The organism is Glycomyces dulcitolivorans (assembly GCF_003265355.1).
In the GTDB taxonomy this organism is placed as follows: domain Bacteria; phylum Actinomycetota; class Actinomycetes; order Mycobacteriales; family Micromonosporaceae; genus Glycomyces; species Glycomyces dulcitolivorans.
The window spans coordinates 1-47,075 of record NZ_QFRW01000090.1; the positions used below are offsets into that span (position 1 = coordinate 1).

At 71.8% G+C, this 47,075-nt stretch carries 47 protein-coding genes and 2 pseudogenes; 16 read left to right on the forward strand and 33 right to left on the reverse strand.

Annotated elements, in window-relative coordinates; translation table 11 throughout:
- The coding region (locus tag DI269_RS10215) for an acyl-CoA dehydrogenase family protein (RefSeq protein ID WP_112135384.1) at positions 1-894 on the reverse strand (894 nt) is incomplete at its 3' end.
- Positions 895-940: 46 nt separating this feature from the next.
- Complete coding sequence (locus DI269_RS10220; protein ID WP_112135386.1) at positions 941-1,777, reverse strand: UbiA family prenyltransferase; 837 nt, start codon at positions 1,775-1,777, stop codon at positions 941-943.
- A gap of 26 nt (positions 1,778-1,803) precedes the next feature.
- Here DI269_RS10220 and DI269_RS10225 point away from each other — a divergent pair, with 26 nt between their 5' ends.
- On the forward strand, positions 1,804-2,526 hold the full coding sequence (locus tag DI269_RS10225) for a methyltransferase domain-containing protein (protein ID WP_112135388.1): 723 nt from the start codon (positions 1,804-1,806) through the stop codon (positions 2,524-2,526).
- Here DI269_RS10225 and DI269_RS10230 read toward each other — a convergent pair.
- The 10 genes from DI269_RS10230 to DI269_RS10275 form a co-directional block, all read right to left on the reverse strand.
- Positions 2,510-2,914, reverse strand: a complete 405-nt coding sequence (locus tag DI269_RS10230; protein WP_112135390.1) for a DUF7144 family membrane protein — start codon at positions 2,912-2,914, stop codon at positions 2,510-2,512. The genes DI269_RS10225 and DI269_RS10230 overlap by 17 nt on opposite strands.
- 85 nt (positions 2,915-2,999) lie before the next feature.
- On the reverse strand, positions 3,000-4,094 hold the full coding sequence (locus tag DI269_RS10235) for a DUF4185 domain-containing protein (RefSeq protein ID WP_112135393.1): 1,095 nt from the start codon (positions 4,092-4,094) through the stop codon (positions 3,000-3,002).
- A complete protein-coding gene (locus DI269_RS10240; RefSeq protein WP_112135396.1) occupies positions 4,091-5,251 on the reverse strand; it encodes a GDSL-type esterase/lipase family protein in 1,161 nt (386 codons plus the stop codon). Before DI269_RS10240 ends, DI269_RS10235 begins: the two co-directional genes overlap by 4 nt.
- Positions 5,248-7,368, reverse strand: coding sequence for a glucosidase family protein (locus tag DI269_RS10245; RefSeq protein ID WP_112135399.1), 2,121 nt, complete (start codon positions 7,366-7,368; stop codon positions 5,248-5,250). Before DI269_RS10245 ends, DI269_RS10240 begins: the two co-directional genes overlap by 4 nt.
- Positions 7,369-7,376: 8 nt before the next feature.
- A complete protein-coding gene (locus tag DI269_RS10250; protein WP_112135401.1) occupies positions 7,377-8,204 on the reverse strand; it encodes a carbohydrate ABC transporter permease in 828 nt (275 codons plus the stop codon).
- A 2-nt stretch (positions 8,205-8,206) separates the two neighbouring features.
- A complete protein-coding gene (locus DI269_RS10255) occupies positions 8,207-9,109 on the reverse strand; it encodes a carbohydrate ABC transporter permease (protein ID WP_112135404.1) in 903 nt (300 codons plus the stop codon).
- A gap of 7 nt (positions 9,110-9,116) precedes the next feature.
- A complete protein-coding gene (locus tag DI269_RS10260; protein WP_112135406.1) occupies positions 9,117-10,379 on the reverse strand; it encodes an ABC transporter substrate-binding protein in 1,263 nt (420 codons plus the stop codon).
- A 31-nt stretch (positions 10,380-10,410) separates the two neighbouring features.
- The gene (locus tag DI269_RS10265) at positions 10,411-12,234 is read right to left on the reverse strand and encodes a class I mannose-6-phosphate isomerase (RefSeq protein WP_112135409.1); all 1,824 of its coding nucleotides are present in this window, start codon (positions 12,232-12,234) and stop codon (positions 10,411-10,413) included.
- Between the two features lie 10 nt (positions 12,235-12,244).
- Positions 12,245-13,138: an ROK family protein gene (locus tag DI269_RS10270; RefSeq protein WP_112135411.1), complete on the reverse strand. Its 894-nt coding sequence runs from the start codon at positions 13,136-13,138 to the stop codon at positions 12,245-12,247.
- A gap of 125 nt (positions 13,139-13,263) precedes the next feature.
- A complete protein-coding gene (locus DI269_RS10275; RefSeq protein WP_112135413.1) occupies positions 13,264-14,280 on the reverse strand; it encodes a LacI family DNA-binding transcriptional regulator in 1,017 nt (338 codons plus the stop codon).
- A gap of 167 nt (positions 14,281-14,447) precedes the next feature.
- Between DI269_RS10275 and DI269_RS10280 the strand changes: the two genes are divergently transcribed.
- Positions 14,448-16,193 carry a glycoside hydrolase family 35 protein gene (locus tag DI269_RS10280; RefSeq protein ID WP_112135415.1) on the forward strand — a complete coding sequence of 582 codons (1,746 nt, stop codon included), beginning with the start codon at positions 14,448-14,450 and terminating at the stop codon, positions 16,191-16,193.
- On the opposite strand, the gene aac(3) is transcribed toward DI269_RS10280, so the two are convergent.
- Complete coding sequence (aac(3), locus tag DI269_RS10285) at positions 16,190-17,005, reverse strand: aminoglycoside 3-N-acetyltransferase (RefSeq protein ID WP_112135417.1); 816 nt, start codon at positions 17,003-17,005, stop codon at positions 16,190-16,192. The genes DI269_RS10280 and aac(3) overlap by 4 nt on opposite strands.
- Before the next feature lie 67 nt (positions 17,006-17,072).
- Between aac(3) and DI269_RS10290 the strand changes: the two genes are divergently transcribed.
- The 4 genes from DI269_RS10290 (at position 17,073) to DI269_RS26980 (ending at position 19,081) form a co-directional block, all read left to right on the forward strand.
- Positions 17,073-17,438: a trypsin-like serine protease gene (locus tag DI269_RS10290; RefSeq protein WP_157974884.1), complete on the forward strand. Its 366-nt coding sequence runs from the start codon at positions 17,073-17,075 to the stop codon at positions 17,436-17,438.
- Between the two features lie 80 nt (positions 17,439-17,518).
- The gene (locus DI269_RS10295; RefSeq protein WP_157974885.1) at positions 17,519-18,292 is read left to right on the forward strand and encodes a GNAT family N-acetyltransferase; all 774 of its coding nucleotides are present in this window, start codon (positions 17,519-17,521) and stop codon (positions 18,290-18,292) included.
- A 58-nt stretch (positions 18,293-18,350) separates the two neighbouring features.
- Positions 18,351-18,779: an ester cyclase gene (locus DI269_RS10300; RefSeq protein ID WP_112135422.1), complete on the forward strand. Its 429-nt coding sequence runs from the start codon at positions 18,351-18,353 to the stop codon at positions 18,777-18,779.
- A 125-nt stretch (positions 18,780-18,904) separates the two neighbouring features.
- Positions 18,905-19,081 (forward strand): hypothetical protein, encoded by a 177-nt coding sequence (locus tag DI269_RS26980; RefSeq protein ID WP_157974886.1) that lies wholly within the window; start codon positions 18,905-18,907, stop codon positions 19,079-19,081.
- 41 nt (positions 19,082-19,122) lie between these two features.
- Here the strand turns inward: DI269_RS26980 and DI269_RS10305 are convergent, their stop codons facing one another.
- From DI269_RS10305 to ilvD, 3 genes are all read right to left on the reverse strand, one after another.
- Positions 19,123-19,542 carry an RNHCP domain-containing protein gene (locus DI269_RS10305; protein WP_112135424.1) on the reverse strand — a complete coding sequence of 140 codons (420 nt, stop codon included), beginning with the start codon at positions 19,540-19,542 and terminating at the stop codon, positions 19,123-19,125.
- 10 nt (positions 19,543-19,552) lie between these two features.
- On the reverse strand, positions 19,553-19,912 hold the full coding sequence (locus DI269_RS10310) for an RNHCP domain-containing protein (RefSeq protein ID WP_198667308.1): 360 nt from the start codon (positions 19,910-19,912) through the stop codon (positions 19,553-19,555).
- A gap of 248 nt (positions 19,913-20,160) precedes the next feature.
- The gene (gene ilvD, locus DI269_RS10315) at positions 20,161-22,005 is read right to left on the reverse strand and encodes a dihydroxy-acid dehydratase (RefSeq protein ID WP_112135426.1); all 1,845 of its coding nucleotides are present in this window, start codon (positions 22,003-22,005) and stop codon (positions 20,161-20,163) included.
- A gap of 82 nt (positions 22,006-22,087) precedes the next feature.
- Between ilvD and DI269_RS10320 the strand changes: the two genes are divergently transcribed.
- Positions 22,088-22,921 carry a helix-turn-helix transcriptional regulator gene (locus DI269_RS10320; RefSeq protein ID WP_112135428.1) on the forward strand — a complete coding sequence of 278 codons (834 nt, stop codon included), beginning with the start codon at positions 22,088-22,090 and terminating at the stop codon, positions 22,919-22,921.
- Between the two features lie 103 nt (positions 22,922-23,024).
- On the opposite strand, the gene DI269_RS10325 is transcribed toward DI269_RS10320, so the two are convergent.
- From DI269_RS10325 to DI269_RS10350, 6 genes are all read right to left on the reverse strand, one after another.
- Positions 23,025-24,092 carry a glycoside hydrolase family 5 protein gene (locus DI269_RS10325; protein ID WP_112135430.1) on the reverse strand — a complete coding sequence of 356 codons (1,068 nt, stop codon included), beginning with the start codon at positions 24,090-24,092 and terminating at the stop codon, positions 23,025-23,027.
- Positions 24,093-24,206: 114 nt separating this feature from the next.
- Positions 24,207-25,004, reverse strand: coding sequence for an ABC transporter ATP-binding protein (locus DI269_RS10330; protein ID WP_112135432.1), 798 nt, complete (start codon positions 25,002-25,004; stop codon positions 24,207-24,209).
- Positions 24,994-25,983 carry an ABC transporter ATP-binding protein gene (locus tag DI269_RS10335; RefSeq protein ID WP_112135435.1) on the reverse strand — a complete coding sequence of 330 codons (990 nt, stop codon included), beginning with the start codon at positions 25,981-25,983 and terminating at the stop codon, positions 24,994-24,996. Before DI269_RS10335 ends, DI269_RS10330 begins: the two co-directional genes overlap by 11 nt.
- A complete protein-coding gene (locus DI269_RS10340) occupies positions 25,980-26,822 on the reverse strand; it encodes an ABC transporter permease (RefSeq protein ID WP_112135437.1) in 843 nt (280 codons plus the stop codon). Before DI269_RS10340 ends, DI269_RS10335 begins: the two co-directional genes overlap by 4 nt.
- Entirely contained in the window at positions 26,819-27,826 is a 1,008-nt protein-coding gene (locus DI269_RS10345; protein ID WP_112135440.1) for an ABC transporter permease, read from the reverse strand. Before DI269_RS10345 ends, DI269_RS10340 begins: the two co-directional genes overlap by 4 nt.
- A complete protein-coding gene (locus DI269_RS10350; protein ID WP_112135442.1) occupies positions 27,827-29,554 on the reverse strand; it encodes an ABC transporter substrate-binding protein in 1,728 nt (575 codons plus the stop codon). It lies immediately after the preceding gene.
- A 191-nt stretch (positions 29,555-29,745) separates the two neighbouring features.
- Between DI269_RS10350 and DI269_RS10355 the strand changes: the two genes are divergently transcribed.
- The 3 genes from DI269_RS10355 (at position 29,746) to DI269_RS10365 (ending at position 32,672) form a co-directional block, all read left to right on the forward strand.
- Positions 29,746-30,915, forward strand: a complete 1,170-nt coding sequence (locus DI269_RS10355) for an ROK family transcriptional regulator (RefSeq protein WP_112135444.1) — start codon at positions 29,746-29,748, stop codon at positions 30,913-30,915.
- Between the two features lie 64 nt (positions 30,916-30,979).
- Positions 30,980-31,789, forward strand: coding sequence for an alpha/beta fold hydrolase (locus DI269_RS10360; protein WP_198667309.1), 810 nt, complete (start codon positions 30,980-30,982; stop codon positions 31,787-31,789).
- Between the two features lie 118 nt (positions 31,790-31,907).
- Positions 31,908-32,672 (forward strand): helix-turn-helix domain-containing protein, encoded by a 765-nt coding sequence (locus tag DI269_RS10365; RefSeq protein WP_112135483.1) that lies wholly within the window; start codon positions 31,908-31,910, stop codon positions 32,670-32,672.
- A 204-nt stretch (positions 32,673-32,876) separates the two neighbouring features.
- Here the strand turns inward: DI269_RS10365 and DI269_RS10370 are convergent, their stop codons facing one another.
- Together DI269_RS10370 and DI269_RS10375 are read right to left on the reverse strand one after the other, a co-directional pair.
- Positions 32,877-33,887 carry an N-acetylglucosamine kinase gene (locus DI269_RS10370; RefSeq protein ID WP_157974887.1) on the reverse strand — a complete coding sequence of 337 codons (1,011 nt, stop codon included), beginning with the start codon at positions 33,885-33,887 and terminating at the stop codon, positions 32,877-32,879.
- On the reverse strand, positions 33,884-35,128 hold the full coding sequence (locus tag DI269_RS10375; RefSeq protein ID WP_112135449.1) for a family 4 glycosyl hydrolase: 1,245 nt from the start codon (positions 35,126-35,128) through the stop codon (positions 33,884-33,886). The genes DI269_RS10370 and DI269_RS10375 overlap by 4 nt, the downstream gene beginning before the upstream one ends.
- A gap of 249 nt (positions 35,129-35,377) precedes the next feature.
- On the opposite strand from DI269_RS10375, the gene DI269_RS10380 reads away from it, so the two are divergent.
- Entirely contained in the window at positions 35,378-36,244 is an 867-nt protein-coding gene (locus tag DI269_RS10380) for a hypothetical protein (RefSeq protein ID WP_157974888.1), read from the forward strand.
- A 22-nt stretch (positions 36,245-36,266) separates the two neighbouring features.
- Here DI269_RS10380 and DI269_RS29045 read toward each other — a convergent pair whose 3' ends face one another.
- From DI269_RS29045 to DI269_RS10390, 3 genes and pseudogenes are all read right to left on the reverse strand, one after another.
- Positions 36,267-37,037: an SDR family NAD(P)-dependent oxidoreductase gene (locus tag DI269_RS29045; RefSeq protein WP_198667313.1), complete on the reverse strand. Its 771-nt coding sequence runs from the start codon at positions 37,035-37,037 to the stop codon at positions 36,267-36,269.
- Positions 37,038-37,079: 42 nt separating this feature from the next.
- Positions 37,080-37,973: pseudogene (locus DI269_RS29050) on the reverse strand (hypothetical protein); the annotation flags it as partial.
- Complete coding sequence (locus DI269_RS10390; RefSeq protein WP_112135455.1) at positions 37,970-38,971, reverse strand: SPFH domain-containing protein; 1,002 nt, start codon at positions 38,969-38,971, stop codon at positions 37,970-37,972. The gene DI269_RS10390 and the pseudogene DI269_RS29050, both read right to left, overlap by 4 nt.
- A gap of 69 nt (positions 38,972-39,040) precedes the next feature.
- Here DI269_RS10390 and DI269_RS10395 point away from each other — a divergent pair, with 69 nt between their 5' ends.
- Positions 39,041-39,721, forward strand: a complete 681-nt coding sequence (locus DI269_RS10395) for an NUDIX hydrolase (RefSeq protein ID WP_112135457.1) — start codon at positions 39,041-39,043, stop codon at positions 39,719-39,721.
- A 40-nt stretch (positions 39,722-39,761) separates the two neighbouring features.
- Positions 39,762-40,304: a hypothetical protein gene (locus DI269_RS10400; RefSeq protein WP_157974889.1), complete on the forward strand. Its 543-nt coding sequence runs from the start codon at positions 39,762-39,764 to the stop codon at positions 40,302-40,304.
- On the opposite strand, the gene DI269_RS10405 is transcribed toward DI269_RS10400, so the two are convergent.
- Complete coding sequence (locus DI269_RS10405) at positions 40,282-40,770, reverse strand: hypothetical protein (RefSeq protein WP_112135461.1); 489 nt, start codon at positions 40,768-40,770, stop codon at positions 40,282-40,284. The genes DI269_RS10400 and DI269_RS10405 overlap by 23 nt on opposite strands.
- The gene (locus tag DI269_RS10410; protein WP_198667310.1) at positions 40,767-41,393 is read right to left on the reverse strand and encodes a TetR/AcrR family transcriptional regulator; all 627 of its coding nucleotides are present in this window, start codon (positions 41,391-41,393) and stop codon (positions 40,767-40,769) included. Before DI269_RS10410 ends, DI269_RS10405 begins: the two co-directional genes overlap by 4 nt.
- A 97-nt stretch (positions 41,394-41,490) precedes the next feature.
- Between DI269_RS10410 and DI269_RS10415 the strand changes: the two genes are divergently transcribed.
- The gene (locus DI269_RS10415) at positions 41,491-42,495 is read left to right on the forward strand and encodes a DUF998 domain-containing protein (RefSeq protein WP_112135466.1); all 1,005 of its coding nucleotides are present in this window, start codon (positions 41,491-41,493) and stop codon (positions 42,493-42,495) included.
- On the opposite strand, the gene DI269_RS10420 is transcribed toward DI269_RS10415, so the two are convergent.
- From DI269_RS10420 to DI269_RS10430, 3 genes are all read right to left on the reverse strand, one after another.
- Complete coding sequence (locus tag DI269_RS10420; RefSeq protein WP_112135468.1) at positions 42,476-42,967, reverse strand: GNAT family N-acetyltransferase; 492 nt, start codon at positions 42,965-42,967, stop codon at positions 42,476-42,478. The two genes, DI269_RS10415 and DI269_RS10420, sit on opposite strands and share 20 nt — an antisense overlap.
- Positions 42,968-43,038: 71 nt before the next feature.
- On the reverse strand, positions 43,039-43,584 hold the full coding sequence (locus DI269_RS10425) for a hypothetical protein (protein WP_112135471.1): 546 nt from the start codon (positions 43,582-43,584) through the stop codon (positions 43,039-43,041).
- A gap of 65 nt (positions 43,585-43,649) precedes the next feature.
- Entirely contained in the window at positions 43,650-44,537 is an 888-nt protein-coding gene (locus DI269_RS10430) for a LysR family transcriptional regulator (RefSeq protein ID WP_112135474.1), read from the reverse strand.
- Between the two features lie 123 nt (positions 44,538-44,660).
- Here DI269_RS10430 and DI269_RS10435 point away from each other — a divergent pair, with 123 nt between their 5' ends.
- Positions 44,661-45,293, forward strand: coding sequence for a dihydrofolate reductase family protein (locus DI269_RS10435; protein ID WP_112135476.1), 633 nt, complete (start codon positions 44,661-44,663; stop codon positions 45,291-45,293).
- On the opposite strand, the gene DI269_RS10440 is transcribed toward DI269_RS10435, so the two are convergent.
- The gene (locus DI269_RS10440) at positions 45,283-46,374 is read right to left on the reverse strand and encodes an alpha/beta hydrolase (RefSeq protein ID WP_198667311.1); all 1,092 of its coding nucleotides are present in this window, start codon (positions 46,372-46,374) and stop codon (positions 45,283-45,285) included. The two genes, DI269_RS10435 and DI269_RS10440, sit on opposite strands and share 11 nt — an antisense overlap.
- A gap of 187 nt (positions 46,375-46,561) precedes the next feature.
- On the opposite strand from DI269_RS10440, the pseudogene DI269_RS26985 reads away from it, so the two are divergent.
- Positions 46,562-47,075: pseudogene (locus tag DI269_RS26985) on the forward strand (sensor histidine kinase); the annotation flags it as partial.

Consider the following 47,075-nt stretch of genomic DNA (forward strand, 5'->3'; position numbering starts at 1 on the left):
GACGAGTTCGGCCGCGGCGACGGCGGCCTCGGCGCGGCCGATGCGGGCCCGCACGGGCGCGAGGTGTTCGAGGCCGCGGCCCCTGACGTGGGCGGCGGCGGCGTCGACGGCCGCGTGCGCGACCCCGGTGTAGACGGCGGCGTAGGAGGCGACGAGCCACTGCGGCATGGCCTCGGCGAGCAGGAGCGCGAGCCCTTCGACGCCGCCCAGGAGCGCGTCGGGGCCGACCTCGACGTCGAAGTGGACGTCGTGGCTTCCCGTGGCGCGCATGCCGAGGGAGTCCCAGGTCTCCTCGACGCGGATGCCCTCCCCCGCCGGGACGAGGAAGTGCGAGACCAGCGGCTCCTCGGCGTCGGCGTCGCGGGCGGTCACGAGGTAGGCGTCCACGTGCCCCGACCCGGACACGAACGCCTTCGCTCCGCTGATGCGGAAGCCGTCCCCGCTGCGGCGGTAGAACGTCGTGGTCTTCGACAGGCGCGAGCCGCCGCCGCGCTCGCTCATCGCGACCCCGTACAGCGCCCCGCCCGCGGCCGCTTCGAGGGCCTTGTCGCGGGCGGCGAAGAAGCTCTCGGGCGCGCCGAGGGCGCGCACCAGGTGCTCGGGGGTCTGGGCGAGCGCGCCGGTGACGGAGGCGTGCATGTTGAAGATGAGCGCCGTCGAGCCCGCGCCGCGGGCCAGGGCCGCCGCGACCGCGGCGTACTCGGCGAAGCTCGCGCCGAAGCCGCCCAGGTGCTCGGGGACCATGAGCCCGGTCAGCCCGGCCGCGCGCAGCTCCGCGAAGTCGGCTTCGGGGAAGCGTCCCCGCTCGTCGTGGGCCGCGGCCCGTTCGGCGAACCGCGGCGCGAGCTCGCGCGCCAGCGCGAGCGCCTCGCCGCCCCTGGTCGGTGATGGCATGAGCGTCCTCTTTTCTCAAGAGTCCGCCCGGTACCCGTTGCTGGGCCTAGCCGGCGGGGACCCCAGTATGGAGGAGCAGCGCGACGTCGACAAGGGCCACGAGGAGCACCACGTGGAAGGCCGCGCGCGAACCGGGCCGGCGTCCGAGGACGAGTCCGGTGATGAGGACGGCGGCGGCGAAGGGGACCGCGGCCAGGACCAGGAGCGAGGGCGGGCCGGGCGGGCCGAACGCGAGGAGCGCGGAGGCGGTGAGGACGAGCGCGGCGGCCAGGAGGCGGGTCGCGGTGGCGCCCAGGCGGTGCGGGAGGCCGCGCACACCGGTGGCGGCGTCGGCGGCGAGGTCGGGCAGGACGTTCACGAAGTGCGCGCCGGACCCGAGGGCGGCCGCGGCGGCGGTCAGCCACAGGGGCGGCCAGGGTGAGCCGGGTGCGCCGAGGGACACGATCGCGGGGAGCAGTCCGAAGGAGATCGCGAAGGGCGCCACGGAGAACGCGGTGGACTTGACGCCGAGGTCGTAGGCCCACGCGGAGACCAGGGCGGCGAGGTGGGCGAGGGTGGCGGGGACGCCGGAGACGAGGGTGAGCAGGACCGCGGCGGGCGCGGCGAGGGAGACCGCGGCGGAGACGAGCGCGGGGTGGATCTCGCCGGTGGCGAGGGGTTTGCCGGCGCGGCCGGACTGGGCGTCGCGGGGCGCGTCGACGAGGTCGTTGAGCCAGCCGACCGACAGCTGGCCGAGCAGGATCGCGAGGGCGATCGCGATGATCCCGGGGATGGAGCGGCCGGTGGAGGCGGCGAGTCCGGCGGTGACGAGGGTGACTGCGAGGGCGGGGAGCGGATGGGACGCTTGGACGAGCGCTTTGAGCATCGCCGCGGCCGTTGTCATGCGGATCAGTGTGCCACCCTGACCGTATGCGACGCCAGACCCGAAGGCCCCGACCGAACGACCCGGCCATGTACGACCGCCTCGCCGGGGAGTGGTGGCGGCCGCGGGGCGTCTTCGCGATGCTGCACTGGCTGGCGGCGGCCCGCGGGGCGCTGATCCCGGCCGCGGAGCGGCCGGGGGCGGTCCTGGTGGATCTGGGCTGCGGGGCGGGGCTCCTCGCCCCGCACGTGGAGGGCAAGGGCTACACGCACATCGGGGTGGACCTGTCGGTCGAGTCGCTGCGGCTGGCGGCGACGCACGGGGTGCTGGCGGTGCGCGGGGACGTGTGCGCGGTGCCGCTGCCGGACGGGTGCGCGGATGTGGTGGCGGCCGGGGAGATCCTGGAGCACGTCGCGGATCTGCCCGGGGCCGTGGCGGAGGCGTGCCGGCTCCTGCGTCCGGGCGGGCTGCTCGTCGTCGACACGCTCGCGGCGACGGCCCTGTGCCGGTTCCTGGCGATCACGGTGGCCGAGCGCCTCCCGCGGATCGCGGTGCGCGGCGTGCACGACCCGGCGCTGCTGGTGGACCGGGAGGTCCTGGTCGCGGAGTGCGCCCGGCACGGGGTGGACCTGACGCTGCGCGGCATCCGGCCGTCCCTCGTGGACGCCCTGCTGTGGGCGCTGGGGCGCCGCGCCGGGGTCCGCATGGTCGCGGCCCCGACGACGGCGGTCCTGTTCCAGGCGTGGGGGACGGTCAGGACGGGGCGTTGACCTCGGCGAGGACCACGGCCAGCGCCCAGATGACGAACACGTCGAACGCGATGATGAGCAGCGCCCACAGCGGGTAGTAGGGCAGGAAGAAGAACTGGTTGAGCGCCGACACGGCGGCCAGGCCGATGCCGACGCCGTAGGCCCAGGCGCGTCCCATGAGGACGAACAGGCCGGTGAGGGCGAGCAGGGCGCCCAGCACGATGTGGATCCAGCCCCAGCCGGAGGTGTCGATCGCGAAGGTGTAGTCGGCGACCGTGGCGAAGATCCGGTCGTTGGCGACCGCGGCGATGCCCTCGAACAGCTGGAACAGGCCCACGGTGATCATCAGGGCGCCTGCGACCACCGCGCCCGCGGTGGCCCAGGCGAGCCTGCCGTCTTCTTCGGACATTTCCGACTCCTCACGTTCGCGCGCTTTGCTCCTGTGTACCCCCGCCCGGGCCGGGCGGGGGCGAAACGCGCGAATCGGTCGGGGGTCAGCGGGTGCGCAGGTCCACGTCGATGTAGCGCGGGCGGTACAGGTGCGCGTCGGCGTACAGGTCGTCGCCTTCGAAGCTGTTCACGTTGTAGGTGATCAGGAGGGTGTCGCGGTCGCCGAGGTTGGGGTGGGCCTTGGCGTTGTAAGTGAAGACGTTCCCGCCGGTCTCGGGGGTCTCGTACAGGACGGTCTTGCCGGTGTACGGGCCTGCGAGGTCGTCGGCGCGGTACATGACGATCTTGGCGCTGAGCGGCTCGGTGGCGTCGCCGGTCACGAGCGTGAACTTGCCCTGGTAGCGCTGGACGCTGAACTCGTTGGAGACGCCTTCGAGGATGCGGGTGGAGGTGTTCGGGTCGGTCGACCAGGTCCCGTCGGCGTAGTACTCCCAGGGGGCGGCGGCGAGGCCGCCGGCGGGGACGCGGGCGAGGTGGGCGAACTTCTGCGCCTGGTTGTCCTCGACGCCGAACACGTACGTGTATTCAACGTCCTCGTAGATGGCCGAGCCCCAGTTCACGGTGGACTCGGGGAGGTCGGTGATCGCGGTGAGGCTCATGTCGTCGGTGTCGAAGGTGGCGACGGCGTTCCCGGCGAACGCGAAGTCGAAGACGCCGCTGCCGGTCTTGACGAATTCGAGGAGCATCACCTTGAGGGTGTCGCCCTCGACGGTCCCGTCGCCGAACCAGTACCAGTTCTGCATCTCGTCGCCGCCGGGGACCTTGACGAGGGACTCGGGGGCGGCCTCGGTGCCGCCGGTGACGGTCGTGAGGCCCCGGCCGTCGTCGACGATGATCGAGTTGTGGAGGAACGGCGAGTCGATCGGGCGGCTGAGGTCGTCGTTCACCTCGCCCATGAACGTGTCCGAGTACAGCCACGCGGTGGTGCCGTCCGGAAGCGGGACGCTGTAGGCGGAGTCGGCGCCGGTCCAGCGCCCGGCGGTGTCGCCGTAGGTCTCGAAGCGCTCGGTGAGCTCCTCGTTGACACTGGCGGAGACCGCGGGCGCGCAGGCGGTGGCGGCCTGGGCGGCGCTGGGGACGGCGGCGACGGCGAGTCCGGCGAGGACCGCCGCGGCCACGGTGGTCGGTCGGTGGGTCATGTGCTGCTCCTTTGCAGTTCAGGGGTGAAGGCGGCGAGGACGCTGTCGGCGAACCGCTCGCCGATGAGGCGCTGGACGTCGGGGCCGGGGTGCAGGTTGTCCGGCAGCGGCATCTTCTCGGCGTCCCGTCCGCTGTAGAGGGACAGGCCGTCGAGGTAGTGGAGGTGGCGGTCGTCGTCCTGGCGCCGGTCCGCTATCGCGGCGAGTTCGGTGCGGATCGACTGGAGCGAGAGGTGGCCGAGGAGGACGTCGTCCTCGGTGCCTGCGGCGATGGACCACTCCTCGTCGCGGTCGGGGTCCTGCATCGTGGGCCCGGCCTTGGTCTCGACGGGTTCGCACCAGATCGGGGAGACGAGGACGATCGGGGTCTCGGGGTGGCCGTCGCGGATGGTGTCGAGGAAGCCGTCGACGGCGGGTCGGAAGGCGCGCAGGCGCATCGTGTCGCCGTTGACGAGGTTGATGCCGAGCTTGAGGGTGATGAGGTCGGCGGGGGTGTCGCGGATGGTGCGGGCGGTGAACGGGTCGAGCATGGCGTTGCCGCTGAAGGCGAGGTTGGTGAGGCGGGCGCCGGCGCGCAGGGCCGCGACGGCGGGCCAGGTGCCGGTGGTGGTGTCGGCGCGGTAGCCGTGGCTGATGCTGGAGCCGTGGTGGACCCAGCGCAGTACTCCTGAGTCCGGTTGGGCCGCAACGGGGGCGTCGGCGCGGAGCGCGAGGAGTTCGACGGCGTCGTGGTACGGCAGCCACAGTTCGAGATCGCGTTCGCGGCCTTGGCCGAGGCCGGTGAAGCGGGCGGTGGCGTCGGGGCCGGGGACGATCTCGCCCTCGGGCCGCTCGAAGGTGAAGACGAAGCGGGACCCGGCGGTCGCGGTCGCGGTGGCGACGACGGCGCCGTCCTCGGTGAGCTCGTAGGCGCTCGGCGGGAACGGCGTGTCGGCGTCGGCGGCGATGCGCCGGGCCTGCACGTCGAGCTCGATCACGTCGGCGGCGGTGCGGAGGGCGAGGCGCACGCCGGTGCTCTCGGCGCTGGTCTGGACCATGAAGCGGTCGGGGATCTGGCGCCGGGCCCATCGCGGGAGCCGGTGCGGGAGGAGGCCGCGGTGGGTCTCCTCGATCTCGACGGCGCCTCTGATCAAGTGGCGCATGGGGTACGGGTTCATGCGGCGTCGACCACCGTGCCGTCGGCGTGGACGTCGACGAGCCGGTCGCCCAGGCGCAGGCCCCGCAGGACCGCGTCGGGGTCGAGGTCGGCGATGCACGCCCGCGAGGTGTCCAGTGCATCGGTGCCGACGCGGGGGTCGACGCCGAAGAACGACTCGATGACCAGGGCCGCATACGCTCCGGCGGAGGAGCACGCCCAGTCGATGATGTACGGCAGTTGCGGGGGCGCCTTGCGGGCGCCGCCGTTGACGGCGGGCACGGCCTCTTCGGTGAAGTGGGCCTGGCCGGGCGGGCCCTGGTTGGCGGAGCGGGCCAGGCCCGGGAGCCAGTCGATGGCGACCTGGGGTGCGCCGAGGGCGACGAGGGAGCGGGCCGCGTCGGCGGGCCAGGCGGGGTAGGCGCCGTTCCACTGGTGGTCGGGGCGGATGCTGTAGGACGCGTCGGAGTCCCAAGGGGACAGCGAGCGGAGCCAGACCTCGGTCTGGAGTTCGCGTTTGTAGAAGTCGACCATCTCGCCTCGCACGGTCTCGTCGAGGTCGGCGGCGATGGTGGTGCCGACGATGGAGAAGTCGTAGACGTGGCGGACGGGGACGCGCGTGCCGTCGGGCTGGCGGGCGGCGAAGTGGCCGCTACCGGGGACGTAGAGGTCGGCGACCGATTTGACGAGCGCGTCGGCCGCGGCGGCGAGGGCCGCGGCGCCGTCGGCGTCGCCGCGGGCGGCGAGGATCTCGGCGGCGGTGCGCATACTCCACACGTTGGCGGCATTCAGGCTCGCGACCTCGTGGGTGTAGGAGCTGACGCATTCGAGGAGGTTGTCGATCTCGCCGTAGTCGGCCAGCGGCGAGGACCCGCGCAGGTCCTGCCAGGCGAGGGCCCAGTCCCGCAGGTGGTCGGCGACGGGCCGCCCGCCCGGGGTCGCGTCGAGGAGGGCCGTGTCGCCGGTGAAGCGGAGGTAGTCGTGGACGAGGCGGGTCATCGCGTAGTCGTTGACCGAGTACCAGCGCCCCACGGGCCCGCCGGTGAGCGAGGAGGTGCCGAAGTGGGTGTGGATGTCGGAGGCGATCCAGTGCTCGACCTGGCGGCGCATGACGGCCGGGTCGAGGAGCGCGTGGGCGATGGAGCTGAGGCTGTAGTCCCAGATGAACGTGGTGGTGGCCCAGTAGTTGGGCATGAGGGTGTCGTAGGAGCGGCCGAGGACGTTGCCGTCGAAGTCGCGGCGGAACCAGATCGTGCCGAGCACGCCCCACCAGTACAGGCGCCGCAGGGGCTCCGACGTGGTCTCCAGGACCGGGAGGTGCCCGGAGAACTCGGTGTTGCCGGGGGTGAAGGCGGCCGACAGCTGTGCGTTCCAGAACGTCTCGGCCGCTTGGACGACGGCGGGGACGTCGGCGGCGATGCGGTCGAAGGCCGCTTCGGCGGCGTCGCGGGTGGCGGCGACGGTGTGGACGTAGCCGAAGCGGGCGGTGGCGCCGGGGGCAAGGCGCAGGCGCACGGTGACCTCGCCGCCGCGTTCGATGCCGCCGATGCCGACCTCGTGTTCGCCTGCGGCGGGGGCGATCCCGGAGAGGCGGACCTCGGCGTCGGTGTCGACGCCCTGGACGCTCCAGGCGGTGCCCGCGCCGTTGCCGAAGACCAGGCGTGAAGCGCCGGAGGTGGCGCGGTTGCGCTCCTCGGGGGCGACGGCGTCGAGCCAGGTCCCGGTGGAGCGGGTGGCGCCGGCGGCGAGGGAGAGCGTGACCGGGATCGTCCGGTCCCGCTCCCCCGTGTTGGTGACGCTGACGTCGATGGCGACGCCGGTCTCCCCGGGGGCGCAGACGGTGAGCGTCGCCAGTTCGACTCCGGGCAGGGAGGTGCTGCGGCGGACCCGGTCGGGCCGCCACTCGTGGGTGATGTCGGTGCCGTGGGACTCGACGAGGCGCCCGTCCACGAAGCACGCCGCGGTGCGGGTGAGGCCCTGGGACACCGGCGGGAACGTGACGGCGCTGATCGCGGTCAGGTCGTGGTCGACCCGGGCGGTGCCGAGGAAGTTCGTCAGGCCGCTCGGCGCGATCATGTCGTCGTAGTGGTGCGCGACCGCGTCGGCGGCGAGGTCGTCGACGTTCGGGACGGGACGCATGTGGACTCCTAGTACTGCCCGAGGGCGAGGCCGCGGGCGAAGAACTTCTGCGTGAACAGGAACAGGACCACCGTGGGCAGCGAGACGAGCAGGCCCCCGGCGAGGACGGTGGACATCTGCGCGCCGCCGTAGGTGCTCTGCATCCCCGCGAGGCTGGTCACGATGGGCCGCACCGTGTCCGACTGGCTGAGCACCAGGCCGAGCAGGAAGTCGTTCCAGATGAACGTGGCCTGGAGGATGAAGATCGCCACCAGGGCGCTGGAGGCCATCGGCAGGTACACGCGGGCGAAGATCCGCCAGGTCGTGGCGCCGTCGATGACAGCGGCCTCGAACACGTTGTGCGCAATGCCGGAGAAGAAGTTGCGCATCACGAACGCCGAGAACGGGATCGAGATCGCCGTGTAGACGACGATCATGCCCGCCTGCGTGTCGAACAGGCCGGTGCGCGAGTAGGCGTCGAACAGCGGCAGCAGGATCATCTGGAGCGGGAACACGGTGCCGCCGAAGATCGCGACGAACCACGCGAAGCCGTGCCGCAGGCGCAGCGCCACGATCGCGAACCCGGCGGCGGCGCCGACGAGGACGGCGATCGCGGGTGACACGACCGAGTACAGCAGGGTGCTGGCGGCGGACTCGGCGAGGCCGGACAGCTCCAGGGCCTCGGCGATGTTGCCGAACAGGGAGAAGTCGGTGGGCAGCCACGACTCCTTGGTCGTGAACGTCTCCGGGGACTTCGCGGCGTTGACCAGCAGCAGGTACACCGGGAGCAGCCAGATCAGGCCGAGGACGGCCAGGACGGAAGTTCGGATCACTCGTGCTGTGCTTTTGAACTGCATGGCTAGGCCCCGTGCTTGCTGGAGAGCTGCTGGCGCAGGTAGAGGATGGAGGCGATGAGGGTGACGACGGTGAGGAACACCGCGATCGCCGAGCCCAGGCCGTACTCGCTGTTCACGAAGGTCTCCTTGTACATCGTCAGCGCGAGCGTCTCGGAGTCGCGCCCCGGGCCGCCCTTGGTCATGCCCTGCACGATGTCGAAGGTCTTCAGGGACGCGACGATCGACAGGCCGACGACGACCGCCGTCAGGGGCCGCAGCATCGGCCACAGGATCGAGCGGAACATCCGCAGCCCGTTGGCGCCGTCCATCTTCGCCGCCTCCAGCGGTTCCCGCGGGATCGACTGGAGGCCGATGGTGAACAGGAGGGCGTTCACGCCGACGCCCTGCCACGCGGTCGCGAGGATCATCACGACCGTGTTGAGCGGGGCGTCGACGAGCCAGCGCGGCGTGTCGTCGATCCCGAAGGCCGCCAGGGCCTGGTCGAGGGCGCCGTCGCCGGACAGGATGAACGACCAGATGACGCCGACCCCGATGCCGGAGAGCGCGTACGGGATGAGGAACGGCAGGCGCAGCCAGGTGCCGCCCTTGAGGTTCCAGGTGAGCAGGGCGACCCCCAGCCCGATGCCGACCGGGACGAGGAGGGTCCCGGCGACCCACAGCAGCGTGTTGAGCACGGAGCCGATGAAGCCGGGGTCGTCGAACATCTCGACGTAGTTCTCGATGCCGATCCATTCGGGATCGCCCAGGCCGTTGTACTCGGTGAGGCTGAGGAACGTCGTCCACAGCAGCGGCAGGTACAGCAGCACCGCCACCAGGAGCACGCCCGGTGCGATGAACCCGAGGGCCGACCAGCGGTACTGGTCGCGCCGCCGGAGGGCGCTCGGGCTGAGGGTCTTGTCGGTCATTCCGGTGCTACCCCTGGTCTGCCCAGTAGTCGTCGGCCTCGGCCTGGATGGCCTCCAGGTACGGGAGCGGGTCGGAGGGGTTGGCGATGAAGGCGCCGAACTGCTCCAGGGCGACGGTGAGGATCGGCGTGGGCGTGGCCTCGTAGTAGCGGTCGTAGAGTTCGTAGCCGTCGCCGGAGACGGTGGTGCCGAGCTCTTCGAGCATGGGGTCGGCGACGGTGGCCTGCGGGTTGAAGGCGACGTCGCCGCGGGCCTCGCTCCAGGCGGTCTGGGCCTCGGGCGACATCCACCACTCGGAGTAGGACAGGCCGAGGGTCTTCTGGGTGGAGTTCTCGGCGACGCACAGCGGGCCGGACTCGACCGCGACGGGGGTCTTCTCCAGGGCGCCGTTGACGGCGGGGATGACGAACATGTCGTAGTCCTCGCCGGAGACCATGCCGGCGCCGTCGAGGGAGCCGTTGAAGAACGACCCGAAGTTGATCATCGCGAAGTCGCCCTGCTTGAGGCCGACGGCGGGGTCGATCGTGGAGCCGGCGTCGGAGAACCAGCCGGCCTGCTCCTGTTCGAGCCAGGTGTTCATGATCTCGACGATCTCGGGGTCGGTGTACTTGACGTCGCCGGTGGCGAGTCCGTTGTAGAGCTCGGGGTCGGTGCCGGCGACGAGCTGCTGGAACCACTGGAACGTGAACAGGGTGCTGGTCTGGTAGTAGGGGGTGATGCCGGCGCCGGAGAGCTGGGTGGCGATGGCGTCGAGTTCGGCCCAGGTGGTGGGCTCTTCGAGGCCCTGCTCGGCGAAGATGTCCTTGTTGTAGTACATGACCCAGTAGGCGATGTTCATCGGGACGCAGTACTGCTTCCCGTCGACGGTGTAGGAGTCGCGCAGGTCGGGCGAGACCCAGCCTTCGTCGACGGCCTTGGTCCAGATGTCGGTGGTCTCGGCGATGAGGTCCTCTTCGACGAGTTCGGTGAGCGAGGGGCCGGTCTGCCAGGTGAACAGGCCGGGGCTCTTGTCGGTGCGGAAGGACTGCTTGATGAACGCGTCGTACTGGGCGGCGTCGGAGTACCCGGTGGTGTCGAGGGTGATGTCGGCGCCGGACTCGCTGGCGGCGTTGAGCTCGTCGAAGTCGGGCTCCCAGGCGGCCTTGTTGGTGTAGAAGTCGAGGGTGCCGGTGGTGGCGCCGTCGTCTTCTCCGCCGCCGCCGCAGGAGGCGAGCACCAGGCTCGCCGCGGCGGCCGCCGCGATCGTGAGGGGGATCCTCGGGGATCTCATGTCGAACTCCTTTGTTCTCAAGGGGTTTGGGCTATGCCTCGCCGGTGCGGGTGCCGCGGACGGAGGCCTTGACGGTGCCGAACCGCTCGCTGCGGGAGCGCGCGGTCGGGCGGATGCGGTAGGGGCCCACGGCGGCCGGGACGATGAACGTCTCGGCGTAGTGGACGGTGTAGGGCGCGAAGGCATCCGTGGGGCTGACCACTTCGACCTCGTCGCCTTCGACGAGGTTGAGGACGTTGACGGTGCCTTCGGTGTCGTGGGCGACCTCGCCGGTGAACCAGTGGCGGCGGACCTCGATGAATTCGAGTTCGTGGAGGCCGGTGCGCTCTTCGCGGGTGTCGCCGTCTTCTGCGACGACTTCGACGGTGTTGACGAGGTTGGCCGCGGTCCAGTCGCCGTCGCGCTCCCAGACGAGGTTGCGCTCGCCGTGGTCGAGGTGGACGGGGCGGGGGATGCCGTCGAGGCCGACGCGGCCCCAGTCCCAGAGCTTGAAGGTGAAGATGAACGGGGTCGCGGAGATCTCCAGGACCATGGAGTTGCGGCCGGAGGAGTGGATGGTGCCGGCGGGGATGAGGAAGTGGTCGTGCTTCTTGGCGGGGAAGGCGTTCACGTACTGCTCGGCGGGGAAGGGCCGCTCGCCGGTCTCGGCGGTGCGGAGGTCGTCGAGCATGGCGTCCCGGTCGACGTCGTCCTTGACGCCGAGGTAGACCACGGCGTCCTCGCCGGCGTCGAGCATGTAGTACGACTCGTCCTGCGTGTAGTGCATGCCGAAGGTCTGCTGGATGTAGTCGGTGAGCGGGTGGACCTGGAGGGAGAGGTTGCCGCCGTCCATGGTGTCGAGGAAGTCGAAGCGGATGGGGAACTCGGCGCCGAAGCGCGCGTAGGTCCGCTCCCCCAGCAGGGCCTTCGGCTGGGTGAACACCAGGTCCAGGGACGGGATCTCGACGACCGCGCCCGCGGCGTCCGCGAGGAGGAGCGAGTTCTCCTCGGGGACGCAGTCGAAGCACCAGGCGTAGTTGGGCTGGGACGGGTCGAGGTCGAGCTTCTCCTTCATCCACTGGCCGCCCCACACGCCGGGGTCGAAGAAGGGGACGACGCGGAAGGGGGCCTGCGCGGCGGCGGCGATGGCGGTGCGGAAGGCGTCGCCGGTGATCATGCCGGCCTGCCGGTCGGCGGGGACGGCGGCGCCGATGGCGTTGGCGTCCAGCACGAAGTCGACGCGGTCGAACAGGGTGCGCTTGTGGCGGTCGGCCGCGCGCCACTCGACGAAGAATCCACGCTTGTACTTGCGCAGCCGGTCCTCGTCGGGGTTGCCTGCGCGCCAGTTCGTCGCGCCGTTGCGCTGGCGCAGCTGGATCTCCCAGCGGGCCATGTCGGCGAGGACGAGGGCGTAGGGGGCGCCGGTGCGGCGGGCGGCGAGGTCGGCGCCCCAGCCGAGGAGGACCACGGGCCGGTCGTCGCCGTCGGCTTCGACGGCGAGTTTGGCGAGGTGCTCGGTGTCGTAGAAGGCGTCGACGTTCGCGTGGGAGAGGACGCCGAAGACGCGGTCGTCGGTGAGGTTGTCGGCGATGCGCGCGTCGATGACCTCGATCGGGAGCGCGGCGGCGTCTTCCACGTCGACGATCTTCCACTGCGGGAGGGCGTCGGCGATGAGTTTGGCCAGGAGCGGGAGGTCGGTGCCGGGGTAGGCGTCGACGGCGAGGAGCGGGGCGCGGTCTCCGGCGCGTTCGGTCGCGGCCTGGGCGGCGGCGTTCCAGGCCGCGGGGCCGTGGAGGACGCGGGCGTCGGCCGGCAGCGGCACGGTCGGCTGCTTCTCGTAGCGGCCGGTCGGTTCGGACGGACTGGCGGTTGGCACGTGCGCTCCTTCAGGAATGTGCGGCGGCGGCGAGGACGGCGAGTCCGCGCAGGACCGAGAGGTCGGGACGGTCGGGGACGACGTAGGCGGGGGCTTCCAGGCTCGACCAGAGGTACTCGGCGACGTACGCCTCGATCGGGTCGGCGACGGTGTTCCCCGCGCGCATGATGCCGCCGGAGAGGACGACGACCTCGGGGTCGTAGGCGTGGCAGAGGGAGACGACGGTGGCGCTCCAGGCGAGGAGGGCCCGGTCGAACAGCGCGAGGGCCGCGGGGTCGCCGGCTTCGGCGGCGGCGATCATCTCCTTGACGTCGGTGACGGCGTCGCCGCGGGCGGCGAGGTCGCGGCGCAGGGCCCAGGCGCCGGCGATGGACTCGGCGCAGCCGAGGTTGCCGCAGTTGCAGCGGGAGGCGCCGAGGTCGACGGTGAGGTGGCCGCCGAGGATCCCGGCGTGGTCGTGGGCGCCGCGCAGGAGCACGCCGTCGATGATCGCGGCGGTGCCGATGCCGGTGCCGAGCGTCATGATCACGGCGTTGCGCGCCCCGGCGGCCGAGCCGGTGGTGGTCTCGCCGACGAGGGCGGCGCGGGCGTCGTTCTCGATGATGATGTTCGAGCCCGCGGGGAGCCCGAAGGCGTCGCGGGCCCAGGTCACGAGGTCGAGGCCGTCGAGGCGCGGGTGCTTGTCGTGGGCCCTGACGAGGCGCCCCGCAGCGCGGTCGACGACGCCGGGGACGGCGATGCCGACACTCGTGGGGGCGAGGCCGGCGGCGAGGTCGTTGGCGGCGAGGGCGGCCGCTTCGAGGTCGCCGTCGCCGACCGGGACCGCGGCGGTGCGCACGGGTTCGCCGCGGTCGAGGACGCCGAGTTTGATCTCGGTGCCGCCGAAGTCGATGCAGAGCTCCATCGCTCGCCTGCCTCCTGGTGCACGGGCTGGGGACCGCAAGATCGTTTTCGGGCGACCTCGCGATTGGTAACGTTACCAACATAGCGCGGCGGATTGCAACCCCGATGCGAGGGGCGGGTGTGGCGTCAGGGGAATTCGATCGAGACCGGCAGCTCGACCGTGCGCGGCTCGTCGGCGGCGGAGCCGTCGAGGCGGGAGAACAGCAGCGTGGCGGCCTCGCGGCCGAGCAGGCGCGCGTCGTGGTCGATGACGGTGACCGGCACCGGCATGAGCTCGGAGAGCTCGAAGTCGTCGAAGCTGACGACGGCCGGGCGCGGCCCGGCCACGCCCTCGCGGATGCGCCGCCCGATCTCGCGCATCGCGCCGATCGTGTTGCGGTTGTTCGCGCTGAAGATCGCCGTGGGCGGGTCGGCGAGGTCGAACATGGCCTTCGCGGCCCGGCTCGCGGCGTCCACGTCCTGCTGGTCGCGGGCGACGATCGACAGGTCGACGGGGGCGCCGCGCTCCAGCATGGCCCGCTCGTAGCCCTTGTAGCGGCGCTCGCCGGTGAAGACCGAGCTGCGGTTGCCGAGGAACCCGATGCGGGTGTGCCCGGCGTCCAGGAGCGAGACGGTGCCCCGGTAGGCGCCGCCGACGTCGTCGAGGAGGACGGTGTCCACGTCCAGGCCCGGGACGCGGCGCGAGGCGAGGACGAGGGGGACGTCCCCGAGGCGCTCGGGCCGCAGGTGGGCGGCGTCGCCGCTGGTGGGGACCAGGATGAGCCCGTCGACCTGGCGGCCGATGAAGTCCGAGACGAGCTGGCGCTCGCGGGCGTCGTCCTCGCCGGTGTTGCCGAGGAGGATCCGCCGCCCGTGCTCGGCGGCGACCTCCTCGACCCCGAGCGCGAAGTTCCCGTAGTAGGGGTTGGCGAGGTTGGTGATCGCGACGCCGATGAGGCCGCTGGGCTGGCCCGGGCGCAGGCTGCGGGCGTTCTCATTGCGGTAGTAGCCGAGCTCCTTGACCGCGGCCATGACGCGCTCCTGCACGTCGGGGCGCACGTTGCGACCCCCGGCGAGCGTGCGCGAGACGGTCATCGGACTCACCCCGGCGCGACTGGCGACCTCTTTGATGGTCGGCTGCCGCGCCCCTCGAAACGTCGACATGCCCGCCCTTCCACGCGTAGTGCGTTGATCCTATGCGAACCGCGGACGGGGCGGCGTCCCCATGGAAGGGGCCCATCTCACCGCGGCCCGGGGCGGCATGGCGGACCGCCGAAGGTTCCGGGTACTTTTTCCAATGGACATAATTACCCCGAACGAAGGACCAGCGCATGAGCCGCTTCGCGATCGGCGAGCACGACTTCCTGCTCGACGGCGAGCCCCGCCGCGTGCTCTCGGGCGCGATCCACTACTTCCGCGTCCACCCCGACCACTGGACCGACCGCATCCGCAAGGCGCGGCTGATGGGCCTGAACACCGTCGAGACGTACGTGCCGTGGAACCTCCACGCCGTCGAACCCGGCTCGTGGACCGAGGAGGGGCGCCTGGACCTGCGCCGCTTCCTCGAAACGGTCGCCGCCGAGGGCATGCACGCGATCGTGCGCCCCGGCCCCTACATCTGCGCCGAGTTCGACAACGGCGGCCTCCCGGCATGGCTGTTCGCCGACCCCGAGGTCGGCGTGCGCCGCGGCGAGCCGAAGTTCCTGGCCGCGATCGAGGACTACCTGGCGCGCGTGTGCGCGATCGTGGCCCCGCTCCAGATCGACGCGGGCGGGCCCGTCATCCTCATGCAGGTCGAGAACGAGTACGGCGCCTACGGCGACGACACAGCCTACATCGAGACCCTCACGGCCATGTTCCGCGGCAACGGAATCACCGTCCCGCTGACCACCGTGGACCAGCCCGAACCGTGGATGCTCAAGCGCGGCTCCGCGCCCGGACTCCACATGACCGCGTCCTTCGGCTCGCGCTCCGACTCGCGCCTCGACGTCCTGCGCGAGCACCAGCCGACCGGGCCGCTCATGTCCTCGGAGTACTGGGACGGCTGGTTCGACTCCTGGGGCACCCACCACCACACGACCAAGGCCGACGAGGCCGCGGCCGACCTCGACGTGCTCCTGGGCCGCGGCGCCTCAGTGAACCTCTACATGTTCCACGGCGGCACCAACTTCGGACTTACCAGCGGCGCCAACGACAAGGGCACCTACATGCCCATCACCACCAGCTACGACTACGACGCGCCCCTGGACGAGGCGGGCCGCCCGACCGCGAAGTACTGGGCGTTCCGCGAGGTCCTCGGCCGCTACACCGACCTGCCCGACGAGGTCCCGGACCCGGCGGCGCCCGCGCCGACCGGCGAGGCCCCGCTGCGGCGGGCCGGGTCGTTCCTCGCCGCGGCCCAGGCGCTCCCGGCGATCGCGACCGCTGAGGTCCCGACGTTCGCCGAGGCGCGGCACGACGCGGCGTTCCTGCTGCACGAGAAGGCGTTCAGCGCCGAGGCGGGCGTGCTGACGATCGGCGAGGTGCGCGACCGGGTCCACGTGGTCGTCGACGGCGTCGGCGTCGGGGTGCTCTCGCGCGAACTGCACCAGCGGGCGCTGGCGATCCCGGCGGTCACGGCGTCGCTGACGCTCCTGGTCGAGAACCAGGGCCGCGTCAACTACGGGCCGCGCCTGGGCGAGGACAAGGGCCTCATCGGCGGGGTGCGCCTCGACGGGGAGCCGTTGGCGCACTGGTCGACCCGGGCACTCGGCGAGGGCGACCTGCTCGCGCTGGCCGCCGAGGCGGGCGCGGCGGGTCCGGCGCTGCCGGGCCTGGTGTTCGCGCGCGCCGAGTTCGACGCGGAGGACGCATCGGACCGGTTCCTGGACACGTCGGCGCTCGGCAAGGGCATCGCCTGGATCAACGGGTTCTGCCTGGGCCGCTACTGGTCCCGCGGCCCGCAGCGCACGCTGTACGTCCCGGGCCCGGTCCTGCGCCCGGGACGCAACGAGGCGGTGCTGCTCGAACTCGACGGCGCGCCGGAGGCGGTCCTGCGCTTCGTCGCCGAGCCCGAGCTCGGTCCGCTGGAGTTCTAGGCTCCGTAGCGTTCTTCGAGCCAGGCGACGGCGAACGGGAGGATGCCGGCGGCGTCGACAAGGACGCTGTCGGCCTCGCCGACCTTGCCGCGCCTGCCCGCGCCGGTCGCGAGGTAGTCCTCCACGATGGACCCGAAGTAGTCCTCGGGCGGCCCGGTCACGACCGGGTCGTCCGTGTCGAACTCCTCGACGGTCCGCCACACGGTGCCGTGCGGGGTCGCGAGCGGGTACTCGGGGTGGATGACGCGCTTGCCGGGGAGGTCGGCGAGGTGCTCGGCGTGGTGGAGCAACGTCATGGTGTCCAGGGGCGCGCCGACCATGAGGACCCGGCCGCCGGCGGCGGCCAGGCGCGCGAACGGCGAGTCCTCCCCGTAGCCGTAGTCGAGCGGGTGGTCGGCGGTGAGCTCCTCGGCGCGGGCGCCCAGGGCCGCCACGCACGCGCCGGGGTTGCCGCTGCGGCGCACGCCCTTGCGGGTGCCGACCGTGGCCGCGAGCAGACCGATGTAGCGCGCTGAACGGGCGGTCGCCGGGTCGTAGGGCGGGACCTCGTCGCGGAATACGTCCAGGACCCGGCCGTCGTCGTCCCAGATCTCGGCGCCGACCTCCCAGTCCTGGTAGCTCAGGAGCGTCCCGCCGGGGCCGGTCGCGTCCAGCACGGCGTCGATGAGCGCGTCGGGCCCGCCGAGCACCGTCCCCACGCGACTGAACGCCGCGTGGACCATGACCGAATCGGCGTCGCCGAGGCCGAGCCGACGCAGGTCGGCCGCCAGGCGCGACCGCGTCACCACCGAGTCTTGCGAAGCGTCTCCCATCACCGGATTCTCGCCGATGTCCTTGCGCCGCTCGCGATCGACTCGCGGGGGTGTCGACTCCGGGTCCGTGGACCTGGAGTCGGACGACCTCGTGGAGACCGGCGTCGAGGAAGTCCACATCGCGCACGACTACAACGAGCCGATCGACAGTGCGAACGACTGGGCGCTGCTCCTGCTCGAAGAGGACCTGGACGTCGAGCCGATCGACCTCGCCGTCGACCCGGCCGTGTACGACGTGCTGGAGACCGCCGGCTGGGGCGACCTGGGCGACGGCACGTTCCCGACCGTGGCCCGGTGGGTCGAGGTGCCGTTCGTGACCGACGCGGACTGCCAGGCGGCCTACCCCGGTGAGGTCGACGCGCAGACAATGCTGTGCGCGGGCGACCTGGACAACGGCGCCACCGACGACGTCCTGGAGGACTGGGGCGTCTAACGACCCAAAGTGATGCGGCCGGGAGGGCGATGCGCCCTCCCGGCCCTTCGCCGCCCGGGTCACCGGTAGCGTGTGCCCGCATGAGCGACACCTTGGCGCAGTCGGCGGCGCGGGCCGAGGCGCTGCTGCGGCACAAGGCCGAACTCGACTTCGCCGAAGCGGCCCAGAACGTGCCCGGCGCGGCCGCGCAGCGGTTCGGGACCGTCCTCGCCACGCGTGTGTCCGAGCTTCCGGACCACTTGGGCTACAACAAGGCCCGGCCGTTCCATGCCGGGGACCTCGGGCGCCTCGGGGAGGTCCTGGCGTTCTACCGCGACCACGGGCTGCGCCCGGCCGTCGAGGTCGCAGCGGGCGACGCCGGGCCGGACCTGCACCGGCGGCTCATCGACGCGGGCCTGGTCCCGGCGGCACCGACCGCGGTCCTCCACGCCCGCCCGCGGCGCCTCCCGGCCCCGGCCGGAGTCGAGGTCCGGGAAGCCCGGGAGGACGACCCGTATCTGGAGACCCTGTACCGCGGTTACGTTGTCGCCGAAGGGGAGACTGCGTTCCGCGCGATGCTGGCCGCCGAGCACCGGACACCGGGACTGCGCCGGTACCTGGCGTTCATCGACGATTGCCCGGCGGCCGCGGCCGCCTCGTTCACCCACGGCGGCACCGCGTATCTGGCCGGGGCCGCGACGGACCCGGCGTTTCGGCGCCGCGGATGCCAGACCGCGCTGGTGGCCAGGCGGCTCGCTGATCTCGGCCCGGAATGCGACCTCGCGGTCGTCACCGTGGCGTTCGGCTCCCCCAGCCACGAGAACCTCGCCCGGCTCGGCTTCCAGATCACGCACACCCGCACCGTCTGGCGTTGAGGCGACTCCGCGCGGGGTCCGGTGACGGCGGTTGCCTCGTGTGGCGGATGATGGCGGGATGGACGACCCCAAGCAGATCGTGAAGGCATTCCTCGACGAGGTCCGCTCGGGCGCGCGCCCCGAGCGCGCCGCGCGGTTCATGGCCCCGGAGGTCCTGGCGCACCAGGTGGTGTCGGAGGAGGAGGTCACGGTCCATCGCACGCCCGACCAGTACGCCCAGCACGTGCAGGACATGCTCGACGCCTACGGCCCCTTCACGTTCCGCATCGACGAGCTCATCGCCGACGGCGACCGGGTCTACGCCCGCTGGACCCAGCACGGCACGCACCTGGTCGAGGTCGAGGGCTTCGCGCCGACCGGGAAGCCCGTGGTCGAAGTCGCCAGCGCGGTCTACCGGGTCGAGGACGGCCGGATCGCCGAGTACTGGATCCAGATCGCCCGCCTGGGACTGATCGAGCAGCTGCGCCGCAACGCGCTCGGCGAGTAGGAGAGGGGCGGCCCTGGGGGCCGCTCCTTCCCAGGCGGGGCCCAGAGTGCGCCAGGTGAGGTGAAGACGAGCCGCTCGGCGCGGCCGGTTAGGGCGTCACGTCGAGCACGGCCTTTCCGGCGACGGTGCGGTCGAGCAGGGCCGCGGCCGAGGAGCGCCCGGGCCTCGACGGCGACTTCCTGGCGCACGGCATCCTCGCCGTCTTCGACGGCGCCCTGGTCCGCCACCTGGCCACCAATGGCGAACCGCGCCGCTTCACCCGCTCGGTCCAGGACCTGGCCCTCGCGATCTGCGGTACGTGAACGGGCCCGGGCGGGGACGCGAGGAGCGCCCCCGCCCAGGGTCAGAGGTTGATCAGCGTCCTGCTCGCCCGGTCGGTGTCCTGGAGCGGGCGCAGTGCCAAGCGCATCAAGGCGATCGCGTTGTCGTCGCCGGCGATGCGGTTGGAGCTCAGCTCGGTGCAGGACAGGCACTGGTGGACGATCATCCACTCCCCGTCGGGACGGGTGAAGACCGCCAGCGCCTCCATGCGCCCGCGGCACTCCGACGCGCGGTCGCCGGGGATGCGGCGGTCGACGTGGAGGCTCGCGAGGCACTGCGGGCAGTGGTTGCGGTGGGCGGTGCCCGGCGCGTCCACGGACACGTCGAGCCGGCATCCGACGCAGCGGAAGTCGTTCGCCCGGTGGCCGCCGCGGTCGTGCAGGACGTCCTTGTGGCGCTGCCTGCGCTGGTCCTGCGTGCGGGGTCGGGTCCGTCGTGGCATGTCGATCCCCCTACAGGCTTCCGAGCGCTTCGAGCGGGAACGGCGGCTGCGCGAGCGGGCGGACCGCCATGCGCATGAGGATGAGCTGGTTGTCGTCCCCGCACACCGGGTTCGAGGTGAGCTCGTCGCAGCGGACGCAGCGGTGGATGAGCATCCAGTCGCCGGTGCGCAGGACCGCGATCGCGATCGGGCTCATCCGGCCCTCGCACTCGCTCGGGCCGCCTTCGACGTGGTCGGCGACGTGCTGGGAGTGCAGGCAGGACGGGCAGTGGTTGCGCAGGGCGCCGTCAGAAGTGGACTTGGTGGCGGTCAGGCCGCACCAAGCGCAGGTGAAGGTGTGGATCTTGAGCGTGTTGCTGGTGGTTGACACCCGGAGCTCCTTGCTGGAGTGAATTGCAATGACAGCAAGAGCAGGCCGAGCGGCTCGGTCGAACGGACGCACGCATCCGGTGCCGCACGTGGTGCGGCGGAGTGGTCGGATGCTTAGGCGAGGCTGCGAGGCGCGCTCGGCGCATACCGGGACATGGACGCTACTTTCTAGGGCCGGAGCCCGGTCAACCGTCCGCAGTGAGCGGACCCGACCACGGTAGGAAACGCGGCCGGGTCCTGTCAATCAATTTATCCCCTGACGTCTCGCACCGCACCGTCGCTGGCGGGGGTCGCCATGGCCGCGTACGCCTGGAGGGCGCGGGAGACGACCCGGTGGCGGCTGGCCGGGGTGTACGGGCGTTCGCGCTTTTCCTGGTGGATGCGGCGTTCGGCCAGGACGGCGTCGGTGACCTTGAGTTCGAGTCGGCGGCCCGGGATGTCGATCTCGATGAGGTCGCCGGTCTCGACGAGGGCGATCACGCCGCCGCCGGCCGCTTCGGGGCTGATGTGGCCGATGGAGAGGCCGGAGGTGCCGCCGGAGAAGCGGCCGTCGGTGATGAGCGCGCACTTGCGGCCCAGGCCGCGCCCCTTGAGGAACGAGGTCGGGTACAGCATCTCCTGCATGCCGGGGCCGCCTTTGGGGCCCTCGTAGCGGATGACGACGACTTCGCCTTCGGCCACGGACTTGTCGAGGATGCCTTGCACCGCATCCTCTTGGGATTCGAAGACGTGGGCGGGGCCGGTGAAGGTCAGGTTCTCTTCGGGCACGCCCGCGGTCTTGACGACGCAGCCATCTTCGGCGAGGTTGCCGAAGAGCACGGCCAGGCCGCCGTCCTCGGTGTAGGCGTGCTCGACCGAGCGGATGCAGCCGTCGGGGGCGGTGTCCAGGCTGGCCCACCGGTTCGAGGTCGAGAACGCCTGCGTGGTGCGGACGTTGCCGGGCGCGGCGTGGAACAATTCGATCGCCTCCGGCGAGGGGGCCTCGGACCTGATGTCCCACTTGCCGAGCCATTCGGCCACGGAGGCGGCGTGGACGGTGTGCACGTCCTCGTTCAGCAGGCCGCCGCGGCGCAGCTCCCCCAGCAGGGCCGGGACGCCACCGGCGCGGTGGACGTCCTCCATGTAGTACCGCGAGGAGTTCGGGGCGACCTTGGCCAGGCAGGGGACGCGGCGGGAGATGGCGTCGAGGTCGGCCACGTCGAACGCGACTTCGGCCTCGCGGGCGGCGGCGAGCAGGTGGAGGATGGTGTTGGTGGAGCCGCCCATGGCGACATCGATGGCCATGGCGTTCTGGAACGCGGCGCGGGTCGCAATGCTGCGCGGCAGGACCGACTCGTCGTCCTGTTCGTAGTAGTTGCGGCACAGGTCCATCACGACTCGTCCGGCCTCGGAGAAGAGGTCCCTGCGGGCGGTGTGGGTGGCGAGGGTGGAGCCGTTGCCGGGGAGGGAGAGGCCGAGGGCCTCGGTGAGGCAGTTCATCGAGTTCGCGGTGAACATCCCTGAGCACGAACCGCAGGTGGGGCAGGCGTTCTCCTCGATGGTCTGCAACTGGGCGTCGGAGACGTCGTCGCTGGCGGCGGCGACCATGGGGTCGATGAGGTCCAGGCGGCGCGTCACCGTGCCGTCGTTGTCGATGGTCTTGCCGGCCTCCATCGGCCCGCCCGAGACGAACACCACCGGGATGTTGAGCCGCAACGCGGCCATCAGCATCCCCGGCGTGATCTTGTCGCAGTTCGAGATGCACACCAGAGCGTCCGCGCAATGCGCGTTCACCATGTACTCCACCGAATCGGCGATGATCTCCCGGCTGGGGAGCGAATACAGCATGCCCGCATGCCCCATCGCGATCCCGTCGTCGACGGCGATCGTATGGAACTCCTTCGAGACCCCGCCCGCCGCCGCGATCGACTCCGCGACGATGTCACCCATGTCCTTGAGATGCACGTGCCCGGGCACGAACTGCGTATACGAGTTCGCGATCGCCACGATCGGCTTCCCGAAATCGGAATCGGTCATACCGGTAGCGCGCCACAGCGCGCGAGCACCCGCCATCTGACGGCCGTGCGTGGAAGTACGGGATCGGAGCATCGTCATGCTCAGATCATCGGGCGCGAATCCGGTCCTGCGAAGACGCCGCCAATACTAGTAGTGGGACTACCAGCGTTAGGCTGGTGCGATGAGCACCGCCGCGGACATGCGCGCCGAGCTGGGCGCGTTCCTGCGGGCCCGGCGCACCAGGATCGACCCGGTCGAGGTCGGGCTGCCCCCTGCCGGGCCGCGGCGGCGCGGTGGGCTGCGGCGCGAGGAGGTCGCGACGCTCTCAGGCGTCAGCGTCACCTGGTACACGTGGCTTGAGCAGGGCAGGGACATCCAGCCGTCGCGGCAGGTCCTCGACGCGCTCGCCCGGACCTTCCGGTTGACGGGCGCCGAGCACGCATACGTGCTGTCGCTCGCGGGATATGCGCCGCTCCCGCAGCCCGAGGCCGCCGCGGTGGAGGCGCCCACGCACGTCTCGCGGCTGCTGGACGCGATCGGCGCCAACCCAGCGTTCACGCTGGCCCCGGACTGGACGATCATCGCGTGGAACGCCGCCTACGAGGCGCTGTACCCGCACGTCGCCGAAGTGGCGGCGGCCGACCGGAACCTGCTGTGGCTGGTCTTCACCGACCCGGGGCTGCGCCGGCTGCTGCCGGACTGGGAGGTCACGAGCCTGCGGTTCCTGGCCGAGTTCCGCGCCGAGGCCGGGCCCCGGCTCGGCGATCTGGAGCGGGCTCCGGCAATCGCGCGCCTGCTGGAGGCCGACCCCGCGTTCCGCACCGCGTGGAGCGGCTACGGCGTCGAGGGGTTCACCTCCCGCGAGCGGGTGTTCGCTCATCCGGAGGCCGGGACCCTGGTGTTCGAGCACCACCGCCTGGCCCCGGCCGATCATCCGGACCTGAACCTGGTCGTCTACGTGCCCGCCGAGGGCACCGGCACCGCCGAGCGGCTCGGGTCGCTCCTGGCGAGGTGACCTGGAGCGCGGGCTTGGCGCGGGCGCGGAGCCGCCCGCGGTCCGGGCCCTCACCGGATCGCGGGCGGTCGGCCGCAAGCGAAGTTCCTTGCGGCGCGGTGGATCAGCCTGCGCGGATCGCGTCGCGGATCCAGACGCCGGCCTCCTTCAGGTTGCCGGTGCCGGTGAAGGGGCCGCCGGGGCAGGTGCCGGGTTCGAAGACCGCGCCCGAGCGCTCGTCGTCGGAGTAGTTCCAGTTGACCCAGCTGATGCCCTTGTCCGCCATGAGGTCGAGGTAGCGCTGGGTCATCGCGAAGTCGTTGGGGCCGTCGCCGGTGTACTCCTGGGTGCCGAACTCGGTGACGAACATGGGGATCTCGTCGGCCGCGCGGGCGAGCCCGTCGAGGTACCACTCGTCGTGCGAGGCCGCGTAGAAGTGGAACGTGTACATGATGTTCTCGGCGTCCACCTGGTCGTTGATGACCTCCTGCTCGTCGGAGCCGCCGGACAGGCCCAGGGAGGACCAGTCGGGGGTGCCCAGGAGGATGACGCCGTCGTCGTCGTACTGGCGGATCACGGGGATGATCGCCTCGTGGTAGGCCTTGATGGTCGGCCACTCGACGCCGCTGGGCTCGTTGGCGACCTCGTAGAAGATGTTGTCCTGGTCGCCGTGCTCGGCTGCGATCTCGGCGAAGAAGGTCTCGGCGCGCTCCAGGTTGTAGGTGGGGTCGCCGGGGTCGAGCATGTGCCAGTCGACGATGACGTACTGGCCGCGCGCGGTCACCTCGTCGATGAGGTCGTGCATGCGCTGGGTGAAGCCCTCGGGGTCGGTCTCGTAGCCGTCCTCCTGGATGTACATCGACAGGCGCACGATGTCGGCGCCCCAGTCGTAGGCGAGGGCGTCCAGGGACGCGTCGTTGAGGCACTGGGAGTACCACTGGAGGCCGTGGGTGCTCATGCCGCGCAGCTGGACCTCGTTCCCGGACTCGTCGCACAGCGTGGTGCCGCAGACGAGGAGCTTGCCGTGCTCGGCGGCCGGAGTGACGGCCGCGGTGTCGTCGGCGGTCTCGGTGCCGGTGTCGTCGGCGTGGTCGCCCGAGGCGGCGCTGATGCCGAGCGGGGTGATCACCGCGACGGCGGCGAGGACCGCGAGCAGGCCGAAGAGCCGCTTGCGGCGGGGTGGGAGCGCCATGTACTCCTCCTCAATAGTTAGGCAGTATTACTATCTATTGATCACCTTACGGGGACCGCGAATTCGAGTCAATAGATTGATTAGTACCAATATTGTCGGATTCGCGGCCCCGGCTCACGCGCTGCGGTGGAGCTTGGGCACGTCGGCCAGGAGCGAGCGCGTGTACGCGTGCGCGGGCTCGCCGACGATCTGCTCGGCGGGGCCGGACTCCACGATACGGCCGCGGTGCATGACCGCGATCCGGTCGGCCAGGTAGTACGCCTGCCCCAGGTCGTGGGTCACGAACAGCACGGTCATCCCTCGCTCGTCGCGCAGGTCGGCCAGCAGGTTGAGCACCGTGACCCGCACCGAGGCGTCCAGCATGGACGTCGCCTCGTCGGCGATGAGCAGCCGCGGGCGCAGCATCAGGGCGCGGGCGAGCATGACGCGCTGGCGCTGGCCGCCGGAGAGCTCGTGCGGGCGCTTGGCGAGCGTCTCCACGGGGTCGAGCCCGACCGCGGTCAGGGCCTCCCCCATGGTCTCGCGTCCGGCCTCGCGGGTGGCGGCGGGCATGAGCTGCAACGCGGTCGCGAGGGTCGCCTCGACGCGGCGGTACTGGTGGAAGGCGGCGAAGGGGTCCTGGAAGACCGCCTGGACCTCCCTCCAGTAGTCGCGGCGGGCGGCGCCGCGCACGGTGGTGACGTCGCGGCCGTCGAAGAGGACCCGGCCGGCGGTCGGGTCCATCAGGCGCAGCAGGAGCCGCCCGAGCGTGCTCTTGCCCGAGCCGCTCTGCCCGACCAGGGCGGTGGCCTCGCCGCGGGCGAGGGTCAGGTCGACGCCGTCGACGGCGCGGACCTCGTCCTTGCCGCGTCCGAAGACCTTGGCCAGGCCCTCGGTGCGCAGCAGTTCGCTTGCGTTGTCATCAACCGACATTGGCGGCCTCCTCGAATTCGGCGCTGCGCCAGCAGGAGTCGTCGCGGTCGCCGATCACCAGGCGCGGCGGGCGCTGGTCGGCGCACCGGTCGACGGCGTGGCCGCAGCGGGGTGCGAAGGGGCAGCCGGGGATCGGGACGCGCAGGTCCGGCGGGGCGCCGGGGATGCCCGACAGGCGCCGTCCGCGTGTCCCCGCTTCGGGGACGAGGACCGAGGCGAGGAGCGCCCGGGCGTAGGGGTGGCGCGGGGCGGCGACGAGGTCCTTCGCGGGGGCCTCCTCGACGACGCGGCCGGCGTACATGACGGCGATGCGGTCGGCCAGTTCGGACAGCAGCGCCACGTCGTGGGTGATGAACACGATGCCCTCGACCAGGCCGTCGGATACCAGGCGGCGCAGGAGGTCGACCAGGAGGCGCTGGGAGGACACGTCCAGGGCCGAGGAGGGCTCGTCGGCCACGAGCAGGCGCGGGTTGCGCAGAGTGGCGAGGGCGGTGACGACTCTTTGGCGCATGCCGCCGGAGAGCTGGTGCGGGTAGGCGCGGAGGACGCGCGGGGGCAGTTCGAGCGCTTCGAGGCGGGCGGCGGTGCGGCGCAGGGACTCGGCGCGGGTGATGCGCTTGTCCCCCACGGCGAGGATGTCGTGTGCCATGGCGCCGACGCGGCGGGTGGGGTTGAGGGCGTTGAGGGCTCCTTGCGGGAGGAGGGCGACGGTGCCGCCGCGCAGGGGCCGGTGGGAGGCGGGGTCGGTGAGGTCGACGTCGGTGCCGTCGATGGCGAGGGTGCCGGAGGTGACGCGCAGGGACGGGCCGGGGTTGAGGGAGAGGACGGAGGCCATCGTGGACTTGCCGCACCCGGATTCGCCGACGACGCCGAGGATCTGGCCGGCCTGGACGTCGACGGCGACGTCGTCGAGGGCGTGGAAGCGGTCGGCGCCGGTGGCGTAGTGGGCGGAGAGGTGCTTGAGGCTCGCGAGGGTCATCGGGCCGCCTTTCGGTCCCGCAGGCGCGGGTTGAAGACCGTGTCGAGGCTCGACTGGACGAGCAGGAGGGAGAAGGTGATCGCGGTGATGAACACGGTGGGGGTCAGGAAGACCCACCACTGGCCGCCGCGGATGGACTCCCAGGCGATGGCCCAGTGGAGCATGACGCCGAGGGAGGCGGTGCCGGCGGGGCCGAGGCCGAGGAGGCTCAGGGCCGCTTCGGCGAGGATCGCGCCGTAGAGCTGGATGACGAAGGCCATGACGATGTAGGACATCATGTACGGCAGCAGTTCGACGGCGATGATGCGCCAGGTGCGCGAGCCGGAGAGGCGCGCGATGTCGACGTGCTCCCTCTGGCGCAGGCTGGCGATCTGGGAGCGGACGGCGCGAGCGGTCCAGGGCCAGGAGACCGCGCCGATGCAGATCCCCATGACGGTGACCGAGCGCGTGTCGAGGCTGATGGACAGCAGCAGGAGCACGATGATCGCCGGGACGGTGATCATGATGTTGGTGAGCCCCATGAGGATCTCGTCGACGAGGCCGCCGCGGTAGCCGGCGAGGGTGCCGATGAGGACGCCCAGGACGGTCCCGGCGACGCCGGCGAGGAGCCCGATGTAGAGGGACGTGCGGATCCCGTGGACGAGCTGGACGCCGACGGACCGGCCGAGGTGGTCGGTGCCGAGGAGGAAGTCGGGGCCGGGCGGCAGGAACGGGCCGCCGAGGAGGTCGCCGGGCCCGGCGGTCGCGACCAGGGGCCCGATGACGCCGGCGGCCGCGATGAGCAGGAAGACCGCGGCGGCGGCGTGGAACCGGGCGGGGAGTGCCTTGAGCGCCTTCACCGTTCGCCCCTTTCAGCGGCGCGGATGCGCGGGTCGATGAGGCCGTAGAGGACGTCGACGAGGAAGTTGGCGACGAGCACGACGATGAGGACGAGCAGGGTGACGGCCTGGATGACGGGGTAGTCCTTGTTGAGGATGGCGTCGTACAGGAGCGTCCCGATCCCCGGGTAGGAGAAGACGATCTCGGTGAGCAGGGCGCCGCCGACGAGGGTGCCGATGGCGAGCGCGAGTCCGGTGATCTGCGGGAGCATGCCGTTGCGGAAGATGTAGCCGATGATCTTGCGGTCGGCGAGGCCGAAGCTCTCGGCGAAGCGCACGTAGTCGGCGTCGACTTCGTAGACGGCCATGGAGCGCATGCCGATCGCCTGCCCGCCGATGAAGACCAGCAGCAGGGACAGGAACGGCAGGAACCAGTGCGAGACCGCGTCCACGGCGAAGACGGCGGTCCATTCGGGGTGGTTGCCGAAGGACCAGCCGCCGCCGGTGGGGAACAGCGGGAGGGCGACGGCCAGGCCGTAGAGCAGCAGGACCGCGAGGCAGTAGTAGGGCGCGGCGGTGAGGAAGAGGCTGGAGAGGTAGACGCCGCGGTCGAAGCCGCCGCGGCGGTAGGCGGCGACGGCGCCGACGAGGTTGCCGATGAGCCAGCCGAGCAGGACCGCGGGCAGTTGCAGGGCGATCGTCCACGGCAGGGCGTCGCCGATCATGGTGGCGACGTCGGACGGGTAGCGGCTGAAGGAGGTCCCGAAGTCCCCTTGCAGGGTCTTGCCGATGTAGGTGAGGAACTGGGACCACAGGTTCTGGTCGAGGCCGAACTCGCGGACGTAGGTCTCGTAGACGCGCTGCTTGGTGTCGGAGGAGGCGTGGCCGCGCAGGGCCTGCCCGATGAGCGTGTCGACGGGGTTGCCCGGGAGCAGGCGGGGCAGGAAGAAGTTGAGCGCCAGCGCCGCGGCGAAGGCCGCGGCGTACCAGCCCAGCTTGGAGAGGATGTGGCGGAGGAGGGTCATCTACTGCTGCTCGACCGGCTTGATCTTGGTGAGGATCTGGATGCCGGTCATGCCCTGCATGGGGGCGCAGTACGGGTCGGCCTTGGTGGGGAAGCCGGTCCAGTGCTTCTCGCTGAACTGGTAGAACTCCAAGGGGCGGTACATGAGCGGGATGGCGGGCGCTTCGGCGCGGATGATGTCGTCGAGGGCGGTGTAGGCGGCGGTGGCGCCCGCGGCGTCGGGGGCGGTGGCGGCCTCGTCGAGGAGGGCGGGGACGTCGTCGTGGTGGAAGCGCCCGAAGTTCCAGAAGGCCATCTCGCCGACGGGCGGGACCTCGCGGTCGTCGATGAGGTCGCGGATTCGCGACCAGGGGCTGGAGGGGGCAACGTCGGAGACGTACCACAGGACCATGTCGAAGGCGCCGTTGCCGAGGTTGTCGTTGACCTCGGAGAAGTCGCTGAACTCGGTGACGACGTCGATGCCGGCCTCGGTGGCGGTGGTGGCGACGATGTCGAGGGCGGCGTTCCAGTCGGTCCAGCCCTGCGGGGTGGCGGCCTTGAAGGGGCCCAGGCGGGTGCCGTCGGGCAGGACGTAGATCCCGTCCTCGCCCTTGGCGGCGCCGACCTCCTCTTCGAGGATGCGGGCGGCCTCGGCGGGGTCGTAGGACCAGCCGGCCGCGGCGGCCTCGGCGTTGAAGTGGACGCTCTCGGCGCCTTCGGGGAGGATGACGCTGGCCTGGGCGGGGTCGCTCATGCCGGCCATGGCGCTCTCGGCGATCTTGGCGTAGTCGATGGCGTGGGCGAGGGCGCGGCGCACGCGGGCGTCGGCGAGGGGGCCGGTCGTGGTGTTGATGATGAGCATCGGGATGGAGCCGGGCAGGTGGTAGGGGGCGTCGGGCTCCCAGGTCTTGACGGGCAGGCCGCGGTCCTCCCACAGCTCGTTGACGCGCGGCAGGAAGAACGCGGACAGGTCGATGTCGCCATTCTGGAAGGAGAGGTTCGCGGCGTCGTTGCCTTCGTAGATGGCGTGGACGACCTTGGCGGGGACGGGCTTGCCGTGGGCCTCGTTGCCCCAGTAGTCCTTATGGAGCGCGAGAGTGACGTCCTGGTGGGTGTAGGACTCCAGGGTGTACGGGCCGGAGCCGACGGGTTCGGTGTTGGCGAACTCGGTGAGGTCGGCGTCGGCGACGCCGTCCCAGATGTGCGCGGGGAGGATGTACGTGAAGCACAGCAGGTCCATCAGGCGCAGGCGCTGGGGGCGTTCGGCGTTGAGGGTGAAGGTGACGGTGCGGTCGTCGGGGGCGTCGATCGCGTCGACGTAGGTCCACACGTCGCCGTAGGCGATGCCTTCGTTGCGGTCGCCGAGGCGGAAGGTGGCGACGACGTCGGCGCTGGTGAGCGGTTTGCCGTCCTGCCAGGCGGTGCCTTCGTGGAGGGTGACGGTGCCGGTGTTGTCGGCCCATTCGATGCCGGAGGCCAGGAGCGGCTCGGACTCGCCGGTGAGGAGGTTGAAGTTGAACAGGGTCTCGTAGAGGTGGACGGCGTAGTTGCCGACGGGCCAGGAGGCGGTCCAGCCGAGGGGGTTGAAGTTGGCGGGCTCGCCGTCCTGGAGTCCGGCGGTGTAGAGGACGGTGGCGGTGCCGTCGTCGCCGCCGGTCCCGGTGCAGGCGGCGAGGAGTCCGCCGGCGCCGACGGCGGCGGACGCCTGGAGGAGGATGCGGCGGCTGGGGCGCGCGGGGCGGTGCGTCATGGTGGTGTCCCTTGCTCGGGGCGACGGAGGGGTCGCCATCGGGGATGTGGCGTCAACAGAGCTTTAATAGTTAGATAAGATTACTAACTTATAAGCGCCGATAGTATACTCAGCGGGCCCCGGGGTCAACATCGGCGCGAATAAAATCGCCGCACCCCCGGCCACCTGCGCTTCAAGGAAGAAGGACGCCCATGCGAACCACCGGCACGCCGGAATCACCGGTCCCCTCCGGGTCCTCCCACCTGCTGCGCACCATCAACGAGCGCGCCGCGCTCTACCACCTGCTGGAGAACGACACGCTCACCCGCGTCGAGCTGCGCAAGCTGACCGGCCTGGCCAAGCCCACCGCCTCCCAGGTGATGCTGCGGCTGTTCGAGTCCGGGCTCGCGGTCACCCTGGGGCGCACCACCGCCAAGCAGGTCGGGCCCCGCGCCGAGGTGTACTCGGTCAACGCCGACCACGCGTTCGCCGCCGCCGTCACCCTCCACGAACCCGACGGCGTCACCGTCGCCATCCGCGACCTCAAAGGACGCGAGCGGGCCTCCTCGACGCGCCGCATCGACTTCACCGCCGTCCCCGTCGACCGCGCCGTGCAGAACATGCTCAGCGCCACCACCAGGGACGCCGGGATCGACTTCGCGCGCATCGCCGTGGTCCACCTGGCCGTGCCGGGCGCCTACGACGCCGAGACCGACACCATCGGCTACGCCGACATCCCCGGCGCCCCCGAAGTGCACATGCGCGAGGCGATCGAGACCTACATGGGCTGCCCGGTCACGATCCACAACGACGTCAACGCCGCCACCGTCGCCGAGCGGCGCAACCCGTCCGTCTCGGGCGGACTCGTGCTGCTGTGGCTGGGCCGCGAGGGCATCGGCACCGGCATCGACCTGAGCCAGGGCCTGATCGTCGGCGCCCGCGGCGCCGCCGGCGAACTCGGGTACGTGCCGGTCTACCCCGACCGGACCGGACCGGACGACCCGACCTACCAGGACTGGATCGGCCCGCCCGCGGTCATCGAGCTCGGCCGCGCGCACGGCATCGAGGGCCCCGACGCCGCCGCGGTCATGACCGCGGCCGTCAAACAAGGCGCCGAAGGGTTCCTGAACGCCTACGCCGACCGCGTCGCCGGAGCGCTCCACCTGCTCACCTGCCTGCTCGACCCCCCGAGCCTGGTCATCGGCGGCGAGATCGCCCGCGCCGGCGGCGAAACCCTCGTCGACCGCGTCCGCCGCCACGCCGAAGCACTCGCCGAACGCATCCTGCCCTCGGCCGTCTACGGCGACGCCGTCGCCATCGGCGTCCTCGACCTCGCGTACGAGGACCTCAAGCACCGAGTCCTCGACACCGCCCTCGCCTGAGGGGCCCGCCCCCCGGTGACATTCGTCCAAGACGGACGGCCGCCGAACCGTGCATCCTCACTGCATGACCGAGTACGAAACCGAGCACCTGCACGGGATGCACGTGGTCCAGGCCGGCCCGCGGCAGGCGCCGCCGCTGCTGCTCATCCACGGATCGGGGGCCGCCAGCGGCTTCTGGGGCCAGATGGCTCCAGCGCTGGCCGACCGCCACCGTGTCATCCAGATCGACCTCCCCGGCTGCGGCCAATCCCCACCCGCGCCCTCATACGACGTGCCGGCGCAGTCCAACACAGTGGCGGCCATGCTCGACGACCTCGGCTCCGGACCCGTCACCGCGGTCGGGCACTCCAGCGGCGGCTACGTCGCCACCTCGCTCGCCGAACAGCGCCCCGACCTGGTGCGGTCGATCGCGCTGATCAGCACCGGCCCGAGCCCCGACGCGCTCCTGCCGCAGCCGCCGATCCTGCGGGCGATGCTGGCCCCGCCGCTCGGCCCGCTGGTCTGGGCGCGGCGTTCGGAAGCGATGATCCGCAATGGACTGCGCGCGACCGCCGCCCGCCCGGTGGACCTCCCCGACGAGCTGATCGCGGAGGTCAAGTCCCTCCCCTACCGCGTGTTCCGGACGATCCTGCGCCGCAACACCGAATACATCGCCGAGCGGAGCGCACCCGAGCGCCTGGCACCGCTCGGGATCCCGGTGCTGGTCGTCTTCGGCGCCGCCGATCCCCGCTGGGAGCCCTCGTCCGCGCGCGACTACGGCACGGTGGCGACCGCGCGGATCGAAATGCTCGACGGCGTCGGACACCTGCCCCTCCTCGAAGCGCCGGAAACGGTCGGCGAACTGCTGCTGGACTTCACGGCAGCGGATCGCTGACACCGCACGGGCGAGCACCGGGCTCTAGACTGGCCGCGTGCTGCCTGCCGGGACGATCGACTGGACGAAGGTGGACGTGGCGGTCCCACCCTCGCCTGTCCGGCTGCCGGGGATCGACATGGTCGGGTTCGGCAATCGCGGCCACGCACTCGCCGACATCGCCATGGTCGCCCACCCGTCCGTCACCGTGCTCATCGATCTGAGCGAGGACGAACCGATCGTCTCCGACACCCACGGCCGACGCGTCCACGGCAGCGTCGTCGCCGGGCTCGCGCCCAGCGAGCTGCGGGTGACCGGCCAGCGGGCACGCGAGTGCCTTCAGATCCGGCTCGACCCGATCGCCGCGGCCGCGCTGCTCGACGCCCCGACCGAGCTCACCGGGACCGCAGTGTCACTGGAGGACGTCTGGGGCCGCGACGCCGCGCAGGCCGAAACCCGGTTGCGCAGTGCCGCATCGTGGGGCGAACGATTCGCGATCGCAGCGGACCTCCTCGGCCGACGACTGGACGCCCGCTCCCCGGTCGACCCCGAGGTCGCCCACGCCTGGCGGCAGACCCTCGCCAACAAGGGGCGCATCCGGGTCGACGGCCTGGCCGCCGAGGTCGGCTGGAGCCGCAAGCGCCTGTGGTCCCGCTTCCGGGCCCAACTCGGCATCACCCCCAAACGCGCCGCCCGACTGGTGCGGTTCGACCACGCCGCCCACCTCCTCGCGGCCGGTCGCAGCCCCGGCAGCGTCGCAATCGAAAGCGGCTACGTCGACCAGTCGCACCTCCACCGCGAGGTGAAGACGTTCACCGGGCTGACCCCCACGGGCCTGGCTGCGGAACCGTGGCTGGCGATCGACGACGTCGCCTGGCCGACCCCGTCATCGACCCGAGACTGAGTAGCGGAACCCCTTGCGCGGAAAGCTCATCGTGTCCTGGTCGGCTCCTCTCCTTCGGCCCCGGTGGTGAAATCGCGATGGGGCAATCGTGCCGGAGCCGACCTGAACGGGACCTGAAGCCGCCTGAAGCAGGCTTCAGGAATGCGCGGTGAGCGCTCGGCCGGGCACCCCTGCGGGGTTCTCGGCCGGCGATGCGGTGAGCGCCTAGCCGAAGACCCGCAGGGGTTCCCGGCCGGCGATCTCGGCCGCGAGCCGCTCATGCGCCGGAGACTCGACCACTCCAGTGAGGACGTCGAGCGCCGACCATGCGGCTCCGAGGACCGGCGGCCGGTCGAGGGCCTGGTACTTCGCGAGCGGGAACTCCGCGGCCAGGCGCGGCTCCAAATGGCGTCGCAGCGCGGCCGGGGCGGCCGCGAGGACGCCGCCGCCGCCCACGATCGTGAACGGCCCCTTGCCGAGTCCGAGTCGGCTCGCGGAGACGCGCACCATCGCCATGACCTCCTCGGCCTGGCGCTCCACGACCGCCTCGGCACAGGAGTCCCCGGCATCGGCGGCCGCGAACAGGTGCGGGACCAGGCCGTGGACCATGTCCCGCTCGAACCGGCCCAGGTGCAGGCCGATCGCGGCCTCCTCCACCGAACCGGTCCCGAAATGGGCGCACACGGCCGCGCATAGCACCGTCGCCGGACCGCGGCCGTCCTCGGCGCGGGCGGCGTGGAACAGCGCGGCCTCGCCGAGATCCTCGCCGCCGCCCCAGTCGCCGGTGATCGGCCCCAAGGCAGGGAACCTCGACCACTCGCCGGTCTCGTTGCGCCCGATGCTGTTCATGCCGGCCCCGCAGATCACCGCGACCGCGTTCCGGTCCCCGGTCCCCGCGCGCAGCAGCGCGAACGTGTCGTTCTCGACGCGCACCGACTCGGCCCACCCGCGCGAGCGCGCGTCGGCGTTCAACCGGTCCACCTCCACCGGCAGGTCCGCCCCGGCCAGCAGGGCGTCCACGCGCGCCAACGGCACCTCGCTCCCCCATCCGGCCTCGTCGCGGGCGACCTCGATCAGCTTGCCCAGCAGGTCGATCGACTCGCGGTAGCCCAGCCGGTGCGGCGAGGAGGTCCCGGTGCGCACGTAGGCGTGGACGCGGCCGTCATCGGTCGCGGCCACCACATCGGTCTTCGAATTGCCCCCATCGACGGCGATGAAGGCACGGGTCTCGTTCACGCCCAAGGCAGGTGGTCCCGCCCGGTCGCGATGAGGCGGCGCGTCAGGCCCTCGGCGAGGTCGTGCTGGCCGACCAGGGGGTGCGCCAGCAGCGCCTCGTAGACACGGCGCTCGCCGCCGCGGACCGCGGCCTCGACACCGAGTTCTTCGTAGGCGGAGACGGCGGCGACGAGCCCGCGCTGGCGGGTGCCGAGCGGGATCTGGACGGCGGGGGTGATCTCGGGGCCGACGGTGGCCGAGACCTCGATGACGGCCTCGTCGGGCAGGTACGGCAGGAATCCGCGGTTGCGCACGTTCACGGCGTGGACCGCGCCGTCCTGAGTGAGCAGGGACCGCATGAGCGCCACGGCCGCTTCGGAGTAGTAGGCGCCGCCGCGCTGCGAGAGCAGGTCGGGCTTGCGGTCGAGGGTGTCGTCCTTGTAGACGTCCCACAGCTCGGCCTCGATGCGGGCGACCTCCTGCCCGCGCGAGGGCGCGGTGCGCATCCGCTCGACCTCCTGGTCGTGGGCGTAGAAGTAGTGCAGGTAGTAGGAGGGCACGAGGCCGTCGGCGAAGACCGCCTCGGGCAGGTCGACCTCCTCGGCGATCTCGGTGCGGTGCTTGGCGAGCAGGTCGGGGAGGACGTCGCGGCCGTCGAGGCGGACCCCGGTCTCCCAGGTCAGGTGGTTGAGGCCGACGTGGTCGAGCACGACCTCCCCCGGCTCGCGGCCGAGCAGCCCGGCGAAGCGGCGCTGGAAGCCGATCGCGACGTTGCACAGGCCGATCGCGCGGTGGCCCTCGTCGAGCAGCGCCCGCGTGACCATGCCGACCGGGTTGGTGAAGTCCACGATCCACGCGCCGGGAGCGGCCAGCTCACGGACCCGCTCGGCGATGGCGAGGGCGACCGGGATGGTGCGCAGCGCTTTCGCGAGGCCGCCGGCGCCGGTGGTCTCCTGGCCGACGCAGCCGCATTCGAGCGGGAACGCCTCGTCCGCGATCCGGGCGCTCTGGCCGCCGACGCGCAGCTGGAACAGCACGAGCGACGCGCCCTCCACACCGCGGTCGAGGTCCGAGGTCCACGCGACGCGGGCCGCGCTGCCGTGCCGACGCATGATGCGCTGCACCAGCGGGCCGATGACCTCAAGCTTGTCTGCGGCCGGATCGACGAGCACGACCTCGTCGATGTCCAAGGCGTTGGTGCCGAAGCCTTCGGCGAGCTCAGGGGTGTAGGTGGATCCGCCACCGACCACGGCGATCTTCATCAAGGTCCTCTCGGTCAATGCCCGGCCGGGGGACGGCCGCCATAAATAGTCAGGTTAACTAACTAACTCATCGATGTCAACGTGTGGATCGCACCGGGCCACCACGGCGAGCCTATTGCCTCGATGTCGATATAACTCTCTAGTTTCGGCCACTTGCGGGCGGCGACGTGTCGATTCGGAACGGCGGCGCAGGGCCGCTGGCATACTGTCCGCAGTGGAGCCAGGGTGGGGCCGTGAACAGGGGGGTTCATGAACATGAGGGCGATGATGGCACTGGCCGGGACGCTCGCGGCGGCCGCCGTGGCAGCGGGCGGCGGGAGCGCCTGGGCGCAGGACCCGGCCGCGGAACCGACGTGCGTGGCCAGTACCAGGGAAGGGGCGGTCCGCTACGAACTCGGCACCTGGAAGGCCGTGGACCATGGTGACGAGGAGCGGGCCGAGCAGGACGACGACACCGTCGATGTCAACGGTTTCAACCCGGTCGCGATCTGGCCCAAGGGCACCTGCCTGACGTCGGCGGACCTCACCGCGGACGGCCAGCGGAGCAACCAGTTCATGGACTTCGACCCGGTCCCCGGCATCGACGACACCGCCAACGCCTGCGACGCCGACGGCAACTGCGACTACAACCCCACGCCTGGCGGCTGGAAGTTCGGGCCTACGAGTTACGACCCCAAGGCGCCGCCAGAGACGGAGTTCAAGCAGTTCATCCCCGTGACCGCCGCCGACGGCACCCAGGGATGGGCGGAGAAGGGCGACCTGACCGCCTACGACCGCATGGCGTTCCGGCCCTGGAAGTTCGATCTCGACAGGCGCGGATGGATCCAGTACGACCCGTTCCCGGTGCAAGCCCAATGCGTGGCCACCGCGCCAGGAGGGACCAGGGTGTACAGCCTCAGCCACAAGGACCTCGTCCACAGTCTGACGCTCCCCGGAGACGCCTGCTTCGCCGGTGTCGGCGCGACGTATGCGGGGACGTTCGAGCCCAGCGGCTACAACGGCGCGAACTGGTCCGCATCGTTCCTGGGGACGCAGATGTGCTTCTTCCACGTCGGCCCCGGCTATGTCGATGCCGCCGCCCTGAGCTGGACCGGCGATCCCGAGCCCTGCGAATGACCTCCAGGCCGCCGCAAGTGGTTCACGGCAGGGTCTTGTAGGCGAGCCAGCCGCCGTCGACGGGGAGTTCGGCGCCGGTGATGTAGCTGGCCTCCTCGGAGGCGAGATAGGCGACGGCCGTCGCGACCTCGTCGGGGCGCCCAATGCGCCCGACGAGGGTCGCGGCGCCGTTGCGGGCGATCTCCGCGTCGGTCGTGTCGGCCCAGTGGGTGGTGAGGATCGGGCCGGGGGCGACGGAGTTGAACCGGACCTCGGGGGCGTACTCGACGGCGAGCTGGCGCATCAGCGCGCTGAGCCCGCCCTTGGCGGCGGCGTAGGCGGTGTAGCCGGGGTGCGAGCGGTGGGCGTGGACGGAGGAGACCGCCACGACCGAGCCGCGGGCCTCGCGCAGGGGGCCGATGAGGGTCCTGACGCCGAGGTAGGCGGCCTTGAGCGTGACGTCGAGGGTGAGGGCCCAGTCCGCTTCGGCCAGTTCGTGGGGCGCGCCGAGGAGATTCGCGAAGGCGTTGGAGACCAGGACGTCGACGCGCCCGTACGCCTCGACCGCGTCTTCGGCCAGGTCCGCCCAGTCGGCGGCGGAGGAGGCGTCGCACCGCCTGAAGTGGACCGTTCCGGCGGTCTCGGCGGCGATCCGCTCCCCCGCCTCCTGGTCGACGTCGGCGACGTACACGACCGCGCCTTCGCTCGCGAAGCGCGCCGTGCAGGCCGCGCCGATGCCCTTCGCTCCACCCGTGATGACGGCGACTTTGCCTTCGAATCGGTTCATCGGAACACCGTAACGCCAAGAACCCATGGGCCGTAACCGGATGCGACGGACCGACTGCAATGCGGGGACGACCAGGTGGAGGTGCCGGTCGGCCAGGCCGATGGCGACCTGCTGACCCCAGGTAACGGTGAGGTGGTCGGACTCGACACCGTCGGCGAAGACCACCAGGCGCTCGCTCTCGCAGACGAGGCGCAGCTCCTCCCCCTTGCCGAGGGTCCCCGAGCTCAGCTCGGTGCCGGTCGCGGGCGAGGGCCATGCCTCCCTCACGAACCAGGACAGGGACGAGGCCTCGAACGCGGGCAGGATCTCGCGGCGGCCGCGGTCGGCCGCGATGGAGGCGCTCCAGCCGGTGGCGCCCGCGCCGGTGCCGACCAGGACCCCCGAGGAGGACTGGCGCTCGCCGCGCCCGGCGGCGTCGACGAGGCGGTAGCGGGCGGACTGGTGGCCGGCGTGCCCGGCGTAGACCTCGTTAAGCCCGTTGATCTCCTGGCCGTCGTCGAGGCGCGCGGCGACCATGGCGAGCCGGCGCACGGCCGCGCTCTCCTCGGCCACGGTCCGTAGGACGCGGCCGACCTCGGCGGCCCGGAAGCGGACCAGGATTCCGGCATTGCGGCCGGGCTCGGGGTCCACGCCGATCACCGGCTGGCGGTCGAGGTACTTCGCGAGGTTGGCGACGAGGCCGTCCTGGCCGACGGCGACGGCGATGTCCTCCGGCCCGAACAGGAACCGCGGCAGGTCGTCGCGGTCGACGCGGCCCCGGCGCCAGTCGGCCGGGATCGCCGCGTCCACCGCGGTGAGCGCGGCTTGCAGGGCCTCGTGGCGGGCGGTCGTTTCGTCGAGGTCGCGGCCGCGCTCGCGCAGGAAGTGCGCGGCGGCGGCGCGGGTGCCGTGGCGGACCAGGAGCTCGTCGAGTTCGCTGCGGCGGCTGACGACGACCACCCGCGGCGCGAGCGTGGCGCTCACCGCTGCCCCTCCGCGAGCCGGGCCAGGGCCCCGCTGAGGAGGTCCGGGGTGACGGTGAGCTGGCCGATCTCGGGGAGCTGCCCGGCGAGTTCGCGCAGTGCGAGCGCGTGGAGCACCGAGGTCGGGAGGTCGCGGTAGACGGCCATGCGGGCGGCTTCGGCGTCGGCTTCGGCGGCGCCGACGTCGCGGACGCGGTCGGCCTGGGCGGCGGCGAGGGTGCGGGCCTTCTCGGCTTCGCCTTGGGCCGCGGCGAGGTCGGCGGCGGCGGTGAGTTCGGCGCGGCGCCTGTCGTTGGCGCCCTTCTGCTCGACGAGCTGCTGCTCGCGGCGGGCGAGTTCGATCTTGTTCTGGAGTTCGTTCTCGGCGATGGCGCGCTCCTGCTCGACGGCCTGGGCGCGGCGGGCGTAGGTGGCCTTGTCGGCGTCCTGCTGGACGGCTTCGCGGGTGGGGGTCTGGAGGGACCGCTCCATCTCGGGTTCGGGGCGGATGGCGACGACGCGGGCGCTGACGACCTCGGCGCCGACGTCGGCGAGGCGGGCATCGGATGAGAGCGCGGCGGCGACGGCTTCGCGGATCTCGGTGATGGCGCGGGTGAGGGCGTCGGCGAGGGGAACGCGGGCGAGGAGGTCGAGGGCGGGCTGCTGGGCGAGCTCGGTGAGGAGGGTGGCGACCTGGTCGAGGGGGCGGGCGCGGGCCTGGCCGTGGTAGGGGTCGACGGAGAAGTCGAGGCGGGTGGCGGCCAGCGCGGGGTCGGCGATGCGGTAGGTGACGGTGGCCTGGACGGTGACGTCGGCGAAGTCGGCGGTGCGGGCGTGGAACATGAGCGGGAGTTCGCGGTCGTCGACGGGGACTTCGGAGAGGACGGCGGTGAGGGGGCGGTACCAGAACGACTGGCCGGTGCCTTCTTTCATGGTGCGGCCGCGTTTCTGGAAGCGGACCCAGACGGTGGGGGTGCCGCGCAGGTGGCGCAGGAACAGGAGCTTGGTGACATCGGCCATGGGGAGGGCCTCCTTTTCTCGTCATTATGACGATAATCCATGTGCTAGGTTATCGTCAAGGTGGTGATAATGAGTTATCCGGTGTTCGCGGTCACGGTCGATCTGGTGGTTCTCACTGTCCGGCAAGGCGAGTTGCACGTGCTGCTGGTGCGGCGCGGGTGCGAGCCGTTCCTCGGCGAGTGGGCGCTGCCGGGCGGGTTCGTGCTCGCGAAGGAGGACCTGGCGACCGCGGCGCGGCGCGAGCTGGCCGAGGAGACCGGGCTCGACGGCCCGGGCGGGCACCTGGAGCAGCTGGGCAGCTACGGCGAGCCCGACCGCGACCCGCGGGGCCGGGTGGTGACCGTGGCGTACCTGGCGCTGCTGCCGGACCTGCCGGTGCCGACGGCCGGAACCGATGCGGCCGAGGCGCAGTGGCGCCCGGTCGGGAAGCTGGGCCTGGCGTTCGACCACGACCGCATCCTGGCCGACGGGGTCGAGCGGGCGCGGTCCAAACTGGAGTACACGCCGCTGGCGGCGGCGTTCTGCCCGCCGGAGTTCACGATCGCGGCGCTGCGCCAGGTCTACGAGGCGGTGTGGGGCGAGTCGATCGACCCGCGCAACTTCCACCGCAAGGCGACCTCGACCCCCGGGTTCGTCTCCCTCACCGGGACCTCGACCGAGGGCGGCACCGGCCGCCCGGCCCGCCTGTACCGGCGCGGCGAGGCGGCCCTGCTCAATCCCCCGCTGCTGCGCCGCCGCCTCGACGGCTGAGACGGGACCGGTCCCGGGCCCTGCCTCCTAGCATCGGCGCATGAGCACTTCGCCTTTCCTTTCCCGATGTACTACAGGTGCATTGGTCCTGCTCGCGGCGCTCGCTACCGGCGCGTGCGGGGCCGGGTCCGGTTCCGATGCGACCGGGGACGTCTCCGAGTCCGCGAGTTCGGCGGCCGCGAGCAGCGCCGAGCCCTCCCCCACCGTGTCCGCGGCGCCGACCGCGGCCGACGGGACCGACTACGCCGCCTGCGATGACGGCTCCTGCGAGGTCGCCGTGTCCGGCGCGGTCGAGTTCGGGTACGACGACTTCACACTGATGGTCACGATCACCGCCGATGGCATCGAGACCTACACGGCTAACAGCGACAACTCGTCGAGCGGCGCCAGCAACATGAGCGGCAGCGGGATGTCGGAGGCGTACTGCATCGCTTACCTGACCGCCTCCAGCAATTCCATGAGCTGCTATCCGGACTCCGGTGAGGATGACGTTCCGGACCCGGAATCCGAGCCCGGCGTGCTCGTCCTCGAAATGATCGACTTCGCCGAGGGGACCGCGATCATCCGGTTGACGATGGGGTGAGCGGTGAACTCGTGTCCTTGCGGGCGATGGCGTCGGCGGTCCTGGTGATCGCGGCGGTGATGAGGCGGCCGTACGGGTCGTCGGCCAGCGCCGGGGAGCACGCTCGGGCGGCGTCGATGTGGCGCTGGGCCGCTTCGAAGGAGGCGAGGCGGCGGTAGGCGTCGGCGAGGTTGAGGTGGAGCGAGGGGTAGAACCCGGCGACCTGGAGGCCGGCGGCGTGCTCTTGGAGACGTGCGTCGGTGAGGGCGTCGGCGGCGTCGAGGGCGCGGATATCCCAGGTGAGGGCTTCGGCGGGGTCGTCGTAGAGGTCGGCGAGGTGGTGGGCGAGCGTGCAGCGGGCCAGCGGGTCGCCGGTGGGGCTGAGGGCGTCCCAGAGGTCGAGGAGCCGGCGTTTGGCCGCGGTGCGGTCGCCGGTCTGGGCTTCGGTGACGGCGCTCGTGACGGCTTCCATGGTCGGGTCGGTCATCGGTGTCCTCGTGTCGGTCGGCCGAGGGTTCGGTCGAGGGCGTAGTCGAGTGCGGCCCGGGCGTCGTGGCGGGAGCGCAGGCTGAGGGCGGCGTCGACGCCGAGACTCGTTGCGAGCGTGAGCAGGAGGTCGGCTTCGCGTTCGGGCGACAGGGCCGGGTCGGTGCGGCCGGCGTCCTGGGCGGTGCGGACGGCGTCGGCGGCGAGGGCTCGGATGTCGTCGTCGCCGTCGGTGAGGACGGCGGCGATCTTGGGGTCGCTGGCGGCGCGGCCGTAGTAGGCGGCGCTGACGCGCAGGGCCTGGCGGGTGTCGGGGTGCTCGCCGAGCAGCTCCCCCAGGACGGCGCGCAGGACGGTCTCGGCGTCGGGTTCGGTGCCGAGGCGGGCGAGTCGCTGTTCGATGCGTTCGCCGAGGCGTTCCTGCGCGAGCTGGAGTCCGAAGAGGAGCATGTCGTCCTTGCCGGCGAAGTAGTGCTGCACGCGGCCCATGGAGACGCCGGCTTCGGCGGCGACGTCGCGCAGGCTGACGGCTTCGAGGCCGGCGCGTTCGACGAGGCGCCACAGGGCGTGGGCGATGAGGCGGCGCTGGCGCTCGTGCTGCTGGCTGTCGACGGCGCGGGGCATGTCGGCAGTGTAGCCGCGAACCGTAGGCGATGCGACTGCATTGACTACGGGTGCGGACCGGTATACGATGCGGTCGCATTGCTTTCGAGGAGGTCCCATGTCCGGCCAGCCGTCCCCGCTCGGCCGATGGCGGCGGATCGCGCCCGCGGTCGGGCTGTTCTTCCTGGCGCCCTTCGTGGGCGAGCTGCTGCTGGGGAACCTCGCGCTCTCGGAGTTCGGCCTGGCGGTGGTCCTCGCGCCGCTGTACGGCGGCGGCGCGCTGCTGATCCGCGAGATCGCGCGGCGCACCGGGCGCGGGTGGCCGACGATGGTGCTGCTGGCGGCGGCGTACGCGCTCGTTGAGGAGGGCCCGGTCGACCAGCTGCTGTGGAACGACGCGTACGCGGGCCACGATCTGCTGCACGGGGACTCGTACCTGCCGGTGTTCGGCATGAACGTCGAGCTGACGGTGACGATCCTGGCGCTGCACACGGTCTGGAGCATCTGCGTGCCGATCGCGATCGTCGAGTCGTTCGTCCCCGGCCGGCGGACGGTGCCGTGGCTGCGCACGCCCGGGCTCGTCGTCACCGCGCTGATCTATCTGGGCGGGGTGAACCTGGTGTTCTGGGGGACCCTGACGGAGGAGGACTTCATGGCCTCCCCCTTGCAGTTCGCCTCGATCGGCGTCGTGATCGCGGTGCTGATCGTGCTGGCGTTCCGGGTCGGCCGCGCGCCGCGCCCGCCGCTGCCGGGCCGGGCGCCCTCGCCGTGGACGGCGGGGATCGCGGCGCTGGTGGGGACGAGTGCGTTCTGGGGGCCGGCGAACCTGGTGACCGCGTCCTGGTACGAGTGGGTGAACGTGGCGGTGTGGTGCGTTGTGGCCGTTGCAGGTACGGTGCTGGTCCTGCGGTGGTCGCGGCAGGACGGCTGGGATGCCCGGCACGTGTTCGCGCTCGCGGCCGGGGCGACGTTGACGTATGCGTGGTCGGCGTTCCCGGTGGTGCCGGAGACGCCGGTGTCGCCTGCGGCGGATCTGATCGGCAACGCGCTCTTCGCGATCGCGGCGGTCGTGATCCTGTTCGCGGCCGGGCGGGTGGTGGCGGCTACGCCGCTGGAGCGGTGAGGTCGCGGCGCATCTGGACGCAGGTGGTCTCGTACCACTCGGGCGTCCCGTCGGGCCCGGCCTGCTCCCAGCCTTCGACGACCGTGCCGTACGCGAGGTAGCCGAGGCCGCGGTAGAACACGCCGTTGCCGCTGGTGTGCCGCTCGTAGCAGAGCTCGGACCGGGCGAGGCCGCGGCGGCGGATGCGGTCCTCAAGGGCGCGAACGAGAAGCGTGCCGACGCCGCGGCGCTGCATCGCGGGGCGCACGCCCAGCTGGTACAGGTATCCGGCGCCCGGGAGCTTCGCGAAGTCGACGCCGCCGATCGCGATCGGGGAGCCCGAGGAGGTGCAGACGACGAGGTAGTCGACCTCGCCCGCCTCGGCCCGGACCAGTTCGCGCGCAACGCTGTCGAGGTGGAGGGCCGAGCCCGACCAGCCGCAGTCGGGCAGGTCGCCGGGGGTGAGGTCGCGGACGTCCAGGGGCCGGGTCATGGGGGTGAGCTTCGCAGACGAGCGGTGTCCGCCCCGGACCGGGGCGGACACCGCTTGCGGCGCAACGGGTGCTAGCTGATCTGGTAGGAGCCGGCGCGGTTGGCCCAGCCGATGGTGTCGAGGTTGGCGAGGTTGTCGATCCACGTCGAGGACGCGCCCGACAGGGTCACGGAGTCCCAGAGCTTGATGTCGCACGAGCGGTAGGTGTGCACCGAGCTGGCGCGGTTGTTCCAGCCCGCCGCGTCGAGGTAGTCGACGCTGAACTCGACCGGAGAGTATGCGGCCGTGCAGGTGTAGTCGGTGGCGACGAAGGAGCGGGTGCCGCCGGCGACGTCGTAGTTCGTGCGGTCGTACAGGGTGATCAGCACGGTGTCGGCCAGGACGCCGACCTCCGCGGAGGCGGCCCGGTCCTCGGCGAACGCCGCCGCCTGCGTTGCGGCGCAGCTGACCTCGTCGGTCACGAGGTTGACGACGCAGTGGTCGGCGCCCGTCGCGCCCTGCGCGGCGGCCGGGGCGAGCGCGAGCAGGCCGAGCACGGCCGGGAGCGTCAGCAGGGCCGCGATCAGCGTGCGCCCGCGTTTCGCAGACTTAGGAGGGAGTTGTTCCAGTTTGCTCATGCGACAAGAGTATTGGTTTCGCACGTTTCGTCAAGAGGCCGGGGCGTGAACGATCGCCCCGGCCCTCAGTCGTGGACCACATTGGCGCGGTCCGCCGCGACGGAGGCGAGGATGTCGAGCATCGCGGCGGTGGCGGGCGGGTCGGGCGGGTCGCCGTAGGTGGCGGCGTAGATGCGGCGGGGGCCGTCGGGGAGGGCGGTGGCGTGGACGCCCGGTTCGGGGTGGGCCTTGAGGGCGAGGCCATTGAGGACCGCGACGCACATCCCGGCCGCGACCAGGGACTGGATGACGACCATGTCGTCCGAGGAGAAGGCGAGGCGCGGGGTGAAGCCGGCCCGCTCGCACGCGGCAACCGTGGCGGCCCGGCAGCGTTCGCAACCGCCGATCCACGCCGCGTCCCGCTGGTCCTCGATGCGGTCGCCGGCGCGGGAGCTGAGGAAGTAGAGGCGGTCGTCCAGGAGGTGGACGAGGCGGCAGTCCTCGGCTTCGGGCGGCGCGTCGGCGTCGCGGAAGACCAGGCCGATGTCGACGCGGCCCGCCCGGAGCAGGTCGAGGCTCTCGACCGGGTCGGCGTCGACCAGGTGCAGCTCGATGCCCGGGTGGGCGCGGGCGAGTTCGGCGGCCGCGCGCGGGACGAGGGTGCTCAGCGCCGTCGCGAACCCGGCGATGCGGACCCGGCCCGTGCGCAGGCCCACGCGCGCGGCGAGCTCGACCGAGGCCGCGTCCATCCGGCCCAGGATCTCGGTGGCGCGCCCCGCGAGCAGCTCGCCCTCGGGGGTGAGGCGGATGCCGCGGCCCGCGCGCTGGATGAGCGTGGCCCCGGTGGCGGCCTCCAAGCGCCGCAGGTGGTGGCTGATCGAGGGCTGCGAGTAGTGCAGCTCCTTCGCCGCGTCGGTCACCGAGCCGTGGCGGGCGACCGCCTCAAGGACCTTCAGGTGGACAGGGTTCAGCATCCATCAATTTCCTTTATGAGTCGCGCAGGGGATTGGCATTGGACATCATGACACCGAGCCGCGAGGATCGGTGCAGGACCGGACCCCGGCGACGGGGGTCCGGAGAGCAGAGGAGCACCAGCCATGTCACAGGCCCGAGTCCACAACTTCGCCGTCTCGCTCGACGGCTTCGGCACCGGCGAGGGGACGAGCCGCGAAGCCTACTTCGGACATGCCGGAGAACGCCTGCACGAGTGGATGTTCGCCACCCGCTGGTGGGAGGAGGGCGGCAGCGGCGGCGTCGACGACGTGTTCGTGCGCCAGCACGACCCCGGCATCGGCGCCGAGATCATGGGCGCCGGGAAGTTCGGCTTCCCCGGCTGGCACGAGGACCCCGACTGGAAGGGCGCGTGGGGCCCCAACCCGCCGTTCCACTCGCCGGTCTTCATCCTCACCCACCACGTGCGGCCCTCGGTCGAGATGGAGGGCGGCACGACGTACCACTTCATCGACGCCTCCCCCGCCGACGCGCTCGAAGCGGCCCGCAAGGCCGCGGGCGGCAAGGACGTCCGCATCGGCGGCGGCGCGACGGTGATCCGCGAGTTCCTCAAGGCCGGGCTCATCGACCACATGCACGTCGCGGTCGTCCCGATCCTGCTCGGCAGGGGCGTGCGCCTGTGGGACGGCCTCGAAGGGATCGAGCAGGACTTCAAGATCGAGGCGACCTCGGCGCCCTCGGGCGTCACGCACTTGACGTTCAACAGGATCAGCTCCTGATCGACACGGCCCGGGACGCGAACGCCTCGACCGCACTCACCACGGCTTCGAAACGGGGCGAACGGAACAGGTCGAAGCCGTGGTGGGCGCCGGGCAGCTCGGCGTAGTGCACGGTCGCACCGGAGGCGGCGCGCAGGTCCGCGGCGAAGCGGCGGGCGTGCGAGACGTGCACGACCGAGTCGTGGTCGCCGTGGACGATCAGGAACGGCGGCGCGTCGGCGCGGGCGTGGGTCAGCGGCGCCGTGCGCGGCTCGCCGGTGAAGTAGGTCCCGTACCAGCCGCCCAGGCCGACGACCGCGGACACGGACGTGTCGGCGTCCTCGAAGCCCGGCTGGAGCCCGGGATGGTCGTGGGTGAGCGCCGCCAGCGCCGACAGGTGCGCGCCCGCCGACGAGCCGGACAGGACGATGCGGTCGGGGTCGGCCCCGAAGTCGCCGGCGTGCTCGCGGACCCACGCGATGACGCGCTTGGCGTCGGTCAGGTGCTCGTCGAAGGACCCCTCGGGGCGGAGCCGGTAGTTGGCGCTGACGCACACCCAGCCGTGCGCGGCGAGGCGGTGGAGCAGCGGCAGGGACTGGCTGTTCTTGCGGCCCATGTCGTAGTGGCCGCCGTGGAAGTGGATGAGGACGGGCGCGCCGGTCGGGTGCGAGCGGTGGCGGTAGACGTCGAGCAGGTTCCGCTTCCCGTTCGGGCCGTAGGCGAGGTTCGCGGTGCGTTCGACCTGCCACGGGCGGATCGGGAAGGGGCGCAGGAGGATGTCGGCCCACGGGAGGCGGGTGCGGGCCTCGCCGGTCGCGGCCTGGAGGACGGGTGCGGCGCGCAGGCTCCGCCGGGTGGTCAGTGCGATGCAGGCGCCGCCGACGACGGCCGCCGCGACGGCGACCGGGGAGGCGAGGTCGCCTTGGGCGAGAGCGAGTCCGGTGTTGGCGAGGAAGAGGGCGATCGCGAGGAACGGGAGTTCGTTGACGGCCAGGCAGACCAGGAAGAGGGCGGTGCCGAGCTTCTCGGGCAGGCGCGGCACCGGCAGGGCCGGGAGGGTGAGGACGGCGAGGGAGACGAGGTAGCCCCAGGGGATGCTCATCGGCGCACCAGCGCGATCAGCGTGATGATGAGGAGGGGGCGGTGCTGTCGTTTCATGAGGGGAATTCTGGCCGCCGGGGCGGGGTCGGCGCATCGGTCCGGCGGTCGCGGCGGCTCCGGCGCAGGGACGGGGCGCCTCCTACTTTCGGAGGTGACCGGCGGCGTGCGGGGGTGGCTAGCATGTGCCCGTGAACCTTCCCCGTGCTCCCCGCCCCGCCGAGATCGCCGGCATGGCCGCCGGCGCGGGCGTGCTGACCTTCCTGTCGCTGTGGTCGCGGCCGTCCCCCGGCCCGTTCGAGGTCGCGGTCGCCGTCCTGGCGGTCGCGGCGGCGATGGCGCAGTTGTGGCGGCCGGTCGCCGGGGTGCTCGCGGCCACGGCGTTGGCGGTGCTGTCGCCGGTGGCGACGACGGCGGCCACGATCGGGGCGCTCCAAGTCGCTTGGCGGACACGGTTTCTCACCGCGGTGGCGGTGAGCGCGGTCGGGATCGGGGCGCACCTGCTCCAGTGGGTGTGGCATCCGATCCCGGCGCTCGGGTTCGGCTGGTGGGCGCTGCTGGTCACCGTCGCGTACGGGGCGCTGCTGGGGTGGGGGACGCTGGCGCGGTCGCACCGCGACCTCGTCATGTCGCTGCGGGAGCGGGCGCGGCGGGCCGAGGCCGAGCAGGGGCGGCGGGTCGCCGAGGCGCGGGCCGCCGAGCGGC

What these genes read in the sequence shown, in the direction of transcription:
- DI269_RS10220 (WP_112135386.1), bottom strand. Translation starts at nt 1,777, where the DNA reads ATGACAACGGCCGCGGCGATGCTCAAAGCGCTCGTCCAAGCGTCCCAT.
- DI269_RS10225 (WP_112135388.1), top strand. Translation starts at nt 1,804, where the DNA reads ATGCGACGCCAGACCCGAAGGCCCCGACCGAACGACCCGGCCATGTAC.
- DI269_RS10230 (WP_112135390.1), bottom strand. Translation starts at nt 2,914, where the DNA reads ATGTCCGAAGAAGACGGCAGGCTCGCCTGGGCCACCGCGGGCGCGGTG.
- DI269_RS10235 (WP_112135393.1), bottom strand. Translation starts at nt 4,094, where the DNA reads ATGACCCACCGACCGACCACCGTGGCCGCGGCGGTCCTCGCCGGACTC.
- DI269_RS10240 (WP_112135396.1), bottom strand. Translation starts at nt 5,251, where the DNA reads ATGAACCCGTACCCCATGCGCCACTTGATCAGAGGCGCCGTCGAGATC.
- DI269_RS10245 (WP_112135399.1), bottom strand. Translation starts at nt 7,368, where the DNA reads ATGCGTCCCGTCCCGAACGTCGACGACCTCGCCGCCGACGCGGTCGCG.
- DI269_RS10250 (WP_112135401.1), bottom strand. Translation starts at nt 8,204, where the DNA reads ATGCAGTTCAAAAGCACAGCACGAGTGATCCGAACTTCCGTCCTGGCC.
- DI269_RS10255 (WP_112135404.1), bottom strand. Translation starts at nt 9,109, where the DNA reads ATGACCGACAAGACCCTCAGCCCGAGCGCCCTCCGGCGGCGCGACCAG.
- DI269_RS10260 (WP_112135406.1), bottom strand. Translation starts at nt 10,379, where the DNA reads ATGAGATCCCCGAGGATCCCCCTCACGATCGCGGCGGCCGCCGCGGCG.
- DI269_RS10270 (WP_112135411.1), bottom strand. Translation starts at nt 13,138, where the DNA reads ATGGAGCTCTGCATCGACTTCGGCGGCACCGAGATCAAACTCGGCGTC.
- DI269_RS10275 (WP_112135413.1), bottom strand. Translation starts at nt 14,280, where the DNA reads ATGTCGACGTTTCGAGGGGCGCGGCAGCCGACCATCAAAGAGGTCGCC.
- DI269_RS10280 (WP_112135415.1), top strand. Translation starts at nt 14,448, where the DNA reads ATGAGCCGCTTCGCGATCGGCGAGCACGACTTCCTGCTCGACGGCGAG.
- DI269_RS10295 (WP_157974885.1), top strand. Translation starts at nt 17,519, where the DNA reads ATGAGCGACACCTTGGCGCAGTCGGCGGCGCGGGCCGAGGCGCTGCTG.
- DI269_RS10300 (WP_112135422.1), top strand. Translation starts at nt 18,351, where the DNA reads ATGGACGACCCCAAGCAGATCGTGAAGGCATTCCTCGACGAGGTCCGC.
- DI269_RS10305 (WP_112135424.1), bottom strand. Translation starts at nt 19,542, where the DNA reads ATGCCACGACGGACCCGACCCCGCACGCAGGACCAGCGCAGGCAGCGC.
- ilvD (WP_112135426.1), bottom strand. Translation starts at nt 22,005, where the DNA reads ATGACGATGCTCCGATCCCGTACTTCCACGCACGGCCGTCAGATGGCG.
- DI269_RS10320 (WP_112135428.1), top strand. Translation starts at nt 22,088, where the DNA reads ATGAGCACCGCCGCGGACATGCGCGCCGAGCTGGGCGCGTTCCTGCGG.
- DI269_RS10325 (WP_112135430.1), bottom strand. Translation starts at nt 24,092, where the DNA reads ATGGCGCTCCCACCCCGCCGCAAGCGGCTCTTCGGCCTGCTCGCGGTC.
- DI269_RS10330 (WP_112135432.1), bottom strand. Translation starts at nt 25,004, where the DNA reads ATGTCGGTTGATGACAACGCAAGCGAACTGCTGCGCACCGAGGGCCTG.
- DI269_RS10335 (WP_112135435.1), bottom strand. Translation starts at nt 25,983, where the DNA reads ATGACCCTCGCGAGCCTCAAGCACCTCTCCGCCCACTACGCCACCGGC.
- DI269_RS10345 (WP_112135440.1), bottom strand. Translation starts at nt 27,826, where the DNA reads ATGACCCTCCTCCGCCACATCCTCTCCAAGCTGGGCTGGTACGCCGCG.
- DI269_RS10350 (WP_112135442.1), bottom strand. Translation starts at nt 29,554, where the DNA reads ATGACGCACCGCCCCGCGCGCCCCAGCCGCCGCATCCTCCTCCAGGCG.
- DI269_RS10355 (WP_112135444.1), top strand. Translation starts at nt 29,746, where the DNA reads ATGCGAACCACCGGCACGCCGGAATCACCGGTCCCCTCCGGGTCCTCC.
- DI269_RS10360 (WP_198667309.1), top strand. Translation starts at nt 30,980, where the DNA reads ATGACCGAGTACGAAACCGAGCACCTGCACGGGATGCACGTGGTCCAG.
- DI269_RS10365 (WP_112135483.1), top strand. Translation starts at nt 31,908, where the DNA reads ATGGTCGGGTTCGGCAATCGCGGCCACGCACTCGCCGACATCGCCATG.
- DI269_RS10375 (WP_112135449.1), bottom strand. Translation starts at nt 35,128, where the DNA reads ATGAAGATCGCCGTGGTCGGTGGCGGATCCACCTACACCCCTGAGCTC.
- DI269_RS10380 (WP_157974888.1), top strand. Translation starts at nt 35,378, where the DNA reads ATGAACATGAGGGCGATGATGGCACTGGCCGGGACGCTCGCGGCGGCC.
- DI269_RS29045 (WP_198667313.1), bottom strand. Translation starts at nt 37,037, where the DNA reads ATGGGTTCTTGGCGTTACGGTGTTCCGATGAACCGATTCGAAGGCAAA.
- DI269_RS10390 (WP_112135455.1), bottom strand. Translation starts at nt 38,971, where the DNA reads ATGGCCGATGTCACCAAGCTCCTGTTCCTGCGCCACCTGCGCGGCACC.
- DI269_RS10395 (WP_112135457.1), top strand. Translation starts at nt 39,041, where the DNA reads ATGAGTTATCCGGTGTTCGCGGTCACGGTCGATCTGGTGGTTCTCACT.
- DI269_RS10400 (WP_157974889.1), top strand. Translation starts at nt 39,762, where the DNA reads ATGAGCACTTCGCCTTTCCTTTCCCGATGTACTACAGGTGCATTGGTC.
- DI269_RS10405 (WP_112135461.1), bottom strand. Translation starts at nt 40,770, where the DNA reads ATGACCGACCCGACCATGGAAGCCGTCACGAGCGCCGTCACCGAAGCC.
- DI269_RS10410 (WP_198667310.1), bottom strand. Translation starts at nt 41,393, where the DNA reads ATGCCCCGCGCCGTCGACAGCCAGCAGCACGAGCGCCAGCGCCGCCTC.
- DI269_RS10415 (WP_112135466.1), top strand. Translation starts at nt 41,491, where the DNA reads ATGTCCGGCCAGCCGTCCCCGCTCGGCCGATGGCGGCGGATCGCGCCC.
- DI269_RS10420 (WP_112135468.1), bottom strand. Translation starts at nt 42,967, where the DNA reads ATGACCCGGCCCCTGGACGTCCGCGACCTCACCCCCGGCGACCTGCCC.
- DI269_RS10425 (WP_112135471.1), bottom strand. Translation starts at nt 43,584, where the DNA reads ATGAGCAAACTGGAACAACTCCCTCCTAAGTCTGCGAAACGCGGGCGC.
- DI269_RS10430 (WP_112135474.1), bottom strand. Translation starts at nt 44,537, where the DNA reads ATGCTGAACCCTGTCCACCTGAAGGTCCTTGAGGCGGTCGCCCGCCAC.
- DI269_RS10435 (WP_112135476.1), top strand. Translation starts at nt 44,661, where the DNA reads ATGTCACAGGCCCGAGTCCACAACTTCGCCGTCTCGCTCGACGGCTTC.
- DI269_RS10440 (WP_198667311.1), bottom strand. Translation starts at nt 46,374, where the DNA reads ATGAGCATCCCCTGGGGCTACCTCGTCTCCCTCGCCGTCCTCACCCTC.